Source organism: Nonomuraea sp. H19, assembly GCF_052068215.1.
In the GTDB taxonomy this organism is placed as follows: Bacteria; Actinomycetota; Actinomycetes; order Streptosporangiales; family Streptosporangiaceae; genus Nonomuraea.
Genome location: NZ_JBQHCV010000044.1, coordinates 1 through 52596 on the forward strand (window position 1 = coordinate 1; position 52596 = coordinate 52596).

Consider the following 52596-nt stretch of genomic DNA (forward strand, 5'->3'; position numbering starts at 1 on the left):
TCCGATCCTCCCAGTTCAAGGGCACTTTTCTTATGTGAACGATCAGGCTGGCTCAAATTCGCCGTGAAAGCCGCAGGTTAGATCTAGTGGGCGCTTGGCCTCGCGTTCGATGTGAGCGTCGGTCCGGCCCGCGCCCGCGCATTCAGGCACGTGCGGTACCGCCCTGAGGTCCGGCGACCTGAGCCACATGCCGCTTGGCCGGCGGGAGGTCCACATCGGCGCTTCTTCTTCTCGCTTGGGGCTCCGGGCGCCTTCGCGGTGCTGGGTGGCCAGAACATCGGGATGGGCGGCGTTGGCGTGCCAGTGCGTAGGGGATATGTATGGCCGCAGCCGCTCGCGCCCGGCCGCCATGTTCAGGGGGTGGCCGGCGAGCTTGCGGATGATCGAGCGGGTGAAGGGGATGGCCAGGCTTCTCTGGGCGTGTCGTGGCTGTCGTGGCGACGAGATCCTCATCGTCGGCGGTCATGCGGCGGGGACGGCCGCCCGCCCGTCGGGGGGTTGGCGCATCGTGTGGTCGCTTTCTTGGATTATGTTGAGCGCTCGCTACGTGCGGGTGCAGCAAAGTGCCTGTGTTCCGCGTCGGCTCATCGCTTCGGCGAAGCGGGTGATGCCTCTGCGGAACACAGGCAGTTTGCCGCGGTCCACGACGACCCCGATGAGGTCGCATGATGTCCACTTACCGATCAACGCGGTTCTGTGGAGCGCTTCATGGTAGTTAGCCGATCGTGGGTGGCACCGCGTAGCCAGTCGGCGGCGTGAACCTGAACTGGAACTGGTCCTGGTCCTGGTCCTGGTCCTGGCGCTCGGCCTGCTGCTGGCGCTGCTGGTTGTTGTTGTGGATCCAGACGCGGGTCTTCTGCTTGTTGCGGTGGCGGTTCTTGTGGCCGTTGCCCCAGCCCCAACCCCCGCCGTTTCCGGCGACGACGCTGTTGGGCGTGGCGTTGGCGGATGTGGAGGCGGTCAGTGCGACGACTGCGCCGGTCATGGCGGTGGTGGCTGCGAGAGCCGCGATGCCGGTCTTGAACTTGGGCATTGAATTTCCCCCCAAAGGTTCGGTTGCCCCTGTTCTCGACATTTTCCAGACTGGTCGGAAAATATCGCGGATGGTGGGCTAATGCGCCATCCATGCGTTTTTATTTCCGAGGCCGGTGTCGCGTAAACGAGCTTCGTTACGTTTTGCTCTGCTCTGACGCTCTCGTTGCTCTCATTAAGCTTCTAGCAAATGAAATGAAATGAGGTGATTTGTCCGTATTGTTCCAAGGTGTTGTGTAACGAACCGTTGTCGAGACGCGTAAGTGCGCACTCGGTGGGGGTGTACCGAGAGCGCGTAGCATGACTATTCAGGACATTTCACGAAAGCGTCGGCGGGCATCGGCGGGCAACTGCTCAGGCGCGTGCGGTAACCACCCGCTGAGGGCTGGCGAGCCTGAGCCGACGCGCTCCCCTCGGCGCCGGCTTCTTGCTTCTTCCCGCTGGAACGCCGCATCGCGGTCGGCCGGCTTACCCGAGTCCGGTGGCTCGGACTGGTTGGCTTGGCCGACGGGACGCCTCCCGCCGGCACTGCTTCTCGCTTCGAATGCAACTGCGTTGGCGGGGCCCGGGCCGCGGGGAACGGCCGTGTGCGGACGTTGGCAGTGCGCCAGAGGCGGAAGGCCTGGAGGCTGCAGCTCGCACGGTGCGGCGAGGGCTGGTCGGAGTCGGCTGTCAGGAGGGGTGTTGGCGGCCTGAACCGTGCTTTGCTCGTGCTGGCCTTGAGGCGCTGGTGAGGATTGCTGCTCCCGCAGGTGAGGGGGCGAAATCACGTTGAGCGCCTCGCTGCGTGCCAGTGAACAAGTGCCTGTGTTCCGTGTCGGTCATCGCCTCGCCGGAGCGGGCGATGCCTCTGCGGGACACAGGCACTCGGTCACGGTTCACGCCGATCCGGATCCGGTGGCATGATCCGCCTGTCGACCATCCAGCACGCTGCCGAGCGTTGCAGGATCAGGTCTTCTTATCCAAGACCCCCGAGGAAGCCGTTGAACGGCGAGTCGAACTGGTCCTGGTCTTGGTCCTGGTCCTGGCGCGCGGCCTGCTGCTGGTCCTGCTGGTTGTTGTTGTGGATCCAGACGCGGACCTTCTGCTTGTGGCGGTTGTGGTTGCGGCCGCCCCAGCCGCCGCCCCATCCGCAGCTCCAGCCACCGCAGCCTCCGGTGACATAGCTGCTGCTGGGCGTGGCGTTGGCGGTCGAGGCGGTGGTCATTGCGCCCATGCTGACGACAGCACCAGTCATGGCGGTGCTGGCGGCGAGGCCTGCGACGACACTCTTGAACTTGGGCATGGGAATCCCCCCAAAGGTTCGGTTGCCCTGTTCTTGTCATTTCTCGATTGACCGGAAAACGCAGTGGATGACTTGCTAATGCGTCATCCGTGTCGCATTAATACTGCCCGTGGCTAATGTCCCACAAACGGGCTTAGTGATCTTTTGCAATACACTAACGCACTCATTGCTCTCGTTAGTTATGGGATGAATTGAGGTGATTTGTTCCTATTAGGGCGGCGGAGGCTGCCGTCGGTTTCATGAAGCCCGAGAACACGTAAATGCGCCCTCGGCAGCGAATTGCCGAGGGCGCATTTCGGTGCAACCGGTATGGATCTCTCCCTTGAGCACTCGGTGAGCGTCCGATCGCTCAGAACCTTCCTGCCGGTCGCTCCATGGTCGCGACGTGGAACTGTCAGTCGTTGAGGAAGCTCCACGGGAACTGGTCCTGATCCTGGTCTTGGTCTTGACGTGCGGCCTGCTGCTGCGCCTGCTGGTTGTTGTTGTGGATCCAGATGCGGATCTTCTGCTTATGGCGGCTGTGGCCACGCCATCCGCAGTGCCGGCGTGCGCAGTGCGTGAAGTAGCCGGACGACATCGTGGTGGCGGAGGTGGCTGTCGCGCTGGCGGTCGAGGTGGTTGTCGCTGCGCCCAGGCTGATGACTCCACCGGTCATTGCCGTGCCGATCGCCAGCCCTGCGACCATGCTCTTGAACGTGGGCATTGCGCTCCCCCCAAAGGTTCGATTGCCCTGTGTTCATGACATTTCTAGATGATCAGAAAATGTCGCGGATGCCGACTAAATACGTCATCCGACTTTTTGATTTCCGGCACGAAGGTGTCACAAACGGGCCTCGAAGTGTTTTGCTCTACGCCAACGCTCTCATTGCTCTTATTAAGCGTTTATGAAATGAACTGCGATGATTTGTCCGTATTGCTCCTGATATCGCGAAGACAAATTCGGGGCGTTTTGTGAGGGCGTTGGAGGCATTCAGGGTTGCCGAGCAAAGCGGCGCGAAAGCGTGGTACCACTCACTGCGGGGCGACGGCTTGGTCGGCTCATCCGAATTCGGTGGCTTGGAGAGGTTCCGCGGTCGTCAGTTCTGGTTGTTGCTGACTGTGCTTGGGGCCCGAACTGGCAGCCGGCGGCAGTGCGTGGCGGTTGCACTTCGGTGTGCCGCGCAGGCGGCTCCGCCTTTGCGATCTCTGGCGGGGTGGCCGTGAACGTTCGCGGGTTGGGTGATCACGCCGCTTGGTCGGCGGGACGTTCCCATCGGCGCTGCTCTGGCTGCGGGCCGAGGGCGTTTGCGGTGTCGGGCGGCCAGGACGTCGGGGTTGACTGTGCGCCAGTGTAGGCAGGACTGGCGTTTACGGGTTGGGGACTGGTCGGGGTTGCTTGTCATGAGGGTGCGCGGCGCGCCTCGATCGGATTGGCCCTTGAGGCGCTGATGGGGGTGAATGCTCCAGCAGGGAGGGGTGGGATCACGTCGAGCGTCCGCTGCGTGCCAGTGAAAGAGAGAGTGCCTGTGTTCCGTGTCGGCTTATCGCCTCGCCGGAGCGGGCGATGCTTCTGCGGGACACAGGCACTCGGTCACGGTTCACGCCGATCCGGATCCGGTGGCATGACCCGCCTTACGACCATCCAGCATGCTGCTGTCGAGCGTCGCAGGATCAGTCGAAGAAGGAGTCGAACTTGAACTGGTCCTGATCCTGGTCCTGGTCTTGGCGGTTGGCCTGCTGCTGGCTCTGCTGGTTGTTGTTGTGGATGTGGATGCGGACCTTCTGCCTGCCGTGGTTGCGGCCCCAGCCGCCGCCGTTGCCCCAGCCCCAGCCGCCGCCGTGTCCGGCGGTAAAGCTGCTGCCGGACACGGCATTGGCGGTCGAGGTGGTGGTCAGTGCACCCAGGCTGACGACCGCGCCGGTCACGGCGGTGCTGAGAGCGAGGCCTGAGACGACACTCTTGAACTTGGGCATGGGAATCCCCCCAAAGGTTCGGTTGCCCTGTTCTTGTCATTTCTCGATTGACCGGAAAACGCAGTGGATGATTGCTAATGCGTCGTCCGTGTCACATTATTGCTTCCCGGGGCGTATGTTCCACAAACGAGCTTCGCAGTGTTTTGCTCTACACTAGCCCGCTCTTGCCCTCTATTAAGCGTTAATGAAATGACTTAGGGTGATTTGTTCTTTTGGTAGCTACTGGTCGCCGACTCCATGGAGCCTGAGAACGCGTAAAAGCGCCCTCGGCGGTGAATTGCCGAGGGCGCATATCGGTGCAGCCCGGTGGAGGTCTACCTAGAGCGCTCGGTGCGCATCCGATCGCTCAGAACCTTCCTGCCGGTCGCTCCATGGTCACGACCTGGAGCTGTCAGTCCTCTTCGTCGTTGAGGAAGTTCCACGGGAACTGGTCTTGATCCTGGTCCTGGTCTTGACGCGCGGCCTGCTGCTGGGACTGCTGGTTGTTGTTGCGGATGTGGATGTGGATCTTCTGCTTGAAGCGGCCGCGGTGACCCCACCCGCCCCCTCCGCAGTGCCGGCGCCCGCAGTGGGCGAAGAAGCCGGACGATATCGTGGTGGCGGAGGCGGCTGTTGCGCTGGCTGTCGAGGTGGTGGTCATGGCGCCCAGGCCGATGGCTCCACCGGTCGCTGCCGTGCTGATTGCCAGCCCTGCGATCATAGTTTTGAACGTGGGCATTGGGCTCCCCCCAAAGGTTCGATTGCCCTGTGTTCATGACATTTTCTAGATGATCGGAAAATGTCACGGATGCCGACTAAATGCGTCATCCGCCTTTTTGATTTCCGGCACGAAGGTGGCGCAAACGGGCATCGAAGTGTTTTGCTATACACTAACGCTCTCATTGCTCTTATTAAGTGTTTATGAAATGAATTGAGATGATTTGTCCGTTTTTGTCGTGACGTCAGGTGGGCCCGCGAGCCGCCATGCGGCCGCTGCCCCGCGGGGTGTTGTGAAGCGAAATGCACTTAATGTCATAATTAGTGGCGATAAGTCGTGAATGCCCGATATGGTGCTATATGGTGGTGCAGCATGGTTATCGTGGGAGTGAGCGACTAGGAGGAGGCATGGCAGTAGAGCCAATCCCGAACTGGCCAGGACGCATGGTGGGCGCGGTGCACGTCAGGTCCACTCCAGAGGGACCCGCCGAGCAGGCGGTGTTCGTGCACGGATTGGCCGGCTCGGCCACGAACTGGACCGACCTCATGGACGAGCTCAAGGACACGGTCACGGGCCACGCCATCGACCTGCCGGGAGCCGGGTTCTCGCCCGTGCCCGCCGACGGCGACTACACCGTCGCCGGCCACGCCAGAGCGGTGATCGGACTGCTCGAGCGCACCGGGCCGGCCCACCTGTTCGGCAACTCGCTGGGTGGCGCGGTCTCCGTCAGGGTCGCCGCGACCCGCCCTGACCTGGTCCGTTCGCTCATGCTCGTCTCGCCCGCCCTGCCCGACCTGCTTCCCAGGTACGGTCCCGTCCGGGTGGCCGCCGCCGCGGTGCCCATGCTGGGCGAGTGGGTGGCGGGCAAGATGCAACTGCTGCCCGCCGAACAGCGCATCAACGCCTCCGTGTCCATGGTCTGGGCCGATGTGAACGCCCTCCACCCGGTACGCCTCCGCGACGCCGTCGAGGAACTCCGCAGGAGAGACGACCTCCCTTACGCGGGCGAGGCCATGATCCGCTCGGCCCGCGGCATCGTCGCCGAATACTTCCGCCGCGGCGAGGACAACCTCTGGCGCCAGGCGGCCAAGATCCAGGCGCCGACCCTGATCGTGCACGGCCGGCGCGACCGTCTCGTCCGTCCCGCCATGGCCGCCAAGGCGTTGCGGACGTTCCGGCAGGTCAGACTCGTGCTGCTGCCGACGGCGGGGCACGTGGCGATGATGGAGATGCCGAAGGTCGTGGCGTTCGAGGCACGCCGTCTGATCGGTGAGACTCGATTGGGGAATGCCCCACTGCCCAGCTAGGTTTCACAGTGAGATAAGACCCCCTGAAACGGGAGCGTAAAAGTGTCGTTGCCACCGCTGGTCGAGCCGGCCGCAGAGCTGACCGTCGACGAAGTGCGCCGCTACTCGCGCCACCTGATCATTCCCGATGTGGGCATGGCGGGGCAGAAGCGGCTGAAGAACGCCAAGGTGCTGTGTGTGGGCGCCGGGGGCCTGGGCTCGCCCGCGCTGATGTACCTCGCGGCGGCGGGCGTCGGCACCCTCGGCATCATCGACTTCGACGTGGTCGATGAGTCCAACCTGCAGCGCCAGATCATCCACGGCCAGTCGGACGTGGGCAGGCTCAAGGCCGAGAGCGCCGCGGCGTCGGTCCGCGAGATCAACCCGCTGGTCGACGTCGTGATCCACAACACGGCCCTGACCACTGAGAACGTCATGGAGATCTTCTCCGGCTACGACCTCATCGTCGACGGCACCGACAACTTCGCCACGCGCTACATGGTGAACGACGCCGCGGTGCTGCTCGGCAAGCCGTATGTCTGGGGCTCGATCTACCGTTTCGACGGCCAGGCGAGCGTGTTCTGGGCCGAGCACGGCCCCTGCTACCGCTGCCTCTACCCGGAGCCCCCGCCTCCCGGCATGGTGCCGTCGTGCGCCGAGGGCGGTGTGCTCGGCGTGCTGTGCGCGTCGATCGGCTCCATCCAGGTCAACGAGGCCATCAAGCTGCTGACCGGCATCGGCGACCCGCTGGTCGGGCGCCTGATGATCTATGACGCCCTGGAGATGAAGTACCGCGACGTCAAGGTCCGCAAAGACCCCGAGTGCGTGCTGTGCGGCAAGAACCCGACGGTCACCCAGCTGCTGGACGACTACGAGGCGTTCTGCGGCGCGATCTCCGACGAGGCCGCCGAGGCCGCCAGCGGCTCCACGATCACCGCGGGGGAGCTCAAGGCCATGCAGGACAACGGCGAGAACATCTTCCTCGTCGACGTCCGCGAGCCGAACGAGTACGAGATCGTCTCCATCCCCGGAGCCACGCTGATCCCCAAGGGCGAGTTCCTCAACGGCTCGGCCCTGGAGAAGCTGCCGCAGGACAAGCGCATCGTGCTCCACTGCAAGTCGGGCGCGCGCTCGGCAGAGGCGCTGGCGATCGTCAAGAACGCCGGCTTCTCCGACGCCGTCCACGTCGGCGGCGGCGTGCTGAGCTGGGTCAAGACCGTCGACCCGAGCTTGCCCAGCTACTGACGGTTTCCGGGGGCATCTCCCGGAATGTCCGACTCCTAATGGGAAATCTCCTATATGGACTGCCGTTACTGTGTTGTCCGAGTACGACAGCAGGGCGGCAGTTTTGTGAGCAGGTTTCCTATTAGGAGGTCCATGCTGTGAGCCCTGCCCGCCCTTGGCCGATCCTGGTCGTGGCCTCCGCGCTGACGCTGGTCTGCGCGGTGGCCGCCGGAGTGGCCGGCAGTGCGGCGGGCACCGAGCTCACCCGCGGTCCGAGCGCCGCCGAGCTGCACGCCGCGGCCAAGCGCGAGGTCGCCGAGCGCTGGCGCACGTGGCCCGCGGGACGCATCTTCCCCGCCACGTTGCCGTACTCCGCCGAGCAGGGCGGGCAGGAACGTGCCAGCCGGATCGGCATCTCGCCGCACACCGCCTGCGACTCCGTGGACGCCGAGGCGGTGCGGGCGCTGCGCGCGGCCGGCTGCCGGGGCTTGCTGCGCGCCACCTACATCGACGCCCTGCGCGGCGTGCTCGTCACCGTCGGCGTGGTGGTCCTGCCCGGCGAACCGGACGCCGTGCGCGCCAAGTCCGCCTTCCCCCGCGCCGGCGAGCCCGAGCCCGGGCTGCGACCGCTCGCCTTCCGCGGCACGGTCGCCAGCCGTTTCACCCCTGACGTGCGCCAGGCCGGATCGGTACGGCAGGCGGGGCCGTACCTGGTGCTGACCACGGCCGGGCAGGTGGACGGCAGGCCCGCGGCCGCGGCCGGCGAGCAGCGCCCGGCCATCTTCGCCTTCGCCACCGAGATCTCCGAGCACGTCCTGACCGGCCTGAGCAAGCCAAGAATGCCGGATTGTTCGGTCAAGGAATGGCAATGCTGATGTGGGGCACTCGAACCGGTGTGTGGAGACGCGTGATGGCGCTCGTGGCGACGGGGGCGGTGCTGTTCACCGCGGCACCGGCCGCGGCCGACGACGTGCGCGGCGGGCAGCAGCCGGTGATCAGGACGCTGGAGCTGCCCCAGGCATGGCGGACCAGCAAGGGCGCCGGGGTCACCGTCGCGGTGCTCGACTCCGGGGTCGATCCGCGCCATCGCGACCTGGTCGGCTCGGTCCGGGTGGGCAAGGATTTCACCGCGGGCGCGAACCCGCCGGGCGTGGCTCCGCGCAGGTTGCACGGCACGTACATGGCATCGCTGATCGCCGGGCACGGGCACGGCCGCCAGGGAAAGCGGGGGATCATCGGCGTCGCGCCCGAAGCGGACGTACTGTCAGTAAGGGTCATCCTCGAGGACGAGGAGCCGGGTTTCCGGGAGTTCAACTCGGCCGAGCGCTTCGAGAACGTGGTGGCCCGAGGCATCAGGTACGCAGTGGACGAGGGTGCGGATGTGATCAACATGTCGATCTCCAAGGAGCTGGCGACCAGGGAGGAGCGGGCGGCCATCCGCTACGCGATCTCCAAGGGCGTCGTGCTCGTGGCCGCCGCGGGCAACGACGGCGACCGGAAGATCGACGGCGAATTCGCGCCCTACTCCTACCCGGCCGCCTTCCCCGGCGTCGTCTCGGTGGGGGCGACGGACCGGTGGCTGCGCCGGGCCACGTTCTCCAACTGGAACTCCTCGGTGCTGCTGGCCGCGCCCGGCGTCGACATCATGGGAGCGGGCCCCGGCGACGAATACTGGGTCGGCAGGGGGACGTCGCAGGCGACCGCGCTGGTGTCGGGCGTTGCCGCCCTCGTTAAGGCGAAATATCCGGATATGTCCCCTCCACTCATCGCGCAGGCCCTCTCCGCCAGCGCCACGGACCGCCCGCCGGGCGGCTATGACACCTCCACCGGTTTCGGCGTCGTGAACGCCGCGAGAGCCCTGGCCGAGGCGGGCCGCCTGGCCCGGCACACCGAGACCGCCACCGGTGCCGAGGTCCAGGACCCCGCCAAGCCGCTGGCCGGCGGGCCGGCGGGTGCGATCAAGGTCATCGCCAGGGACGAGGGGCGCATCAGGGTCTACGCGGCGATCGCCGCCGCCGCGGCCGCCGGCGCGCTCGCGTCCCTGGTCGTCATATTCATCCTGGTCAGGCGCGTGCGCCGGGCGCATAGCTGGCAAGACGCATGATCTGCCTACTTAGGGGGACGAAAATAGACACGGAGCGAACCCGGGAACGAGGCGGTGGTGAAGGCACGTAGGTCAACCGCAGGGCTGCCGCGCGCCGGAGGAGAAGCCACGCCCAGGCGGAACCCGCTGGGCGCCGCCACCGGCCGCCGCTCACGCGTGCGAGCCTGGCCGGCGGCGAACTCCCGCAGGCGCACAGCCGCCAAGGAACGTGCCGAGCTGGCCGCCCTTCAGCAGGGCATCCGCTACCGGCGCATCTTCGTGACGCTGGTCGGCATCATGGTGGTCGTGTCGGCCGCCATCGTGCTGCTCGGCACGATCGGGCTGCTCAGCGAGACCCGATCGCGCCCGCTGACCCAGGCCGAGCAGAACCAGTACAAACAGGAGGAGATCGCCAGGCGCTGGCAGGCGTGGCCGAAGACGGGCGTCTTCCCGGAAGAGGTGAAGTATCTGGGGCTCGACCGCGCCCAGCAGTACGCCACGCGCGTCGGCATCGCCCCCGAGACCGAATGCGGCAAGGGCGTGGACGCCTCCATCGCGGGCGTGCTGGACGGCCACGGCTGCGTCACCATGCTGCGGGCCACCTACATCGACCAGACGTCCTCGTTCGTCTTCACGGTGGGTGTCGCCGTGCTCAAGGACGAGGAGTCCAGGGTCTCGGCGACCGAGGAGCTCACCCAGGACGACCGCGTCGGGGTGCTGCCCGTGGCCTTCCCCGGCACGGTGACCGAGCGGTTCGGGCCGGACCAGCGGCAACGTACCAGCTGGGTGGGCGCGGGGCCGTACATCGTGTTCTCGACGGCGGGCTACGCCGACGGGCGGACCAGGGCCGCGATCCCGCCCGAGGAGATCCTGCACCCCGAGCTGTGGCCGGCGGCCAAGTCGATCGGCAACCAGATCGCCTACTTCCTGGCGGATCCCCCCAAGGTGCCGCCCTGCACTCAGGGGAACGTGTGCTGAGCGCCATCCGCACGCTCGCGGCCGCGATGCTCGTCTTCGCCGGGCCCACCGCCGCACCGGTCAGGGACCAGCAGCAGTGGGTGCTCGACGCGCTCAACGTCGAGCAGGCCTGGACCGTCACCAAGGGCGCGGGCGTCACCGTCGCCGTGGTGGACAGCGCCGTGGACGGCCAGGTCAAGGAGCTGCGCGGGCGCGTCACCGCGGGCCCGGACATGACCTCGGGCACGGTGACCCGCGACGTGCCGCCCGGCCGGCACGGCACTGCCATGGCGGGCCTGATAGCCGGCTCCGGTGAGGACAAAGGGCTGATCGGCATCGCGCCGCAGGCCCGCATCCTGTCGCTGCCCATGGTCACCGACGACGAGCCCGGTTTCGCCGTCCCGCCGCTGGACGAGGAGCAGTCCGCCGACAGCCCTCTCGCCCGCGCCCTGCGGTACGCGGCCAACCACGGCGCGCAGGTCGTCAGCATGTCGATCGGCTCCTACGGCCCGGCCAGGTCGGAGCGGGAGGCGGTCTCGTACGCGCTCGGCAAGGGCGTCGTGCTGGTCGCCGCCGTGGGCAACGACGGCCAGAGCGCCTACACCAAGGACAACGGCACCTCCTACTGGAGCTTCCCCGCCGGCTACCCGGGCGTCATCGGCGTGGCGGCCACCGACAAGCAGGGCAAGCCGGCCGCGTTCAGCAGCGACAACCTGTCGGTGCTGGTGGGCGCGCCGGGTGTGGACGTGCCCGTGGTCAAGCGCAAGAGCGGCTACGAGCTGTCGGAGGGCACCAGCTCGGCCGCCGCCCTCGTGGCCGGCGTGGCCGCGCTGATCAAGTCGCGTCACCCGAGCCTGCGGCCGGAGCAGGTCGCCCAGGCGCTGGCCATGAGCGCCAGGGGCCGGCCCGCCGCCGGGTACGACGACCGGACCGGATTCGGCGTGGTGGACGCGGCCGCCGCGCTCAACGCGGCCGAGCGGCTGACCGGCATGCAGCGCAGCGTGTCCGTACCCGGGAAGGACCACTTCGGCCAGGGCCAGGACTCTCCCGTGCCGTCGCGCCCCGGAGCGGATCCGTGGCGGCTGTGGCTGTATGGAGGCGGGGTGCTGGTGGCGCTGATCACATTCTGTGGCGCGATCGTCGTACTCAACCAGCGGAAGGAGCAATGAGAAATCTGCCGCCGCTACGGCCTTGACCAGGCACGACAGTGCGGTGGCAGGCTATGGGGGTTCGTCGTCGGAAAAGATCCGCTATGGTCGCGCGTCATGGGATACGAGCTGCGAGTGGTGCGAGACTCGCCACTCGCCTTCGCGGAGCTCGCGAAGGCCATCGCGCCGGCCGGTTTCGAGCTGCGCGGAGCTGAGGAGATCACGGCCGCCCACGGGGGCGGCAGGCACCCGGTGGCACGCTGGGCGGGCAGGCTCGTCGGCGAGCCGGGCTCCGACTGGCAGGTGGCGCAGCTCCTGCGGCTGTCCGCCGCGCTCGGCGCCCGCCTGGTGGGCGAGGACGGCGAGATGTACACGTTGCGCGACGGCGTCATCGAGGTCGAGACGGGTGGCAGCGTGGTCGAGATCGGCAAGTTCGACGAGATCATCGACGCGGGTCCGGCCGCATGGAGCCCCTGAACCCCTTCGCCGAGCGGGTCCTCGACCTCGTCGAGCGCATCCCGCCCGGCAAGGTCATGGCGTACGGGGACGTCGCCGAATTTCTGGGCGAGGGCGGCCCTCGGCAGGTCGGCAAGGTGATGTCCACGTGGGGCGGCGGCGTGCCCTGGTGGCGCGTCGTGCACGCCGACGGCACGGGTGCCGCCCCTGACCACCTGCAACGCTGCCTGGCGCACTGGCGAGAGGAGGGCACTCCGCTGCGCGGCGAGCGCGTCGACATGCGCCTGGCCCGCTGGGACGGCCGCCCGGCCGAACATGAGCGATCTTCAGCGGATTTTCAGTAAGGCCCCTGACCTGCGCTTTCGCTGAACGGGCGATTCTGTGACATGTGACTCCCATTACCATGGGCAGAACACTAATGGCGGCCCGAAAGGCGGTGCCTCCCTATGGCCACCGGCGTCACAGCCCGAAGCCAGGGCGGCGACACCCTCGCCGACCGCCTGAAGGCTGTCCAGGATCTCTGTGATCGCGGCGAGCCTCTCGAAGCGGTCATGCGAGCGGTCGGCCCAGGCGGACGCGACGCGACGTTCGACACCGAGGTTCTCAGCGGTCCCCTCGGGAGCCGCGTCGACCTCGCGGTCAAACGCGGCCCCGCGCGGCGGCGCGAGATGCTCGCGCTCGTCCGCCCCTACCTCGCCGGCGTGGACGCGGGTGTCAAACGCGACCTGCCGGTGGCCCGGCGCGTCATCTGCCACCTGATCGAGCACCGCTCGGACGAGGAGCTCGTCGAGGGCGAGACGCTGGTCAAGGTCGTGACCGCGGCGGCCGAGCCGTCCAAGCGCATCCGCAAGGGCCTGCGCTGGTACGCCGACCTGCCCTTCCGCGACGAGTTGCCGGCCGACCTCTACCGCCTGCGACGGGCCGACCTGGTGCCGGTCACCCACATCGACGACATCGCCTGGGTGGACGGCAAGCTGCGGGTCACCGGCTTCGCCTACCTGGCCGGGCTGTCGGTCCGCAGCCGCAGGTTCAACTGGGCGACCGTGGTGCTGCGCGGGCCGCGCTGGCTGCCGCCCATCCGCATGCGCACCCGCCGCGTGCTGGAGCCCGAGGCCACGCACGGCGCGCGTGAGCCCGGGTGCAACTACGACTGGTCCGGCTTCACCGCGGAGCTGAGCCCATGGCCGCTGCGCTGGCGCGGCGCCGTACGCCAGGCGGTCTCCGCCGTGCGCCGGCGCATGCGGCATCGGCCGTCGGTGCCCGACACCACGACGTGGCGGGCGGAGATCGTGTTCTGGAGCCGTGGCGCCCGGGCCACGGGCCTGCTGCGCGGCTCCTCACTCGGCCGTCCCGAGCGCCCCGCCGGGCTCAAGCTGAAGCCCGGCTGGTGGGTCCGGCCGGTCTGGACGTCCGACCGCGCGCTGCAGGTCGTGCTCCAGCCCAACAGGGCCGAGCTGACGGGCGTCTCCCTCGACGGCGAGCACCTCGAGCTCAAGATCTTCCTGCCCGGCCGCACCGTGACCAAGGGCCACGCCAGGCTGGGCGGCCACCGCATCGCCGCCGACTTCACGCCTTCGGGCGACGGCACGCAGGTCGTGATCGGCCTCGCCGTGCCCACGCTGCTGCACGAGAAGGACGGACGGCGGCTCTGGGTCGAGCCCAAGGGCGACCCGGCGGCCTCCGTCATGCTGGCCGACCTGGTGGAGACCCGCACGGTGGTGGGCGACCGCGAGATCACCGTGCTCGGCGACCGCCGCGACCGCGTCGTGGTCTCCGCCCACCGGGTCCGCCCCGTGATCACTTCGGCGGTCTGGGAGGGCTCCTCGCTGCTCCTGCGCGGCAACTACCCCGACGCCCCGGGCCCCCGCATGCTCACGCTGCGGCACCGTTCCGGGCTGTCCTACCTGCTGCCGATGGAGCGCTCCGGGGAGGACTTCTCCGTACGCGTCGAGCCCGCCTCCATGGACCGCTTCGGCGAGCCGGTGCCGCTGGCGTCGGGCACCTGGAACATGTCGCTCCGCCACCCGTCCGGCGAGATCGTCCCGCTGCGCATGGACCACGCCGCCCTGCCGGGGCTCGACGAGGATCCGCGCACGCTCGACGGCCGGACGTACCGGATGCTCTCCACGCGCTTCGACGTGCCGGTCGTCACGGTCGAGGAGGCCCGTCCGGCGGACGAGCGGGGCGTCGCGGGCACCCACGTGCTGCGCCGCGTCTTCTACCCGGCCCAGCGTACGGAGCCGCTGACGGACGCCACCGTCTACGTCGTCAACGACGGCCGTCTCTACGCCGACAGCGTCCGCGCCATCTACGAGGAGCGGCTGCGGCGAGGCGACGACCGCGAGCACATCTGGATCGTCAAGGACGGCGCGTTCGTGCCGCCCGGCCCCGCGACCGTGGTGCGGGCCGGCAGCCGTGAGCACCACGCCGCCCTGGCCAGGTCCCGGCACATCATCACCAACTCGTTCCTGCCCGTCTGGTTCCGCGCCCGCGAGGACCAGGTGGTGGTGCAGACCTGGCACGGCACCCCGGCCAAGCGCATCGGCAACGACCAGCCCCACATGAACCGCGACCCCAGGCCGCCGATCTGGCACCGCCAGGCGGCCGAGGTGCGCGGCTGGGACCTGCTGCTGTCGCAGTCGCCGTGGGCGACGCCGGTGCTGCGCAAGGCGTTCGGCTACAAGGGCGAGATCCTGGAGAGCGGCCTGCCCCGCAACGACGTGCTCAACTCGCCGGACCGCGACGCGCTGGCGGCTTCCGTGCGGGAGCGGCTGGGGCTGGTGGAGGGCAAGCGGGTGGTCCTGTACGCGCCTACGTGGCGGGACTACGACCGCAAGAACGCCATGGTCAAGCTGGACCTGGCCAAGGCCCGGGAGGCGCTGGGCGCCGACCACGAGATCCTGGTACGCGCCCACCCCATGCAGGCCATCCCGGCCGTTCCCGACATCGCCCACGACGTCACCACATATCCCGACATCGCCGACCTGTTGCTGATCACCGACGTGCTGGTCACGGACTACTCATCGGTCATGTTCGACTTCGCCAGCACCGGCCGGCCGATCGTGATCTATGGCTACGACCGGGCGAAGTACTCGTCGAAGCGGGGGCTCTATGTCGACCTGCTCGAGCAGGCGCCCGGCCCCGTGCTGCCGACGTCGGCCGAGGTGATCGACGCGCTCCGATCCATCGACTCCGTGGCCGCGGAGCACGCCGACCGCTACGACGCCTTCCGCGCGACGTTCGCCCCCCGCGACGACGGCAAGGCCACGGCGCGAGTGGTTGATCACCTGTTCTGATTCCACGGTCGCCCCGCACCCGGCACACCTGACCCCGGAGCCGGTCAAGAAGGCGCTTCGTCACGGCGAGCAACCCGTGAGCCTTCACTACCGGCCATGACAGACGGCGACTGGGTGCGGCGCGTGCGGTGATGTTGGGCGACCGTAAAGGATGGACAAGAAGCAGTTGGGTACGGCGCGTGCGGTGACGTTGGGCGACCGTAAAGGATGGACAGGGATCAGACGTCGAGGCCCGGATAGTCGCGCAGGAGAAATGGGCGGTCCGGGTCGAAGGCGCTGCGGTAGGCCGCCGCGTTGCCTCTGACCAGGCCCCCGCTCGGCAGGCCTTCGACCATCACATACAGCAGCGCCGACATGCTCGTCCCGCACCCGATCTCACCGTTGTCGACCAGCTTGCGGATCCCGGAGACGGGCACCCACTCGGCCCGCCCCCAGCGATCCGCCGGTGGCCCGGCATGCGTGGCCGACTCGCCCCGGTAAATGTGATGCAGGCTGTCGGATATGCCGTTGGACGGCTGGACGGCGAGCAGGGGACGCAGGGGGCCGGGACGCCAGCCGGTTTGCTCCTCGACCGTCCGCGCCGCGCCCGCCTTGGGCATCTCGCCCTCGTGGATCTGGCCGAGCGGGATCTCCCAGCCCCAGCTGTCGGTGATGAAGCGGTGCCGCCAGATCAGCAGCACCTGGCCCTGGTCGTCGGTGACGACGGCGCCCGCCGCGGGCGGGGTGCGGATGAGCCGATGATCGAGATGGCGTCCATCGGGGAGTTCGACGTCGGCCACGCGGACGTCCAGCCACGGGTCGGTGTACAGCGTCTTCTCGGAATGGACCTGCCAGCGCACCACCCCAAGTTACCGAATAACGCACCTCATTTCCGCAGGTCCACGTCCAGGGCCAGGGGCGATGCCTTGATGTCGTGGGCGCGGAAGCCGGTCTGCGCGATGAACGCCTCGAACTCGGGCTGCGTGTAGGCCCGCCGCGGCAGGAAGGTCCAGAGTGCGTACCTGGTGAACATCCTGGAGAGCCAGCTGAGCCCCATCCGTGCCACGTCCGCGTCCACCGCCTCCTTGGACACGTCTCGCCGCAGGTCGATGATGAGGGCGCCGCCGCCGGGCCGCAGGACCCGGTGCATCTCCTTGAGCGCCCCGACAGGGTCGGCGAAGTTCTTGAAGGCGGCGCAGCAGACGATGAAGTCGAAGCTCTCGTCCTCGAACGGCATCGACGAGGCGTTCCCGAGCCGGAAGTCGATCTGGACCCCGGCCTCGGCGGCCTTGGCGCGGGCCATCCGCACGAAGGTCTCGCTGACGTCGAGCCCCGTGACCGTGTAGTCGCCGGTCCTGGCCAGGGCGATCGCCAGATAGCCGGGCCCGGGGGCCACTTCCAGGACCTGGGTGCCTTTCGCGGCGCGTTCTCTCACCGCCGCGACCTGCGCGTCGAACCGCTCGGAAGACTTGCCGGTGCTGGCGGCGTACCAACGTGCGATCGGGCCCTCCATGCCGATGCCTCTGTATCCCTTTCCGGTCTTCGTCATGGCGCATCTCCTCTCCCGAAACACGATATGTCGCGTGAGTGTCAAGTCAAGATATATCGTGCGATGTCGGGCGGCGTCAGAGCGGCGTGTCGTCGAAAAAGCCGGTATTTGCCCCGGTACGGTAGGCGGATCGCGTGGGGAGACCGGGCAAGTCGGCACGATCTACCTCTGTGGTCTGGTGGAATCTAGTGCTGTGAGTGGTCAGACCTGGCGGTTGGTACGGCGTGGCAACAGCGGCCCTGTTGCGCCCCCTGTGCTGGACGAGCACCAGCGTGCCGTGGTCGAACACCAGAGCGGGCCCCTCCTCGTCCTCGCAGGTCCGGGCACCGGTAAGACCACCACGATCGTGGAGAGCGTGGTCGACCGGATCGAGCGGCGCGGCCTGGATCCCGAGCGGGTGCTCATCCTCACCTTCAGCCGCAAGGCCGCCGAGGAGCTGCGCCAGCGCGTCACCGGACGCCTGCGCCGCACCACCCGCACCCCGCTGGCCCTGACCTTCCACTCCTACGCGTACGCCCTCCTGCGCCGCGAGTCGATCCTGGCGGGCAAGGCCCCGCCCAGGCTGCTCACGGGCCCGGAGCAGTTGCTGGAGATCCGCCGGCTGCTGCACGGCGAGCTGGAGAACGGCGCACTCGACTGGCCGGTGTCGCTGCGCGAGCCGCTCAAGACCCGCGGGTTCGCCGAGGAGCTACGCGACTTCCTGTCGAGGGCCAACGAGCGCGGGCTCGACGGTGAGCGGCTGGTCGCGCTCGGCAGGCTGCACGGCAGGAGCGACTGGGTGGCGGCGGGCCGGTTCGCCGAGCGCTACCAGGACAGGTTCGACCTCGACCCGGAGGAGACCTACGACTACGCCGAGCTGATCGGCGCCGCCTCCGCGCTGCTCGCCGACCCCGACGTGCGCGAGCGCGAGCGGGCCGCGCACGACGTCGTCTTCGTGGACGAATACCAGGACACCGACCCGGCGCAGGAGGCCCTGCTCACCCACCTCGCCGGCGACGGGCGCGACCTGATCGCGGTGGGCGACCCGGACCAGTCGATCTACGGGTTCAGGGGTGCCGACGTGCACGGCATCATGCGCTTCCCCGAGCGGTTCAGGACCCGCGCCGGCCGGGACGCGCCGGTGCTGGCGCTGCGCGTGTGCCGCAGGAGCGGAGCCGCCCTGCTGGAGGCCTCCCGCCGGGTCGCCGCCCGCCTTCCGGCCGCCCCCATGCCGCAGAACGCGCACGGCCACCGCGACCTGGTCCCGCTGCCGGACACCCCGGATGGCGACGTACGCGTGCTGCTGGCCGACAGCACCAGCCAGGAGGCCGCGATCGTGGCCGACACGCTGCGGCGGGCCCACCTGATCGAGGGGGTGCCGTGGCACCGGATGGCGGTGCTGGTGCGCTCGGCCAGGCGGCAGGTGCCGTTGCTGCGCCGGGCGCTGACCAACGCCGGGGTGCCGACGATGATCGCGGGCGATGAGGTCCCGATCGCCCAGGAGCCGGGCGTGCGACCGCTGCTCACCATGCTCAAGGTGGCGCTCGACCCCGCCCACCTCGACGAGGGGGTGGCCGAGGAGCTGCTGACCGGCCCGCTCGGCGGCACCGACATGATCGGGGTACGCCGCCTCCGCCGCGCCCTCAAGATCGCCGAGAACGAGGCCTCCGACGGCGACGCGCGTTCGTCCGGAGAGCTGCTGGTCGCCGCCGTACGGGACGTGCGCGAGCTCACCCGCGTCGAGCCCCACGTCGCCCTGCCCGCCGAACGCGTCGCCAAGCTGCTCGCGGTCGCCAAGGAGTCCGTACGCGAGCAGGGCACCGCCGAGGACCTCCTGTGGGCCGTGTGGCACGCCAGCGGCCTGGCCGAGCGCTGGACCGAGCTGAGCCTGTCGGGCGGCCCCAGGGGCGCGCAGGCCGACCGCGACCTGGACGCGGCAGTGGCCCTGTTCGATCAGGCCGCCAAGTTCGTGGACCGCATGCCGAAGGCGGGTCCCGAGGTGTTCCTCGACGATCTGGCGGCCCAGGAGATCCCCGGCGACACGCTGGCCGACCGCGCGCCCGACGGCGACGCCGTACGCGTGCTGACCGCCCACCGCTCCAAGGGCCTCGAATGGGACGTCGTGGTCGTCGCCGGCGTACAGGAAGGAGTCTGGCCGGACCTGCGGCTGCGCGGGTCGATGCTGGGCGTGGAGGACCTCGTCGAGGTGGTCGAGGGCAGCCGGCCGAACGCCGCCTCGCTGGCCTCCAAGCTGCTGGCCGAGGAACGCAGGCTGTTCTACGTGGCCGCCACCAGGGCCAGGCGCAGGCTCGTGGTGACCGCGGTGGGCGGCGAGGACACCGACGAGCGCCCGTCCAGGTTCCTGTCGGAGCTGATGCCGGGCGCCGTGGAGCCGGCCACGATGGACGACCGGGCCCGCTGGCTGAACATGTCCGCCCTGGTCGCTGACCTCCGCAGCGCGGTGACCGATCCCACCAGAACCCCGAAAGTCCGGCAGAAGGCCGCGCAGCAGCTCGCCCGCCTCGCCGCCGCCGGCGTCCAGGGCGCCCACCCCAACGACTGGTACGCCCTCACGCCCATCTCCGACGACCGCCCACTGAGCTGGCCCGACGGCATCGTCAGCATCTCCCCGTCGGCGGTCGAGAGCTTCACCAAATGCGGCCTGCGCTGGCTCCTGGAGACGGCGGTCGGCGCCGCGGGCACCAGCACCGCGCAGGGCCTGGGCAACGTCATCCACGCCCTGGCCGTGCTGGCGGCCACCGACCTGCCCAGCGAGGACCTGCTGGGCGAGCGGCTCGACCAGATCTGGCACGAGCTCGACTTCGGCGGCGCCTGGTACAACCGCAAGCAGCGCCAGGTCGCCGAGCAGATGATCGGCAAGTTCCTGCGCTGGCACGAGGAGAATCCGCGCGAGCTGGTCGCCCTGGAGGAGTCGTTCACCGCGACGGTCTCGGAGGGCGTGCAGATCAAGGGCCGGGTGGACCGCGTGGAGCGCGACGCCGACGGCCGGGCCGTGATCATCGACCTCAAGACCGGCGGCTCCAAGCCGAAGGCCGGCGAGCTCGACCGTCACCCGCAGCTCGGCGTCTACCAGCTCGCCGCGCTGCTGGGCGCCTTCGCCCGGCACGGCATGACCGAGCCAGGCGGGGCCGCGCTGGTCCAGCTCGGCAAGGCCGGCGGCAAGAACGCCGCGCTGGAGCAGCAGCAGGGCGCGCTGGCGGAGGACAAGAACCCGGGCTGGGCCGGGGACCTGGTCGACACCGTGGCGACCGGCATGTCGGGGCCGTTCTTCCAGGCCAAGGTCAACGACGGCTGCCGCACCTGCGCGGCGCGGGCGAGCTGCCCGGTCAACGACAACGGGGGCCAGGTGTGCTGACCCCCGCCGAACTCGCCGGCAAGCTCGGCATCCTGCCACCCACCAACGAACAGGCCACGGTCATCGAGTCGGCGCTGGAGCCGATGGTCGTCATGGCCGGCGCGGGCTCCGGCAAGAGCGAGACCATGGCCGGGCGGGTGGTCTGGCTGGTCGCCAACGGCCTCGTCAAACCGGAGAACGTCCTGGGCCTGACCTTCACCCGCAAGGCCGCGGCCGAGCTGGCCACCAGGGTCAGGGAGCGGCTCAACGGGCTGGCCGAGGCGGGCCTGGTCGAGCCGGGCGCGCTCGACAACGAGCCGGCCGTCTCCACCTATCACGCCTACGCCTCCCGCCTGGTCACCGACCACGCGCTGCGCGAAGGGCTGGAGCCCACGATGCGCCTGGTCACCCCGGCCGTGTCGTGGCAGCTCGCCTCGCGGGTGGTGGCGATGTACGACGGGCCGATGGACAAGATCGAGCTGGGCCCGCCGTCGGTCACGGCCGCCGTGCTGGAGCTCGCCGGAGAGCTGTCGGAGCACCTGCGCACCGCCGCCGACGTGCGGCGGGTGGGGGAGTGGCTGCGGGATCGGCACGCCCTGCTCGCCGGTCGCACGACGCTCGCGCAAAGACGGCCGCTCAGCGTCCACGCGGCGCGGGAGCAGCTGCTGCCGCTGGTGGAGGCGTACGAGCGGCTCAAGCGCAGTCGCGAGGTCATCGACTACGGCGACCAGATGTCGCTGGCCGCCAGGATCGCCGCCAACCACAAGGAAGTGGGCGAGATCGAGCGTTCCCGCTTCGCGGTGGTGCTGCTCGACGAATACCAGGACACCAGCCACGCCCAGCTCGTCCTGCTCCGCTCCCTGTACGGCGGCGGCCACCCGGTCACCGCCGTCGGCGACCCCTGCCAGTCGATCTACGGCTGGCGCGGCGCCTCCGCAGGCAACCTTCGCCGTTTTTCCCGAGATTTCCGGACCAGTGCGGGTGACCCGGCCCCCGTCCGCCAGCTCAGCGTCAGCTTCCGCAACGCCGACCGCGTCCTCGACGTCGCCGCCCGCGTCCAGCTCCCGCTCCGCATGGAAGCCCGCGAGGTCCCCGTCCTCGTCCCCGGCCAGAACCGCGTCGACCGGGGTCGCGTGACCTGCGCCTTCCACGAGACCGCCGAGGACGAGGCGAAATGGATCGCCGACGGCATCGCCAAGATCCTCGGCCAGGAGGTCGCCCCCGACGGCCTGCCCTGGGGCGAGAAGGAACGCAAGAAGACCCTCGCCATCCAGCCCCAGGACGTCGCCATCCTGGCCCGCAAGCGGTCGCAGTTCCCGGCCCTGCGCAGGGCGCTCGAAGACCGCGACATCCCGGTCGAGGTCGTCGGGCTCGGCGGCCTGCTGACCGTGCCGGAGGTGAACGACATCGTCGCCACCCTCCGCGTCCTCTACGACGCGACCGCCGGCGACGCGCTGGCCAGGCTGCTGGCCGGGCCGCGCTGGCGGATCGGCCCCGCCGACCTGCGGGTGCTGGGCGAGCACGCCAGGGAGCTGGCCCGCGAGCTGAGCGAGAGCGGCCGCGTCGAGGACCCGCTCGACCAGGTGGTGGCCGACCTGGCCGAGGAGCGCGGCAGCCTGGTGGACGCGCTGGACGAGCTGCCCGACAGGCAGGAGTGGCTGGAGTCGTTCTCGCCGCTGGCCCGCACCAGGCTCGTCGCGCTCGCCCACGAGCTGCGCCAGCTCAGGGCGCACACCGCGCAGCCGCTGCCCGACCTGATCACCGAAGTGGAGCGCCGGCTGGGCCTGGACATCGAGGTGGCCGCGCGCAGCGGTACGGCGAGCGCGTTCGCGGCCCGGGCCGACCTCGACGCGTTCCTCGACGCGGCCGCCAGGTTCGCGGGCGACGCCGAGGATCCGACGCTGGGGGCGTTCCTGGCCTACCTGCAGGCGGCGGAGAGCGAGGAGTTCGGTCTCGAGGCCGGCCGGGTCGGCGAGAGCAACAGCGTCAAGCTGATGACCGTGCACGCCTCGAAGGGCCTGGAGTGGCCGATCGTGGTCGTGCCCGGGTTGTCGCAGCTGGTCAGCTCGAAGGGGACGATCGCGACCGGCAGCATGTTCCCCGCCACGCCGGTGATGAACGGCCGGTGGACGGAGAACCCGCGCAAGCTGCCCTACCCGCTGCGCGGCGACGCCGCCGACCTGCCCAGGCTGGGCGGGCTGAGCAAGGAGGAGCTGGCCGTCTTCGACGAGCAGTGCCGCGAGCGCGACCTGATGGAGGAGCGCCGCCTGGCGTACGTGGCCGTGACCCGCGCCCACTACCACCTGATCGCCTCCGGCTACCGCTGGGGCACCGCCACCAAGCCTTTGGAGCCGTCGGAATTCCTGCTGGAGATCCGCGACACCGCCGACCGCGTCGCGTTCTGGGCCGGCGACCTGGCGGAAGGCGCCACGAACCCGCTGCTCGCCGAGCCCGCCGAGGCCCCCTGGCCGGTCACGCCCGAGGGCCTGCGTTACGAGTCCGTGCTCGACGGTGCCCGGCTGGTCGAGGACGCGCTGGCGGGGACGCTGATCCCGGCCGAGGAGGACGAGCCGCTGCGGGCGTACGAGGAGGAGCGGCTCCGGGCCTGGGAACGCGACACGGACCTGCTGCTGCGCGAGCGCGAGCTGCATCGCCGCAGGCCCGCCACGATCGTCGAGCTGCCCGCCAAGCTGACCGTGTCGTCGCTGGTCACGCTCGCCGCCGACCCCCGCGAGCTGGCCCGCAGGATCCGCCGCCCGGTCCCGGTCAAGCCCGCGCCGCTGGCCCGCCGCGGCACCTCCTTCCACAAGTGGCTGGAGACGCGGTGGGACCAGCAGCGGCTGATCGACGACTTCGAGCTGTACGACGAGCTCGAAGAGGCCGACGTGCGCCTGGCGGAGCTGCAGGAGCGGTTCGAGGAGAGCGAGTGGGCCGATCGGCGGCCGCTCGACCTGGAGGTGCCGTTCGAGACCATGATCGGCGACCGGCTGGTGCGCGGGCGGATGGACGCCGTGTTCGAGCTGCCCGACGGCGGCTACGAGGTCGTCGACTGGAAGACCGGGCAGCCGCCGAAGGGCAAGGCGGCCAAGGCGGCGACCGTGCAGCTGGCGGCGTACCGGCTGGCCTGGGCGCACCTGGCCGGCGTGCCGCTGGAGAAGGTGCGGGCGGCCTTCCACTACGTGCGGGCGAACCGCACCGTCCGCCCGGTGAACCTGCTCGACGCCGACGGCCTGGTCGCGCTCATCGAGAGCGTCAAGCTCGCAGATAGTGGAAGGCCGGCTTCGAATGCATGAGGAAGTCGTGATGCGAGATGTTCCAGGCATAGGCCCCGGCCATCTCGAAGACGACGGTGTCCCCCACGCGTGCCGAGGTCACGACTTTTCGGGCGAAAACGTCTTTTGGCGTGCATAGCTGGCCGACGAACGTGATCGGTTCGTCGGCCACACCCGGGCCGGACCCCGTGGGGAGGATCGTGAAGGGCTGGTCGTGGCCCTTGGTCACCGGAGTACGCAGGTGGTGGGTGCCGCCCAGCACGATCGCGTACGCCTCGCCGCGCACCCGCTTCACGTCCACGACCCTGGTCACGTAATAGCCGCAGTACGCCGTCAGCGCCCGCCCCGGCTCGATCCGCAGCCGCCGGCCGCGTCGCAGCCTCGCCAGCCCGGCGCCGTACGCGGCCCAGTCGAACCTGGACTCCGGCGAGCCGTACGACACCGCCATGCCCCCGCCCAGGTTGACCTCGTCGTACTCGTTGTCCAGCAGCGTCCCGGCCAGCTTCAGCAACTGGTCGGCGGCCAGGCCGCTGGCCAGGTGGGTGTGCAGGCCGCGCAGCCGTACCCGGCGGCCGAACAGCGGCAGGCACTCCGCCACGCCCGCTTCGTCCATGCCGAACGGGCCGCTCATCGTCAGCGCCGCGCCCTCGACCGGCAGATCGGGGTTGAGCCGGAGCAGCACGTCGGCCTCCAGCCCGGTGGCGAGGAGGCGGCGCAGCTCGTACGGGGACTCGACGTGGATGCGGTGGTGCGGCAGGCGCAGCTCCGCGTCGGTCTTGCCGGGACCGCCCAGCGCCACCGGCATGCCCGGGAACAGGCCGGTCACGTGCGCGTGCTCGCCCCCCGACGACACCTCGAACCCGTCCACGTGCCCGGCCAGCACGCGCAGCAGCTCGGCGTCCGGATTGGCCTTGACCGCGTAGTAGAGCTCGACGCCCTCCAGCGCCCGCCGTACGGCCGCGACATGCGTCTCCAAGGCCGGGAGATCGTAGAGATAGGCGGGGGCCTCGGACAGGCTCTGTGCGGCGTCCAGAACGCGTGGGGACATCATGCGAGCGGGTTCGCGATCGGGACGTATCCGGCCGCGCGATCGGCCGCCCTGGCCCAGCGCACCCCCAGGTTCGCCTTGGCCGGCAGCGGGGCGCCGGCCAGCAGGTCCGACAGGGGCAGCGGCCAGCCGAGCTCGGCGGCTTCCTTGGCGAGCAGGTCGCGGGCGATCCGCCACAGCTCGCGCAGCAGCTCGTCGTCCGGCCCGGCCACCGCGGCGGCGATCTCGGTGAGATGGTTGACGAGCAGGCAGTAGACGACCCTGGCCCAGCCCCGCTCGGCGTCGTACGTGAGCGCCCTGGCGACCTCGGGGTGGAGACCGTCGAGATCATGCCGCCCGGCGACCAGCTTGGTGCCCTCCAGGTCCCGGAAGACGGCCTCCGCGGGCATCCCGGACGCGTCCAGGCCGACCAGGACGTTCTGCAGATGGGGCTCCAGTACGACGCCGTGCGTGAAATACAGCTCCAGCACCGGCAGCGCCACCGCCGACACGTACGCCGACCACCACGCCAGCGGCTCCGCGGCCGGGGCGTCCAGGGCCAGGGCGGCGGCCAGCATCGGGGTCACGCCGGGGGAGCAGGCGGCCCACGGGCTCTGCCGGACGATCACGCCCAGGCCCTCGTGGAGCCGGGTGCCGAGAGCGGCGGAGCGATGGCCGGGCTCGGGGAGCCAGCGGGTGGCCGGATGCCTGACCGCCGTTTCGGCGAACATGGGCGTGAGGCGTGAGGTGAGCTCGACGGCTCCGGCGAGCTCGTACCACGCGTTCTTGCGCACGCAGTTCGTGATCCGTATGTCCAGGGAGAACTTCAGGCAGACCTCCGCATCGGGGACGTACACCGTCCGCACCGACGAGGTGGGCATCGCGACCGGCCCGGGCCCGAGGTCGATCAGCTCGCCCCCGAACGCGGGCCGCAGGAGCTCGAGCTGCCACGGATGCGCCGGCAGCAGCCGATACCCCTCGGGCGCCCGTCCCAGGCCGTCCAGCGCCGCCACGTCGCCGTCCTCGGCCAGCACGTCCTCGCGCACGCCGAGCAGCCTGACGGGGAAGTCGGCGTGCGCCTCCGGCGCGTACCGCAGCCAGCCGTCACCGCCGCGCGCCTTCGGGCTCGGGTGGAACGGGTGCCCGTACACCAGCGCCTGCTCCGAGGCCAGCCACGGATCGGCGGGAGGCTCGGCCTCGGCCCTGGCCCGCAGGATCGCGGCCATGGCCGCCCTGCTCGCCGCCACCTGCCCGGCGAACTCGCCGTTGTGCCCCTGCAGGTCGGTCTCGATCAGCAGGATCAGCTCATCCGTCGTCAGCGGCTGCCAGGCGCCGCCTTTCAGACGCTCGGGAGGGCCGTCGAAGCGCAGTGCCGCGCCGCCGTACGTGCGGGCCCGCAGCAGCGTGCCCGCCACCCGCAGCAGCAGGTACGGCGGCGCCGGCCACACCAGGCCGCGCGGTCCGGCCACCTCCCGCACGCAGCAGCGCAGCAGGGCCGCCAGCGTCGCCTCCTCGGCCAGGGCGGAGGGCGCGTCGATGGCCAGTCCAGGCATTCAAGCTCTCCTCAGATAGTTGGGCCCGCTGGTGCCGTAGTACTTGTTGATGTCGCGCGCGCCGGAGCGTTCCTTGGCGACGAGCGTCCCGGCCGTGACCATGGACTTGCCGGTCAGCCTGGCCGCGTCCAGGGTCCTGGCGCGCAGGAGCCTGGCCATGGGGTCGTCGCCGTACTCGTCGAGGGCCTCGGCCAGCGTGTCGCGCAGCAGCGCGGCGGCCGTCGCGGGCGGCAGCGCCCCGAACGCCACGGCCGCGGCGGCCAGGTGCAGCGTGATGGTCACGAACACGTCGGCCAGCGCGTGCGGATCGTCGCTCAGCATCCGCCCGTCCGAGAACTCGGGTACGTCGATCCCGGCCGCACGCAACCTCGCCGGCGACGCCAGCAGCCCGTCGTTGTCCTTGACCAGCAGCTTCATGCCATCGTCCTGGAAGACCAGGGCGAGATTCTGCTGGTGCGCCTCCAGGGCGACGCCGTAGCGCACGAACAGCCGCACGTTCCACCGCAGCAGCAGCCGCAGATAACCGGGAACGACGTCACCAAGCTCCGCGAGCACGCCGGGCGCGTTGAGGGCGGCGACCGGCACGATCTTGCCTTCGGGCAGCCGCCTGACCATCCACGCGAGATACTCGTGCCCGGCCTGCGCATAGGTCTGCTCGTCGGCCAGCAGCACGCCGGGATCGACCAGTTCGCGCAACAGCAGCTCGGCCCTGGCGCCGTCGGCCAGCGTGCCCGGCTTGATCGAGCGCCGGTTCCGCACGCCGAGGGTGCTGATCGGGAGCGGCAGCTTCAGATGGGTACGGGCGTCGATCTCAACGGTCCGCATCGAGAGCGTGGGCCGCACGGTCATCCGGGCCTCGTCCAGCACTCGAACCCCGTCGACCTTCCGCACCTCGTCAACGGCGAGCGGATGCACCGGGAACAGCGCCTCGCCCGGCCCGACCTGCCATGAGGGCGCCACGTCGGCCGGGAGCTGTACGGCGGAGCCCGGCGCGAGCGCTCGGCGCGGCACCACCGCCCACCGCAACTCGAAAGAGGGCGCGAACTCCGGCGCATAGGCCGCCAACTCACCCTCCGCCAACCCCAACCGCGCCCGAGAAGTCGGATAAACCGGATGATCCACGAACGCGGCCAACGTCTCGTAAGAGGGCCGCCGCCGAAGCACCTCGCCCGCATGCGCGTCATGCAGCTCCAACGCGGACAACGTGGCGAGACACTCTTCGAAGAACGCCGCCACCCCTTCCGCGTCCGCCGGGTCCGCCACCTCGACCAGGGTCTCCAGCACCTGCTCCAACCCCAATCGCTCGTCCTCCGCGACCACGAAGTCCTGGAACAGCAGGCCGGGCGCCAGCCGCACCCACCGCCCGTCCGCGAGCAGCATCCCCACGCCGTCCTTGGTCCTGGTGACGCGCGCGGACAGGCCACCGTAATCCTCGCGCAGCAGAGCGTCCAGCACCCGGGCGGCGAGATAAGCCTCCCGATCGCTCATTCGATCACCCACGGCCGCGAGGCCCGGTAGTCCTCGACGGCCGCGTCCACGCGCCGCCGATCAGGCCCGGCAGCCCGGATGACGCCCAGATAGTCCCGGTTCGTATGGGTGAGCGACACCACATCGCCCACGGCCCGGAGCGGCCGATGCCACAACCGCACGTCGCCGCGAATCACGAACTCGCTCTCGGGCGCGACCTTGACCGTCCCCGCCCGGTCGGCGACCACGCTTACCGCGGTGCCGTACCCCGAAAGGGCGGGCGTCGGCGGCAGGCGCTCGCCGAGATGCACCCGCAGGATCCACTCGAACAACGGCACCCCGAGCACGTCCCCCAGCAGGAAATCGCAGTGGTCCCCGATCACCCGGTAGTTCACCTCGACGATCCGCGGCCCGCCGGCGGTCAGGACGTATTCGGTGTGACAGGCCCCGAACCCGGCCCCGAGCGCCCGCAGCGCCCCCAGCACGTGCTCCCGCGCCCCATCCGATGGCGGTGCCCAGTCCAGCCGCTCCTCGACGAAGTACGGCAACGGCCCCAAAGTCGTCTCGAACCCGCCCAGTACCCGCGTCTCGCTCCCGTCCCCCAGGGTTTCCAGCGTCCGCAGCGGCCCTTCGAGGTATTCCTCCACGACCACCGCCTCGCCAGGCCGCCGCTTCCTGACCGCGGCCACGGCCCCGGCGAGGTCGCGCTCGACGAGGATGACGTCCTCGCTGGCCACGCCCTCCCGAGGTTTCACCACGACCGGATGGGGCAGGCCCTCCGGCACCGGGTCGCCGGGCGCGAGCCGTACCGACCTGACCTGCTCGATCCCGGCCTCGAGGAGCTTGCGACGCATCAGGAACTTGTTCTTGGCGGCCACGCACGCCCGCCAGTCCTTGCCCGGCAGTCCGAAATACGACGCGGCCAGCGCGGTCTCCGCCTGCAAGTGGTCAGAGTTGGAGAAGATGGCGTCCGGCCTGCCGAGATGCTCGATGGTGTCGATCAGCGCACGCGGGTCACGCACGTCGCAGGCCACCGCGCGCGGATGCCGCTCCGGCCGGTCCGTCAGGATCGTCACCTCACAGCCCAGCGCGTGAGCCGCGGGCAGGAAGCCGTCCGTCACGGAATCGGTCGGCTTCAGCGCGGTCAAGTAGAGCCGCAACGCGAACGCACCCCCGGGGAATCAGGTAAGGCTTACCTAACTCGCCGATCTTACCGCTCGGGAGATCACCCCGTGGCCTGGATGCCTTAATCGGCGGCTAACTGCGAGGTCATAGGATGACATGGGATTTGGGAAGGGTGGGCCCGTGGAAGTGAGCGCGGAAGAACAACTGATCGGACCGCTGCTCCTCGCACGGGGCACCATCGACAGGTCGTCGGCACTGCGAGGCAACGGCCAGTGGCTCGAACGGGCGTGGCAGGACCCGACGAGCCGGGTCCTCGTGATCGACAACGGTCACACGCTGGTGCGGCGGGTCGGCGACGAGGTCAGGGCGGAGCTCTACACTCCGGCGCAGTCGCCGCCGGGCGAGCGCTACCTGCTGGGCGTCGAGAACGGCGTCGCCTACTTCGCGGTGGCCGCGCCGCTGCCGGGGATGCCGAAGGGCGACGTCAACGGCCGGGTGACCATGCCGATGAGCCTGCGCGACACCCCGGACGGCCAGGTGGTGCCGGCGGGGCTGCGCCAGGTGGGCGGCCTGCTGGGCGACCGCGACGCGGGCCTGCTGGTCTACGCGGTGGCGCTCGAGGCCTGGCACACGACCCACGAATACTGCCCGCGCTGCGGGAGCCGCACCAAGGTGGAGGCCGGCGGCCACATCCGCGTCTGCCCGCAGGACTCCAGCCAGCACTTCCCCCGCGTCGACCCCGCGGTGATCATGCTGGTGCGCGATGACGCCGACCGCTGCCTCCTCGCCCGCGGCCCGCAGTGGCCAGAGGGCCGGCTGTCGATCCTGGCGGGATTCGTCGAGCCGGGGGAGTCGCTGGAGCACGCCGTCGTCCGCGAGGTGGCCGAGGAGGTCGGCATCACCGTCGCCAACCCCCGCTACCTCGGCAGCCAGCCGTGGCCCTTCCCCCGCAGCCTCATGCTCGGCTTCTTCACCGACGCGGTCACCACGACGCTCCGCCCCGACGCCGAGGAGATCGCCGAGGCCCGCTGGTTCTCCCGTGAGGAGTTGACGGCGGCACTGGAGTCAGGAGAGGTACGCCTGCCGCCACCGGTCTCGATCGCCCGCCGCCTCATCGAGACGTGGTACGGCGGTCAACTGTCGGGAGACTGGTAGATCGGCGGCGATCTCGCGCCACGCGCAGGCGATGATGAAGCACACGCAGGAGATGAAGACGAACGTCATCGACGCCCACGCCCACTGATCGACGACCTGGGTGACCTTAGCACCCAGGTCGTCGCGGCCATGCAAACCCCACGAGCCCCCGGCTTCCCGCCAGGGGCTCGTGTCGTACTCAAGAAATCAGGCAGCGCTCTCCAGCAGGACCTTGACCTCCATCACGGAGGGGTTCGTCCGCACCACGCGACCGTTCGGAGTGTCGATCACCACGGTGGGCACGGTCTGGTTGCCGTTGTTGACGCTCATCACGAACTCGGCCGCGGACGGGTCGCGTTCGATGTCGACCTCGTCGAAGCGGATGCCTTCGCGGGCCAGCTGGGCCTTGAGCCGCTTACATGGACCGCACCAGGTGGTGCTGTAGACGGTGAGCGCCATGTCGGGGGATCCCTCCAAGGTCAAGGAAAATGAGGCGCTTGGTGCAACAACGCGGAATGTCCGGTTAATCCCTACCCGATGCGCTCGGCGATCCAGGCCTGCACGCGCTCGGCCACGCCCGGCTCCCGGTAGAGGGGCGCACTGTGGTTGACACCCGGCTGGGTGACGACCGTCACGGGCACGCCCACTTGGCCGAGCATCTGCTTGAGCAGCTGGCTCTGCGCCGGCGGCACGAACTCGTCCTGCGAGTGGATGGTCAGCATCGGCGCGTCGTGGCTGCTGGCGTGCCAGGCCACCTCCATGCTGGCCCAGACCCGCGAGCACTTGCCCTTGGGCGCGCAGCCGCCGGCCAGGCGGATAGCGGCCGTGCGGAGCTTGCGCTTGTTGGGGTCGGTGGTGTTCTCGCCGTCGGAGTAGGCCCGCAGCGGTGAGATGATCGGCGACAGGCCGACCACGCCCTTGAGACCGGCGATGCCGTCGCCGTAGGTGCCCACGGCCGCCGCGATGTGGCCGCCCGCGGAGAAGCCGACCACCACGTAGTTGTTGGGGTCGAACGCCCACCTGTCGGCGTGCTTGCGAGCCATCGCGACCGCGGTCAGGGCGTCGGTGCGCTGCGCGGGCCAGGCCGCGTCGCCGGACAGGCGATAGTTGAGGTTGAAGACCGTGTAGCCGAGCTCGGCGTAGCTGCGGGTGATCTCCCTCATGTACTTCTTGTCGCCGCTCGACCACCAGCCGCCGTGGATGAGGAAGACGCCCGGCCGCTGCATGCCGTCGCCAGTCCACACGATGTCCATCTGCTGGCGCTTGTGTGAGCCGTAAGCGATGGTCTCCGTGCTCAAGCCGCCGATTCCGTCGGGGCCCACCGGGTTGCTCACCGTCGGGGCGGGTGTCGGCTCCTTCGTCGTCGCGGTCGCGGCGACGGGGGTGAGCACAACGGCTGCGAGCGCGAGAGCGCCCACGTAAACCGCACTTCGCACGGCCTTCCTTTCCCCCATGCAGATGGTCGGCCCCATTGTGGGGGAAGAGACCAGTTCTTTGCATCTCCGAGCCGACAAGAACATACGACGGCCCGCATGTTGCCAGAATAAAGTGCTTGGGCGCCAGTACTGGGATGATGAACGGGTGAACAACGTGGACGACGTCCTGGCCGGGCTCGACCCTGAGCAGCGCGAGGTGGCCGAGGCCGTGCGCGGTCCCGTGTGCGTGCTGGCCGGCGCCGGCACGGGCAAGACGAGGGCGATCACCCACCGCATCGCGCATGCGGTGCGCAGCGGGGTGGTCGACGCGCAGAGCGTGCTCGCTGTGACGTTCACCACCCGCGCGGCCGGGGAGCTGCGGCAGCGGCTGCGCGCGCTCGGGGCGCCCGGCGTGCAGGCCCGCACCTTCCACGCCGCCGCGCTGCGCCAGCTCACCTACTTCTGGCCGCGGGTGATCGGCGGCGAGGCGCCGTCGGTCATCGAGTCGAAGCTGCCGGTGCTCGGGGAGGCCTGCCGCCGGCTCCGCAAGAGCCCGGACCGGTCGGAGCTGCGCGACATCGCCTCCGAGATCGAGTGGGCCAAGGTCAGCCAGGTCGCCCCGGAGGACTACGTGGCCGCCGCGGCCAAGCACCACCGCACGCCGCCCACCCCCGCCGAGGAAGTGGCCCGGCTCTACGACGGCTACGAGCAGCTCAGGCGCGAACGCCACCTGGTCGACTTCGAGACCATCCTGGAGCTGACCGCGGCCGTGATGACCGAGCACAAGGAGGTCGCGGCGCAGATCCGCCAGCAATACCGCTATTTCGTGGTCGACGAATACCAGGACGTCAACCCGCTGCAGAAGCTGCTGCTCGACACCTGGCTCGGCGGCCGCGACGACATCTGCGTGGTCGGCGACCCCAACCAGACGATCTACTCCTTCACCGGCGCGAGCCCGCGCTACCTGACCGGGTTCGCGGTGGAGCACCCGCAGGCCGCCGTCATCAAGCTGGTGCGCGACTACCGCTCCACCCCGCAGGTGGTCGACCTGGCCAACCTGGTGATCGCCAAAAGCCGGTCGCCGCACCGCATGGCGCTGGTCGCCCAGCGCCCGGACGGCCCCAAGCCGGTGTTCACCGACTACGACGACGAGCCCGCCGAGGCCGCCGGGGTCGCCCGCGCGATCAGGAAGCTGCTCGACAAGGGCGTGCCCGCGCGCGAGATCGCGGTCTTGTTCCGGGTCAACTCCCAGTCGGCGTCCTACGAGGAAGCCCTGTCCAAAGCCGAGATCTCCTACGTGCTGCGCGGGGCGGAGCGCTTCTTCGAACGCCCCGAAGTGCGCCAGGCGGTCGTCCTGCTGCGCGGCGCCGCCCGTTCGGCCACCGGCGAGCCGCTGGCTTCGGAGGTGCACCACATCCTCACCGGCATCGGCCTGACCCCGTCTCCGCCCGGTGGCGGCAAGGCCAGGGAGAAGTGGGAGTCGCTCAAGGCCCTGGCCGATCTGGCCGAGGACATGGCGGCAGAAGGGGCCGACCTGCCCGCGCTCGTGGCCGAGCTGGAGCGCCGGGCCTCCGAGCAGCACGCCCCGCCGGTGGAGGGCGTCACCCTCGCCTCTCTGCACGCCGCGAAGGGCCTGGAGTGGGATGCGGTGTTCCTCGTCGGCCTCACCGACGGCATGCTCCCGATCATCTACGCCGAGACCCCCGAGCAGATCGAGGAGGAGCGCCGCCTCCTCTACGTGGGCGTCACTCGGGCCCGCGAGCACCTCTCGCTCTCCTGGGCGCTCGCCCGCGCCCCGGGCGGCCGCAAGAGCCGCCGACCGTCCCGCTTCCTCGACGGTCTCACCGGCCGCGTCTCCGCCCCGCCCCGCATGACGCCGTCGACTCGCGAGCGCCGTGCCGTCGCCACGCCCGTGAGCTGCCGGGTCTGCGAGAAGACGCTGTCGGCGGCCGCCGAGCAGAAGCTGGGCCGCTGCGCCACCTGCCCGGCGGACTACGACGAGGCGCTGCTGGAGCGGCTGAAGGCCTGGCGCACGGCGACGGCCAAGGAGGCCAAGATTCCGCCGTACGTCGTCTTCACGGACGTGACGCTGCAGGCGATCGCCGAACGGGCGCCCACGACCGAGCAGGAGCTGCTGTCGATCGCGGGGATCGGCCGGGTGAAGATCGACCGGTACGGCGAAGCCGTCCTCTCCCTCTGTCGCACCTCTTAATGGCTTGTGCGCTCGTTACAGACCCGAAACTGCGACAAGGAATTATCGGACAGAGCTGGGCCGCCTTTGGTAGGAAATGGGCGGCACGTCACACTTGTCCAAGGACCGGCTGAGCACAAGGGGGACGGACCCGTGAACGAGGCGCTGAAGGAGCTGCTCGACCTGCTCGACCTGGAGCAGATCGAGCTGGACATCTTCCGGGGAAGGAGCCCGGAGGAGCGCATCCAGCGGGTCTTCGGCGGTCAGGTGGCGGCCCAGGCCCTGGTCGCGGCCGGCCGTACGGTGCCCAAGGACCGCAACGTGCACTCCCTCCACGCCTACTTCATCCGCCCAGGCGACCCTTCGATCCCGATCGTCTACAACGTGGAGCGGGTGCGCGACGGACGTTCGTTCACCACCCGCAGGGTCGTCGCGGTCCAGCACGGCAAGGCGATCTTCACGATGTCGGCGTCGTTCCACATCGTCGAAGAGGGCGTGGCGCACCAGGCGTCCGTGATGCCCTCCGTGCCGGATCCCGGGACGCTGCCCACGTTCCAGGGCAAGATGTACGAGCTGGTCGGCGACAACCCGGACTTCCGCGACTGGCTGTCGCGCCCGCGTCCGGTCGACGCGCGATACGCCTCGCCGCTGACCTGGGAGGCGCACCAGAATCCCGAGCTGCGCAGCGCCCAGACCAACGTGTGGTTCCGCTACGACGCCGAGCTGCCCGACGACCCGCTCCTGCACGTGGTGCTCGCCGCGTACGCCTCCGACTTCACGCTGGTCGACACGATACTGCTGGCGCACGGCATGGCCTGGGGCGCCTCCAACATCATGGGCGCCTCGCTGGATCACGCCATGTGGTTCCACGGGCCCTTCAGGGCCGACGACTGGCTGCTCTATGCTCAGCAGTCCCCATGGTCGGCGGGGGCTCGCGGACTGGCGCGCGGTGAGATGTTCACCACCTCGGGCGATCTCGTGGTCTCGGTCGTCCAGGAGGCCATGATCCGCCCGACCAAGTAAGACCGGACTACGCGGCAGGCCGCTGGACGCGGCGGACTGCCGGAGAAGACTCCGTAGCCTGCGGTAGCCCACTGGACGGGGCCCAGTAGGGGCGGACTCCGCAACCTGCGACAGGCCGCCGGACACGAATTCCGCAGGCGCGAAGCCGCTACCTGCGGCGGTTTATTGTCACGAAATCGCAGGTAGAAAATATGTTGCCCGGCCCCGGCTTTCCGGTTTAGGGTCATGGTCAAGCGAGTCGGACACTCCTGTTCCGACGATCCGAAGAGTGGAGGTGAGCCCCGTGATCAGCATCGAGATGTCGGCCACGAAGTGGCTCGCTTCCGCATGCCGTGACGTGGTGAGGCTCGTCGATGGGCCGGCCAGACTGCGGCAGGAGAAGTCTGCCCGTAGCCAGGCCGCCGCCGCTTACTACGCGCGCAACCACTTCGGCGCCGTTGCGCAAGGGGCTCCTGTCTACCACGCGCGTATCGAACTGCCGGCCAACCAGCTCACCAAGGGTGGACTGTGCGGTCCGCAACCCTGGAGGGATGTACCGGTCATAACCTGACCGGCACACAACAGCCTCCAGGCCGCGGATCCGCACACAGGATCCGCGGCCTTATTTATTTGCCCGTGATTCCGACCACCCACGAGGTGCCCGACCAAGATCAAAAAGATCGATCAAAAGGAGAAGCAGATGGGGGCCAAGACGATCATGGACCTGATCGACGAAGCCAAGATCCCCTGTCGTACCGACCCTGACCTGTGGTTCGCCGAGTCGCCGGAGGACGTGGAGTTCGCTAAGGCGCTCTGCGGCGGCTGCCCGATCCAGAAGGCCTGCCTGGACCGCGCGCTCGAGCGCGAGGAGCCGTGGGGCGTCTGGGGCGGCGAACTGATCCTCCGGGGAACCGTCGTTCCCCGCAAGCGTCCGCGCGGGCGTCCCCGCAAGCACCCGGTCGCTGCCTGAAACACCAGATCTCTAGCAAGAAAGCGAAGGACCAATGAACGTTCATTCGACGAGGAGTCACGCCGTGCCGGATCTGTTTCATGAGCTGGTGAATGACCGAATACATACCCTCCACCGCGAGGCGGAGGAGCAACGCCTCGTGCTGCGCGTCAGTCGCGTGCAGCGGGCGCGGCGAGAGGTCAAGAGGGCGAACGACCGCCTTCGTGCCGCCTTGAGCCGGCAGTTCTGATGACGGAGATCCTGCCGCCGGCGCAGGATCTCCTATGAGAACCAGCAAGAGCCGGGCGCAACCCAGCGCCCGGCTCTTCCCTTTGCAAGACGGGGAACCGCTAGATGGCGGGCCTCCCTATCGGATGGGCGACGGCGATTTCCTCTTCGGCGGACCAGAGCCGCGCCGCCATCCAGGCGACCCCCACCCCGGCGACCACCAGCCCGAGCAGGTAGACCGGCAACGGCACCGCATTCCGCAGCGACCCGGGGAGCATCCCCGCCGCATACAGCGTCACGCCCAGAGCAGGCATCGCCCTGCTCCGGATCGCCGCCGCGCTGAACGCCAGCACCCCGATCACCAGGACGACCGACGTGACCAGGAACGCCCGCCCGGTGCCCCCGGTCAGCAACCCGCTCACCGTGCCGGCGTCGAGGTACGGAAAGACGAAGTGCAGGATGAACTCGATCGCGAACGCCCCGGCCAGCCCCGCCGAGTTGAGCACGTAGCCGACGAGTCCGAGGCTGCCTGCCGTGCCACGAATGAGCAGGTAGATCCCCGTGATCGCGAGTAAGCCCGTGAGGGCGCCGAACGGCGCGATGGCGTGTGTGAGAGCCGTCTCCGGCAGGAACCCCGCCCGTCTGGAGGAGTTGACCACAAGCAGCACGGCACAGATGAACCCCGCCGCCGCCGCTACCCGATAGATCCGCATCTTGGTACGTCCCTTCTCTGCGATAACACTCGTTATGATGCTTGTTATCGCCGGATATGGTGAGAGAGTGCCGAGAGACGTAAGCATCCCGAAAGAACTCGGCGCGGTGCGCCAGGACCTGCTCGATGCGGCCCTGCGCGTCCTGCGCGAGGACGGAGCGCTCCACCTGACCCTCCGTCGCGTGGCAGACGCCGCCGGAATCAGCACGATGGGCATCTACACCTGCTTCGGCGGCCGCGCCGGCCTCCTGGAAGCGATCTACCGGTACGGCTTCAGCCTCCTCCACGAGGCGATGACCACGTCAGTGAACGGCCACGGCGACCCGCTGGTTCGCATCATGGCGGTGGCGCACGGCTACCGGAAGTTCGCGCTGTCGGACCCCGCTCTCTACGCCCTGATGTTCGAGCGGCCGCTCCCCGACTTCGACCCGTCCCCCGAACAGCGCCACGACGCCCTCGCCCTGACGTTCACCCTGCTCACCTCGGCCACCTCGGTGGCGGCCGAAGCCGGCCTCATCCGATCGAGCGACCCCGTACGCGCGGCCTACCTGGTGTGGGCCACGATCCATGGCATCGTCAGCATTGAGCTCACCTGCTCACTCCGCAGCCCGCTTCCTGGCTGGTTCCTGAACTCGCGGGAGGAAGGCGAACGCGTACTCGCCGACGGCGTCAACGCCCTGCTGTCGGGGCTCGCCTAGCGCACGTCCCGCTGCCCGCCTGCGGCGTTGCCCGCCCAGCAGCCGAGCCATCGCCGGATTTCATCATCGGAGCGACGTCTTCGCAACGAAGTCGGGGCTAGCCGATGGCCAGGGGCTCGTCGTTGGGATCGTCGGCGAAACCGGGGACCCAGCGGAGCACTTCGTCGCGGAAGCGGGCCGTGGTTCCCAGTTGGCAGAGGACGCCGATGCCCGCCGCGTGGACCCGGTGGATGAGGACGTACGACGCCGGGAGGTTGAGTTGCCGCACCACGTTGTTGGAGCGGAGGTCCGCGACGCTGGCGGCCTGCGCCTGGAGCCACTCCCGGCTGAACGTGAACTCCTCCACCGCCGTCGGCTCCACGTACGGGGCGAGGAAGGCCCGCAGCGCATCGGGATCGATCTCGATGTCCGGGCGGATGAAGCCCTCCTGGCGCAGGCCCCCCACGACGGCTTCCATGTTGCCCTGGTTGAAGATGCGCATCAGCTGCCCGAACACCTTGGGATAACCGTCGGGCATGCGGTTGACCGCGCCGAAGTCCAGCACACCGAGCTTGCCGTTGGGCAGCATACGGAAGTTGCCCGGATGCGGGTCGGCGTGGAGCATCCCCACCCGCGCCGGCGAGCAGAAAAGGAAACGGACGAAGAGCAGGCCGGCTCGGTCGCGTTGCTCTTTGGCGCCCTCGGCGATGACGCGCGACAGCGGGGTGCCGTCCATCCACTCGGTGACCAGCACCATTTCGTTCGCCGCGACCACGTCGGGGACATGGAAGTCCGGATCGCCGTCGAACTGGAGGGCGAAAGCATGCTGCGCCTGAGCCTCGCGGAGGTAGTCGAGCTCCTCGGCGACCCGCTCGCGCAGCTCCGACAGCACGGCCTTCATGTCGAGGCCGGGCAGCAGCACGCCGAACACCTTGCCCAGGCGGGCCAGCTGGGCGAAGTCACCGAGCAGGGCCTTGCCAGCCCCCGGGTATTGGATCTTGACCGCCACCTCCCGGCCGTCGTGCCACACAGCCTTGTGGACCTGCCCGATCGAGGCGGCGGCGGTCGGCTGGTCGTCGAACGAGAGGAAATTCTCCCGCCAGTCGTCGCCCAATTGCTCGGTGAGCACCTTGTGGACGGTGGACACCGGGAGCGGGGGAGCGGCGTCCTGCAGCTTGGTCAGGGTTGCGCGGTAGGGGCCGACGATCTCCTGCGGAAGCGCCGCCTCGAAGATCGACAGCGCCTGCCCGACCTTCATCGCGCCGCCCTTGAGCTCGCCCAGCACCTTGAAGACCTGCTCGGCGGTACGCTGCTGAACCTCCTGCGCCACGATCTCGGCGGACTTGCCGCCAAGACGCTTGCCCAGTCCCCATGCGGCGCGACCGGCGAACCCGAGGGGAAGGGTGGCCAGCTTGGCGGAGCGCGTGACCGCCCGGCGCGGAAGATCGCTCACACTGATGCGCGGAACCTCGGTGGAGATGCCGCTTCCCCCCCTTCGTCGTCGTCCCTGGCACGTCAGTCGCGGTTGGGTGACATGACCATTCTTAGCGAATAAGGATTGTTTCGCATACAACGACATTGCGGGTGCATGCTCCACGACTGCCTATGCCACCGCCAATCAGGCGTAACGTCCATTGTGCCGTTGGTCACAGCCGACTCCCTGCCGTCCAGATGAGCAAGCGCATGACCCGTGGCTTCGGCGGCGACCAGGGTCGCGAGCGTCGTGTCGCAGGCGATCTCCCCCGGCGGATAGCCGCCCAGCCTCGCGGTGACGATCGGCCAGGCGGCGTCATAGTCGCGACGGGTCAGATCGAGGCAGTGCAGGCACGCCGTCTCGCCGGGCAGCACCAGCGGCCCGACCATCCCATGGCCTTCGAAGGCGGCCGCCAGCAGGTGGGGGATGCCCAGGGAGTTGAGCTCGTTGGCCAGCACCCCGTTCTGCGGGCCCACCGGCGCGATGATGACGAGATCGGGTCGCTCGGACTTGTCCCCGAGGTACGGCCCACCTGCCAACACCTCAGCCGACGGCCTGACCAACTCCTCCGCACCGGCACCGAACCCGTCTCCCCTTGCTGCTTGTCTCGGGGCCGGCTTCGCCGATGCCCCCGCCCCTTCGGGGCCTGTCCGCCCAGCAGCCGCCCGTCTATCCGCCTGCCGTCCTCCGTCGCCGGTCCGTCTGACGGTGGGCCGTTCTCCGGCGCCGGTCTGCCCCACGGTGGGGCGGCCTCTCGCGTCTGTCTGTCTGACGGCGGGTCGTCCTCCGGTGTCGGTCTGCCCGGTGGCGGGCCGCCCTCCGTCGCGGTTCCGTGCGGCGGCGGTCTCCTGTGCTCGCGTCTCGTTCCGTGCGGTCGTCTGCTGAGCTCCCTTTCCCTTGCGCATGGCCGTCGGCTGTGCCCCAGGGGCGCTTACCGCGGCGGCGTTCCCGGCGTTCGCAGGCGCACCGGGCGCGTGCCCGCCGGAGGTGATCCTCCTGGCCACCGCCACCGCGCCCGCCTCGCGCGTCAGCCCCACCTCCGACCACGTCAGCCCTCCAGGGGTGATGTCGCTCGGCCGGACGCGACCCGAGTCGATCACCCGGATGCGGCCCACCCCGCCGGCCGCCAGGAGCGCGACGATCTGCGCCCCCACCCGCCCCGCCCCATAGACCCGCACCCGGGCCTGCCGACGGCGGGCCAGCAGCCCGATGCCGCCCTCCGGAGTGGCCGAGGCGAGATCCAGGGCGTCGAGGTCCGGTCTCAGCCGGTCTCGCTCAGCCAGCGTGAGGTCGCGCAGTGGCGCCGGGCTGGTGGCGGCGTCGTGGAGGGCGCCTTGCGCGGCGAGCTGGTCGAGCAGGGACCGGGCGCGGAACTCGTCGAGACCCGCGGCGCGCGCCGCGTCCAGGACGTGGTCCAGGTCGCGGGTGCCGTCAAGGCCCTCGATCCACCGCCGGACGGATCGGGTCAGGCCGGTCAGCACGACGGCGCGGAGCGGATGCACGCCGTATTGCAGGGTCTGCTCGTCGCGCAGGATGCGCCGGAGGGCGGGCTTCACACGTGGCCTCATGGCGGGAGAGGTTGTCATGCCGGAGCAAGATCCCGAGGCGGTTCCGCGGGGGCTGTGGATAACTTCGACGGGCGGCAGTGGCTGTGGACGAAGCCCATGCGACCTCGTATACGTACCTCCTCCCCAGAAGGGCGGGACTGGCTGAGGCATGCTCCTGACAGGCCGCGCGCGGCCGGGCGCGAGGGTCGCGGATAAAGGTCGGGTAAATCAATCTTTCCCAAACAATGACCCGCTCCCAGAAGTGAAGTCGGTCGCCGGAAGATCGCCCAGAACGCCTCCATTGCCGCAAAGCTCACCAAACTAGCCCGGAACCAAGACCATCAAGACCTGGAAGCCGCGCTGAGGTGGGAATCCCCGGCACGCCTGGTGACCTTGGTGTCGTCCGGCCTGCTGGAGGGCCTGGCCGCGCATCGGGAAAGGCGTGTGCCCAAATTCACCGGCTCTTAATCATCTGACCAGCAGAAACAACGTCCACCCTCTGTGGAATTTCGTCAGTCTCGGCTACCGTGCATATGTGCCCCCCGAGACAGTCGAGGTTCGTCGCAGTTCTCGTCGCCGGCGTACGGTTTCCGCCTACCGCGACGGCGACAAGACCATCGTGCTCCTGCCCGCCTGGCTGAGCGGTGAAGACGCGGATGAATGGGTGAGCCGCATGCTGGATCGGCTGGCCGCCAAAGAGCGCCGGCGACGGCCGACCGACGAGGCCCTGCTGGAGCGGGCGAAGGAGCTGTCGGCGAGATACCTCGGCGGCAAGCCGGATCCCGTGAGCGTGCGATGGGTCGACAACCAGCAGCACCGCTGGGGCTCGTGCACCCCGGAGAACGGCACGATCAGGATTTCCACCCGGCTCAAAGGCCTGCCCGAGTGGGTCATCAACTACGTGATCATCCACGAGCTCGTGCACCTGCTCGTGCCCAGCCACGGCCCCCAGTTCTGGGCGCTGGTAGAACAGTATCCGAAGGCAGAGCGGGCCCGCGGGTTCCTGGAGGGATTCTCCGCCGCGGCCAACACGGCACCGGAGGAGTGTTGACGCGCATCGCCGCGGTTCTCGTACGTTCGCACATGGCACACGCGGCGCCGCCGGGCGTCGATCCGGAGGAGTTCCTCCTGGCGATCGCGGAGGACACGTACGAGATCGTCGCGGGGCTCGACCTGGTCACCCCGGTCCTGATCACCAGCGTGCCGGGCCTGGACGAGATCGTCTGGCCTGGCACCGAGGTCATCGCGATAGCCGACGACGAACCGCTTAAAGCCGTCCTCGGCCGTCTCAAGGCTGATCAGGCCGCCGTGATCAGCGGTGACGCGCCCGACCTGCCGCCCCTCCTGATCGGCAAGCTGTTCAGGGAGCTGGGCAGGGCCGAGATCACGATCTGCCCGGCGGAGAACGGCGGCGCCGTGGCGATGGCCTGTACGCTCCCCGCGCCGGGCTGGGCCGGCCCCGACCTGGACGACGCGGATGTGGTGGCCACGCTGCGCGCCCAGGCCCCAGGCCCGCGCCGAGTCGCCACCACCCCGGGCTGGCATCGCCTGCGCACGCCGGAGGACGTCGAACGCCTGGACCCCGGCCTGGAAGGCTGGGACAACACCAGAGCACTACTCAGGGCGCGGTGAACCCGCCGCATCAGAGCCCCCGCCGTATGTGAAGCTCAGGGCACGGTGAGTTCGGCCAGCACGGCGCGGTGGTCGGTCCCCGGCACGGTGTGCACGCTGACCTCACGCACCCCCACCCGCTGGTCCACCAGCACGTGGTCGATCGTGATGATCGGCGGCACCCGCTTGTTCGCCGGCCACGTCGGTATCAGCCCGGCCCCCACCTGGTCGGCCGCGTCCTTGTAGCCGCGGGCCAGCAGCCTCCGCATGGCGGCGTGGTCGAGGGAGGCGTTGAAGTCGCCCGCCAGGATCCGCACCCGATCATGGGAAGCGGAGGGCAGGGCCTCCAGTGCCGCGTTCCAATCGGCGACGTTCGGACCCAGCGGCGGATAGGGATGCACGTCGACGAACTCGATCGGCTTCCCGCCGGGCAGCGACACCACCGCGGCCGGCATCTTGTGCCCGACCGGCGGGGTCCGGTCCAACAGCGGCTCGACCTCGTACTTGGAGTAAAGCCCGCTCCCACCGGCGCTCCACTCGTCCTGCAGCATCCGGTGCGGCATCAGCTCCTTGAGCCCGGCCGCGTCCAGGTCGGACACCGCCCCCGGCGTCAGCTCCTGCGTGCTCAGCACGTCGGGGTCGAACTCGCGGACGAGCTTCATGATCGTCTCGATGTCGGCCCGGCCGAACAACATGTTGATCGTCATGACCTTGAACGGCCGGCCGGTCGTGGCCTCGCCCGTGCCCAGCGCCCGGGGCAGCACGCTGAAGCCGAGCGCGGTCGTGGTGAGCAGCGCGACGGCGGTCGCCGCGCGCTTGCGCCCGACCGCGGCGATCAGGAGGGGGACGAGCGAGCCCGCCGCGGCGTACGGGGTCGCGGTCATGAGCTGCGTGGGCAGCGACCCCCGCTCCAGCCCGGCGACCCTGGCGATCGCCCACGCCGCGAACGGCGTCACGGCCATCCAGGTCAATGCCGATCCGGCGCGCACCCGGCGGCCGCGAACAGGCGTCACGATCGTGCCGCCGACAGGCGACTCAGCCGGAGCATCCACGCATCCCCCTCTGTGGAACGACGCAAAGGACTCTAGCCAACGGCACGTGAGCCGGAGCTAAGGGCCGCCTGGCCACGTTTGGCCAATCGCCGCGTCGCGTCGTCCGACAGGTCGGGGATCTCGTCGACCGGGAACCAGCGCAGGTCCAGCGACTCCTCGCTGATCACCGCCTCGGCGCCGGGAGGGGCCACGGCCGCGTATTCGACGTCGAGATGCCAGCTCTGCGGCGGATGGCACCACACCGCGTGCTTGTCGACCGCCAGCGGCCCAGGCAGCAACTCGAGTCCTGAGATTCCCGACTCCTCCCAGGCCTCCCGCAGCGCCGCGTCCGCGAGCGAGGCGTCGGACACTTCGCAGTGCCCGCCCATCGGCAGCCACATTCCGGCCTTCGGATGCAGCGTCAGCAGCACCCGCGAGCCGTCGTGCGACAGCACCGCCGTCGTCGCCGTCAGATGCCCGGGAACGCACCCGCGCAGCATCGCGTCGTCGTGAGCCCGCAGGTGATCGAGGAACTCCGTGCGCAGCGCCTCTTCCTCAGGCGTGGGCGCCGTCCAGGCGGACAGCACCGCCACCGCGTCGCGGTGCAGGCTCAACTCTTGTCGCCCTCGTCGTCGTCCGGCTTGTCCTCCAGCTTGGAGATGTCCCAGGCCGCCTCGCCGCGTACGAACGCGTCGGGGTCGTCGAGGTCGTCGGCCGTCGGCATGAGGTCCGGGTGCCCCCACAGCGCGTCGCGCCCGTCGACCCCGCGCTCGCCCTCCAGGGCGCGCCACAGCGCCGCCGCCTCGCGCAGCCGCCTCGGCCGCAGCTCCAGCCCCACCAGCGTGCCGAACGTCAGCTCGGCAGGACCGCCCGTGGCCCGGCGCCGGCGTACGGTCTCCGACAGCGCGACGGTGGAGGGCAGCTTGCCCTCGGCGGTCCTGTCGACCACCGTGGCGACCCACCCCTCGACCAGGGCGAGCATCGTTTCCAGACGCGCCAGGGCGGCCTTTTGCCGCTCGGTCTCCTCGGGCTTGAGCAGGTTGCCGCCGCTGAGCGCCTCCTGGATCGCCTCGGGATTGTTGATGTCGAGCCCGCGGATCTGCTCTTCGAGCGCCGAGGTGTCGACCGTGATGCCCTTGGCGTATTCCTCGACCGCGCCCAGCAGATGCGAGCGCAGCCACGGGACATGCTGGAACAGCCGGTGGTGCGCGGCCTCACGCAGCGCCAGGTAGATCCTGATCTCCTCGGATGGCATCTCCAGGCCCTCGCTGAAGGAGGCGATGCCGCCGGGCAGCAGCGCGGCCCTGTCCGACAGCGGCAGGCCGATGTCGGTGGTGCCGACCACCTCGCGGGCCAGCGTGCCGATCGCCTGGCCGATCTGCTGGCCGACCATCATGCCGCCCATTTGCTTGAGCATGCCCATGAGCGGCCCGGCCATCTGTTGCGCCTCCGGCGGCAGGCCAGCGCCGCCCAGCGCGCCGCCCATGGTCTCGACCATGCGCGCGGCGATCGGCTCGCAGAGTTTGCGCCAGATCGGAACGGTGTTCTCGATCCACTCGGACCGGCTCCAGGCCTGCGGGTTCGACACGCCGCTCGGCAGCGTGGTCGCCTCGTTCAGCCACAGGTCGGCCAGGCTCAGCGCCTCCACGATCTGGCGGCGCTCGCCTTCCATGACGCTCGGATCGCCTTCGGCGACCACGGCGTGGCGGGCGATGTTCTTAGCCATGTCCCAGTTGACAGGGCCCGAACCCTGAGGTGCCGACAGCATGTCGGCGAACTGGCGCATCGCCTGAGCCATCTGCTCAGGGTTGCCGAACATGGCGAACGGGTTTTCGTTAGGGTCGTTTTCGCGACCTGGCAGGTCAGTCACCGCTCTACCTCGTGCAGGATGGAGGAGTCCACATCCGCCACGTTAGTCGTCCTACGGCGGATCAGTGCAAAGTGAGGACCTGGTGCCTACCTCGAAACGCCCGCGCCAACCCGTCGTCGCCGTCACCGGCGCGGCCTCCGGCATAGGCCGCGAGCTGCTCGCAAAGCTCGTATCCTCCGCGGATTTCCGCAGGGTGGTGGCCATTGACGAGCAGCGTGGCGACGTTCAGGAAGCCACGTGGAGAGTGATCGACGTACGAGATCCGCTCTTGGCGAACCGGATTTCCGACATCGACGTTCTGGTCCATCTGGCCGGAGACTACGCCGTCGACTCCGACCCGGGGGAGCGGCGGGCGTACAACCTGCGGGCCGCCCAGACCGTGCTCACGGCCTGCGCCGCGGCGCGGGTACGCCGGGTGGTGCTGGTCACGAGCGCGATGGTGTACGGCGCCGCGCCCGACAACGAGGTGCCCCTGCCCGAGGACGCCCCGGTGGCCGCCGAGCCCGACACCGGCGTCGTGGGCGACTACCTGGAGCTCGAGTCCCTCGTACGCCGCTCGCTCCGCAGCCACCCGGGACTCGAGCTGACCGTGCTGCGCCCGGCCGCGGTCGTCGGCCCGGGCATGGACACGGTGATCACCCGGCACTTCGAGTCCCCCAGGCTCCTCACGGTCAAGGGCTGCAGCCCGCGCTGGCAGTTCTGCCACGTCGACGACCTGGTCTCGGCACTGGAGCTGGCCGCCCGCGGCGTCATCACGGGCGTGGTGGCGGTCGGCTCCGACGGCTGGCTGGAGCAGGAGCAGGTCGAGGAGCTGTCGGGCCTTCGCAGGTTCGAGCTGCCGGCGGGGCTGACGTTCGGCACGGCGCAGCGGCTCCACAGGCTCGGCATCACCCCCGCGCCCGCGACCGACCTGCACTACGTCGTCTATCCGTGGGTCGTCGACTGCGCGGCGCTGCGCGAGGCGGGCTGGAAGCCCTCGTGGACCAACGCGGCCGCGTTCGAGCAGCTGCTGGAGCTGCGGGAGAGGAGGACGACCGTGGTCGGCAGGCGGCTGCCGGTCAAGGAGGCCACGCTCACCGCGGCCGGCGCCACCGTCGCCGTCATCGGCACCGCCGCGATCGTTCGCCAGGTGCGTAAGAAGCGGCGTCAGTAATGGCCCATGAGAAATCTGCTCGATGGACTGCCGCCGGGGCCTTGTAGGCTTTTTCCGTGGACGTCATCCGGTTGCTCGCTATTCGCGAAACTCCGCTCTCCGTGGACGAGGTGCTGACCGCCGTGGGCGACCACGCCGCCGGCGGCACCGCGATCTTCGTGGGCACCGTGCGCGAGCAGGATCACGGCAAGCCCGTGACCAGGCTCTCCTACTCCGCGCACCCCTCGGCGGAGGCCGAGCTGCGCCAGGTGGCCGAGAAGGTGGCGGCCGACTTCCCCGTGACGGCGATGGCCGCCGTGCACCGGGTCGGCGACCTCGACCTCGGGGACACGGCCGTCGTCGTCGCCGTGGCCGCGCCGCACAGGGACGAGGCGTTCAAAGCCGCACGCAGGCTGATCGACGACCTCAAGGCACAGGTCCCGATCTGGAAGCATCAGGTCTTCGCCGACGGAGCGACCGAGTGGGTCGGCGCCTGCGAATAAGCTCATCGACATGTCACGACGCGCCCTGACTCTGCTGCTCGCGGGATTCCTGGTGCTGGCGCTGGGCGTGGTGGGCGCGTTCCGGCCGGTCCCGTACGTTGTGCTGAGCCCCGGCCCGACGGAGAACACCATCGGCGAGGTCGGCAAGAAGCCGGTGATCTCCATCAAGGGGCGGCAGACCTATCCCACCAGCGGCGCGCTGAGCCTGGTGACGGTGGCCTACCAGGGCGGGCCGGCCGCGCAGATCGACCTGCTGACGGCGTTGCGCGGGTGGATCGACCCGACCGTCGCGGTGGTCCCGCAGGAGACCATCTTCGCTCCTGACCGCGACCCCAAGGAGGTCGAGCAGGAGAACACGGTGGAGATGACCAACTCCCAGGACTCCGCGACCGCCGCCGCGCTCAACGAGCTCAAGATCCCCTACAGCCTGGTCGTGACGGTCGTGTCCACGGAGAAGGGCAAGCCCGCCGACGGCAAGCTGCAGAAGGGCGACGAGATCAACTCCGTCGACGGCAAGCCGGCCAAGGACGTCGAGGCCGTGGCCAACGCCGTCAAGGCGCACAAGCCCGGCGAGAGCGTGGTCTTCAACATCACCAGGGGCAAGGACAAGCTCGACGTCACCCTGCAGACCGTGGCGGGCCCCGAGGGCCAGACCCTCGTGGGCGTGGTCATGCAGGCCAAATACAAATTCCCGTTCGATGTCGACATCAACGTGGGCGACGTCGGCGGGCCGAGCGCCGGGCTGATGTTCTCGCTCGGCATATTCGACAAGCTCACGCCGGGCGAGCTCACCGGCGGCAAGAAGATCGCCGGCACCGGCACGATTCAGCCGACGGGCGAGGTCGGCGCGATCGGCGGCATCCAGCAGAAGATGGTCGGCGCCAAGGACTCCGGCGCCAACGTCTTCCTGACCCCCGCAGACAACTGCGCCGAGGCCATGAAGGCGGTGCCCGACGGCCTCCGCCTGGTCAGGGCCGACACGCTGCACGACGCGGTGCTGGCGCTCGACGCGCTGCGCACGGGCAAGGGGAACGTGCCGGCGTGCCGCGGATGAGAACGCCGATGAAACTTTTGGCGATCGCCATGCGTTAGCCGTACGGCTGGCCTAGCGGTGTAGGTTGCCAGACACGGACCGTTTCTTCATTACGACGAGGGGTTGGCCTTGAGCTTCCGGACCCCAGGAGCCGGCAGGGCAATGCGCTTGCCCCGCCGACCGCGACTGCTTCTGCCTGTGGCGATCGCTCTGGTGGCGATCGTCGCGCTGTTTTTCCTTTTTTCCGGAATTTATACCGATTATTTGTGGTACGACGCGCTGGACTACACGTCGGTCTTCACCGGTGTGGTGCTGACCCAGATCGTGCTGTTCCTGGTCGGCGCGGTGCTGATGGTCGGCATCACCGGCGGCAACATGTTGCTCGCCTTCCGCATGCGGCCAATGTTCGGGCCCGCGATGTTCGGCGGGGGCAGCGGCGCCGACCGCTACCGCATGGCGCTCGACCCCCACCGCAAGCTGATCTTCATTGCCGGCATGGGCCTGCTCGCGCTCTTCTCCGGGTCCTCGTTCGCGGGGCAGTGGAAGACGTGGCTGCAGTTCATCAACGGCGCGACGTTCGGCAAGCAGGACGAGCTGTTCAAGATGGACATCTCGTTCTTCATGTTCGACTATCCGTTCATCCGGATGGTGCTCAATTTCCTGTTCACCGCCGTGATCATCTCGATCGTGCTGGCGGCGATCACGCACTATCTCTACGGCGGGTTCCGCCTGCAGTCGCCCGGGCTGCATGCCTCCAAGGCGGCGCGCGTGCACCTGTCGGCGCTGCTGGGCGTCTTCGTGCTGCTCAAGGCCGTGGCCTACTGGGTCGACCGCTTCGGCCTGGTCTTCTCCGACCGCGGCTTCGTGCACGGCGCCTCCTACACCGACGTCAACGCGGTCCTGCCGGCCAAGACCATCCTCGCGATCATCGCGTTGATCTGCGCCGCGCTGTTCTTCGCCGGCGTGGTGCGCCCCGGCGGGATGCTGCCCGGGGTCTCCTTCGGCCTGCTCGTGCTCTCGGCCATCCTGATCGGCGGCGTCTACCCGGCGCTGGTCGAGCAGTTCCAGGTCAAGCCCAACCAGCAGGCCAAGGAGGCCGCGTACATCAACCGCAACATCAAGGCGACGCGGGAGGCGTACAACGTCGACAAGACCGAGGTCGAAAACTACAACGCCCAGGCCGACCCGGCCAAGGTCCAGGCCAACGGCGACACCTCGGTCTCCGGCGTCCGCCTGCTCGACCCGGCGCTGGTGTCGACCACGTACGAGCAGACCCAGCGCATCCGCGGCTTCTACAACTTCGCCGAGCCGCTCGACGTCGACCGCTACCCTGACAGCACCGGCAAGCTCGTCGACCACATCATCGGCGTCCGCGAGCTGACCGGCCCGCCCCAGGAGCAGAACAACTGGATCAACCGGGCGCTGGTCTACACCCACGGCTACGGCTTCGTCGCCGCGCCGGGCAACAAGGTCGAATCCAACGGCCTGCCCGCCTATGACGCCAAGGACATGCCGGTCACCGGCCCGCTGGTCGACAGCACCAAGCTCAAGGAATCGCGGGTCTACTACGGCGAGGACCCGGCCTCCTCCGCTTACGTCATCGCGGGCGGCAACCCGAAGAACCCGCAGGAGCTCGACTACCCGCAGACGGGCGGCACCGGCCAGGCGAACACGACCTACACCGGCGGCGGCGTCCCTGTCGGGTCGTTCTTCAACAGGCTTCTCTATGCCGCCAAGTACAGCGAGGCGAACATCCTGCTGTCGGGCGACATCAACGACAACTCCAAGATCCTGTACGTGCGCAACCCGCGTGATCGGGTCGAGAAGGTCGCCCCGTTCCTCACGCTCGACGGCAACCCGTACCCGGCGATCGTGGACGGGCGCATCACCTGGATCATCGACGGCTACACGACGTCCAACGACTACCCGTACTCGCAGAGCGAGAGCCTCGACGACATGACGCGCGACACGTCGACCGACCGCCGCGTGATCGCCCAGCAGCCGAGCGACAAGGTCAACTACATCCGCAACTCGGTCAAGGCCACCGTCGACGCCTACGACGGCACGGTCAAGCTCTACGGCTGGGACACCAACGACCCGATGCTGAAGACCTGGAGCGCGGCCTTCCCCGGCATCATCCGGCCGGCCTCGGAGATGAGCGCCGAACTGCGCAGCCACGTGCGCTACCCGGAAGACCTGTTCAAGGTGCAGCGCTACACCCTGTCGCGCTACCACATCACCGACTCGTCCGCCTTCTACAGCGGCCAGGACTTCTGGAACGTCCCCAACGACCCGACCCAGGGCACGCAGAACATCAAGCAGCCGCCCTACTACCTGACCACCACGATGCCGGGCGGCACGCCGACGTTCTCGCTGACGACCACGTTCGTGCCGCGGCAGGGACCCAACCTGGCGGCGTTCATGGCGGTCGACTCCTCGGGTGGCTCCGGATACGGCCGGCTGCGGATCCTGCGCATGCCGTCCAGCACGCCCATCCCCGGACCGGGACAGGCGCAAAACTCCTTCCAGAGCCGCTTCGCGGGTGAGCTCAACCTGCTCGGCGTCGGCGCCTCGTCGGTCCGCTACGGCAACCTCCTGACGCTCCCCTACGCGGGCGGCCTGGTCTACATCGAACCGGTGTACATCCAGGTGACCGCGGGCGGCGGGCAGGAGCCGTACCCGATCCTGCAGCGGGTCCTGGTGTCGTTCGGCACCAAGATCGGTGTGGGACGCACGCTGGAGGAGGCCCTGCAGGAGGTCTTCGGCACCGATCAGCAACAGCAGACCCAGCCCAACGAAGAGCAGGCCACTCCCAACCAGACGAACACGGCGCTCAACACGGCGATCGCCAACGCCAAGAAGGCGTATGACGACGCGCAGAAGGCGCTGCAGGCCAGCCCGCCGAACTGGGACGCCTACGGCGAGGCGCAGAAGCGGCTGCAGGACGCGCTGAAGGCGCTTGAGAGCGCCAACGCACAGCAGCCAGCGCCCACGACGTCCCCGAGCCCGACGGCGTCGCCCACGGCTTCACCGCCTGCTTCGCCCGCCGCCTCGGCGCCCGCGTCACCAGCGCCGTCGCCCTCGGGAACACAAGCGGGAGGGACGTCTTAGCCATTCAATTTGCGCCCACCCCTCGTCGCCCACTAGTCTTAAGACACAACGCGACGCGGGGTGGAGCAGTTCGGTAGCTCGCTGGGCTCATAACCCAGAGGTCGCAGGTTCAAATCCTGCCCCCGCTACCAACCCAGAGGCCCGGAATCCGGAAACGGAAACCGGGTCTCCGGCTTTCTGGGGCGGGATGCGCGTTGACGGTCAAAGCACTCTCGTGAGGCTGTACAGTTATCAGTAACACACCGACGCGGGGTGGAGCAGTTCGGTAGCTCGCTGGGCTCATAACCCAGAGGTCGCAGGTTCAAATCCTGTCCCCGCTACCAAGTGAAAGTCCCTGGTCACCGGCTAGCCCGGCGGCCAGGGACTTTTCCGTTCCCGGAAACGTCCGTATTGCCCAGCGATCAAGCTGATGATTACATCATTACATGACCAATGAAGACGCGCCCACGCTGTACGAATGGGCGGGGGGCACCGAAGCGTTCCAGCGGCTGACCGAGGTGTTCTACCGCAGCGTCGTCAAGGACGACCTGATCGGGCCGTTGTTCGCCCACATGGATCCGGACCATCCCCGACACGTGGCGATGTGGCTCAGCGAGGTGTTCGGCGGCCCTGACCGATACACCAAGGAGCGCGGCGGCTATCCGAACATGCTCCGCCACCACCTCGGCAAGGCCATCACCGAGCCGCAGCGCCGCAGGTGGGTGAACCTGCTCATGGACGCAGCCGACGAGGTCGGGCTGCCCGACGACCCCGAGTTCAGGGCCGCGTTCGCCGGCTACATCGAGTGGGGCACCAGGTTGGCCAGGCACAACTCCCAGCCGGGGGCGACGCCTCCGCCTAAGGCGCCGGTGCCGCACTGGGGATGGGGGGTCGCGCCGCCGTACCAGCCGTAACCTGGCAGGCATTGTCCGGGGACGGCCGCGCATCTACTTGGGCGCGGCGCCCGGGCTGGGCAAGAGGTGCCGAGCGAGGCGCGCCGGGCTCGCGAACGCGGCAAGGACGTGGTCGTGGGCTTCGTCGAGACCGCCCCCCTCGCTCGCGCTGATCGCCGAGCTCACCCACACCGACGTCCCCGGCTCCCGCAACGCCAAGCGCTGGCAGGACGTCGACGAGCTGCTCGCGCGCATCCGCGCCGGCCAGCGGGGACGAGGAGCCCGCCTCGGTGCCGCTGACCGAGTCAGGCATGGGCTACCGCTTCGAGCCGTGGCCCTCGTTGATCATCCAGATCGCTTTCTGTACGGCCCAGCCGAACAGCAGGAAACCGAACACGACCTGCGCGATCCGCATCCAGAGCGCGGAGAAGTGGTCCGCATAGATCACGATGCCGACCCACATCAGGCCAAATATCCCGACCAGGGCGATTGCCGCCCAGTTCAGCCCCCGCTGCCACATATGCGAAGTCTGGCAGCCGGGTATCCAAGAGCGGGCATGTCTGGAGTTGTCCTCCGGTCACCGGGAAGCAACAAGGCCGCCGGTGCGTCGCATCTACCGGGGCAGGGTCCTGCGCCGGCCGACGCACCGGCGCAGCCGCATGCCGCGAGGCCGCTGCGGAACGTCGTTTTCGAGGCAGGCCATCAACGCGGCCGCCGTACGAGCGTCGGACAGGATCTGCTGCACCGCCGCGTCGTTCTCGGGAAGCTGGCCGCGCTCGGCCAGCTCGTGCTTGACGAAGGCCAAGGGGTCGGGCGCGCCCACGGTCTCGGCCGCCACGGTCGCCCGCGCCGCTGTGAGCAGCCGCAGATAGTGGGTACGCAGGACGGCCTCGCGCATGCGGGCATGCTCGAGGTCGTCGACCAGCGTCCTGGCGATTCTCAGCAGGTCTCCGGCGTGGGTCGCCTCGTCTGAGAGGAAGGCGCGGATGTCGTCGAACTCCGAGCGGGTCATAGGGGATACCTCCGAGAGAGCAGTCTGCTCGTGGAGTACTTCGTACCTGAGGGCGATTGCGGGCGACTTGCCGTCGGCTTGCGCCGGGGGTGTCCCCAGGGAGTTCGTGGAGGAGGTTTGAGGGTCAGGTGGTGAGGGAAGAACCATCTGATGACCTGAGTGGCATGAAGTGGGTGCCGCGGGCTGCTAGAGTTGCTTCACGCAGGGCGGCCAAGGGGTTCCTGGAACCACAGGGCCAGCCCGGCAAAATCCCACTTCCTGCTGGCTCCATCCGGATGGTTTCGCATCTTTCCGGATTGGCTGGTAAGTTAGAGGGGTTGTCCCGGAAACGGGGCGCGGATTAATTCCCACAGATCGAGCAAGTCCGGT

At 69.2% G+C, this 52596-nt stretch carries 46 protein-coding genes, 2 tRNA genes and 1 pseudogene; 28 read left to right on the forward strand and 21 right to left on the reverse strand.

Translation table 11 applies throughout. The features are described 5' to 3' along the window. Positions 1–715: 715 nt before the first annotated feature. The 5 genes from ACTMTI_RS51715 to ACTMTI_RS51735 form a co-directional block, all read right to left on the reverse strand. Entirely contained in the window at positions 716–1033 is a 318-nt protein-coding gene (locus tag ACTMTI_RS51715) for a hypothetical protein (protein WP_441128278.1), read from the reverse strand. A gap of 957 nt (positions 1034–1990) precedes the next feature. Continuing rightward, positions 1991–2239, reverse strand: a complete 249-nt coding sequence (locus ACTMTI_RS51720; protein WP_441128279.1) for a hypothetical protein — start codon at positions 2237–2239, stop codon at positions 1991–1993. Between the two features lie 472 nt (positions 2240–2711). Beyond that, on the reverse strand, positions 2712–3020 hold the full coding sequence (locus ACTMTI_RS51725; RefSeq protein WP_441128280.1) for a hypothetical protein: 309 nt from the start codon (positions 3018–3020) through the stop codon (positions 2712–2714). A gap of 947 nt (positions 3021–3967) precedes the next feature. Then, complete coding sequence (locus ACTMTI_RS51730) at positions 3968–4270, reverse strand: hypothetical protein (RefSeq protein WP_441128281.1); 303 nt, start codon at positions 4268–4270, stop codon at positions 3968–3970. Positions 4271–4661: 391 nt separating this feature from the next. After that, positions 4662–4970, reverse strand: coding sequence for a hypothetical protein (locus tag ACTMTI_RS51735; RefSeq protein ID WP_441128282.1), 309 nt, complete (start codon positions 4968–4970; stop codon positions 4662–4664). Between the two features lie 404 nt (positions 4971–5374). Here ACTMTI_RS51735 and ACTMTI_RS51740 point away from each other — a divergent pair, with 404 nt between their 5' ends. From ACTMTI_RS51740 to ACTMTI_RS51780, 9 genes are all read left to right on the forward strand, one after another. Continuing rightward, positions 5375–6274, forward strand: a complete 900-nt coding sequence (locus tag ACTMTI_RS51740; protein WP_441128283.1) for an alpha/beta hydrolase — start codon at positions 5375–5377, stop codon at positions 6272–6274. Positions 6275–6316: 42 nt separating this feature from the next. Beyond that, positions 6317–7498 (forward strand): adenylyltransferase/sulfurtransferase MoeZ, encoded by a 1182-nt coding sequence (gene moeZ, locus ACTMTI_RS51745; protein WP_441128284.1) that lies wholly within the window; start codon positions 6317–6319, stop codon positions 7496–7498. Between the two features lie 137 nt (positions 7499–7635). Then, the gene (locus ACTMTI_RS51750; protein ID WP_441128285.1) at positions 7636–8352 is read left to right on the forward strand and encodes a hypothetical protein; all 717 of its coding nucleotides are present in this window, start codon (positions 7636–7638) and stop codon (positions 8350–8352) included. 35 nt (positions 8353–8387) lie between these two features. Then, the gene (locus ACTMTI_RS51755) at positions 8388–9581 is read left to right on the forward strand and encodes a S8 family serine peptidase (RefSeq protein WP_441128286.1); all 1194 of its coding nucleotides are present in this window, start codon (positions 8388–8390) and stop codon (positions 9579–9581) included. A gap of 57 nt (positions 9582–9638) precedes the next feature. After that, positions 9639–10538 (forward strand): hypothetical protein, encoded by a 900-nt coding sequence (locus tag ACTMTI_RS51760; RefSeq protein ID WP_441128287.1) that lies wholly within the window; start codon positions 9639–9641, stop codon positions 10536–10538. Continuing rightward, positions 10532–11686: a S8 family serine peptidase gene (locus ACTMTI_RS51765; protein ID WP_441128288.1), complete on the forward strand. Its 1155-nt coding sequence runs from the start codon at positions 10532–10534 to the stop codon at positions 11684–11686. The genes ACTMTI_RS51760 and ACTMTI_RS51765 overlap by 7 nt, the downstream gene beginning before the upstream one ends. 96 nt (positions 11687–11782) lie before the next feature. Then, complete coding sequence (locus ACTMTI_RS51770; RefSeq protein WP_441128289.1) at positions 11783–12142, forward strand: hypothetical protein; 360 nt, start codon at positions 11783–11785, stop codon at positions 12140–12142. Continuing rightward, complete coding sequence (locus ACTMTI_RS51775) at positions 12130–12465, forward strand: MGMT family protein (protein ID WP_441128290.1); 336 nt, start codon at positions 12130–12132, stop codon at positions 12463–12465. The genes ACTMTI_RS51770 and ACTMTI_RS51775 overlap by 13 nt, the downstream gene beginning before the upstream one ends. 207 nt (positions 12466–12672) lie before the next feature. Further along, entirely contained in the window at positions 12673–15417 is a 2745-nt protein-coding gene (locus ACTMTI_RS51780) for a CDP-glycerol glycerophosphotransferase family protein (RefSeq protein ID WP_441128291.1), read from the forward strand. A 218-nt stretch (positions 15418–15635) separates the two neighbouring features. On the opposite strand, the gene ACTMTI_RS51785 is transcribed toward ACTMTI_RS51780, so the two are convergent. Beyond that, positions 15636–16256, reverse strand: a complete 621-nt coding sequence (locus ACTMTI_RS51785) for an NUDIX domain-containing protein (RefSeq protein WP_441128292.1) — start codon at positions 16254–16256, stop codon at positions 15636–15638. Between the two features lie 26 nt (positions 16257–16282). Continuing rightward, complete coding sequence (locus ACTMTI_RS51790; protein ID WP_441128293.1) at positions 16283–16945, reverse strand: class I SAM-dependent methyltransferase; 663 nt, start codon at positions 16943–16945, stop codon at positions 16283–16285. Positions 16946–17138: 193 nt separating this feature from the next. Between ACTMTI_RS51790 and ACTMTI_RS51795 the strand changes: the two genes are divergently transcribed. Further along, positions 17139–20300 (forward strand): ATP-dependent helicase, encoded by a 3162-nt coding sequence (locus tag ACTMTI_RS51795; RefSeq protein WP_441128294.1) that lies wholly within the window; start codon positions 17139–17141, stop codon positions 20298–20300. After that, positions 20294–23572 carry an ATP-dependent helicase gene (locus tag ACTMTI_RS51800; protein WP_441128295.1) on the forward strand — a complete coding sequence of 1093 codons (3279 nt, stop codon included), beginning with the start codon at positions 20294–20296 and terminating at the stop codon, positions 23570–23572. The genes ACTMTI_RS51795 and ACTMTI_RS51800 overlap by 7 nt, the downstream gene beginning before the upstream one ends. Here the strand turns inward: ACTMTI_RS51800 and ACTMTI_RS51805 are convergent. Genes ACTMTI_RS51805 through ACTMTI_RS51820 form a run of 4 tightly spaced genes read right to left on the reverse strand, consistent with a single transcriptional unit; the run spans position 23532 to position 28758 of the window. Then, the gene (locus ACTMTI_RS51805; RefSeq protein ID WP_441128296.1) at positions 23532–24602 is read right to left on the reverse strand and encodes a type III PLP-dependent enzyme; all 1071 of its coding nucleotides are present in this window, start codon (positions 24600–24602) and stop codon (positions 23532–23534) included. The genes ACTMTI_RS51800 and ACTMTI_RS51805 overlap by 41 nt on opposite strands. Further along, positions 24599–26131 carry an IucA/IucC family protein gene (locus ACTMTI_RS51810; protein ID WP_441128297.1) on the reverse strand — a complete coding sequence of 511 codons (1533 nt, stop codon included), beginning with the start codon at positions 26129–26131 and terminating at the stop codon, positions 24599–24601. Before ACTMTI_RS51810 ends, ACTMTI_RS51805 begins: the two co-directional genes overlap by 4 nt. After that, entirely contained in the window at positions 26132–27619 is a 1488-nt protein-coding gene (locus ACTMTI_RS51815) for an IucA/IucC family protein (RefSeq protein WP_441128298.1), read from the reverse strand. After that, on the reverse strand, positions 27616–28758 hold the full coding sequence (locus tag ACTMTI_RS51820; RefSeq protein ID WP_441128299.1) for an ATP-grasp domain-containing protein: 1143 nt from the start codon (positions 28756–28758) through the stop codon (positions 27616–27618). The genes ACTMTI_RS51815 and ACTMTI_RS51820 overlap by 4 nt, the downstream gene beginning before the upstream one ends. A gap of 145 nt (positions 28759–28903) precedes the next feature. On the opposite strand from ACTMTI_RS51820, the gene nudC reads away from it, so the two are divergent. Then, complete coding sequence (gene nudC / locus ACTMTI_RS51825; RefSeq protein WP_441128300.1) at positions 28904–29878, forward strand: NAD(+) diphosphatase; 975 nt, start codon at positions 28904–28906, stop codon at positions 29876–29878. Between the two features lie 186 nt (positions 29879–30064). Here nudC and ACTMTI_RS51830 read toward each other — a convergent pair whose 3' ends face one another. Beyond that, positions 30065–30316 carry a glutaredoxin family protein gene (locus tag ACTMTI_RS51830; protein WP_441128301.1) on the reverse strand — a complete coding sequence of 84 codons (252 nt, stop codon included), beginning with the start codon at positions 30314–30316 and terminating at the stop codon, positions 30065–30067. Positions 30317–30387: 71 nt separating this feature from the next. Further along, positions 30388–31293: an alpha/beta hydrolase gene (locus ACTMTI_RS51835; protein WP_441128302.1), complete on the reverse strand. Its 906-nt coding sequence runs from the start codon at positions 31291–31293 to the stop codon at positions 30388–30390. Between the two features lie 154 nt (positions 31294–31447). Between ACTMTI_RS51835 and ACTMTI_RS51840 the strand changes: the two genes are divergently transcribed. From ACTMTI_RS51840 to ACTMTI_RS51860, 5 genes are all read left to right on the forward strand, one after another. Beyond that, positions 31448–33484 carry an ATP-dependent DNA helicase UvrD2 gene (locus tag ACTMTI_RS51840; protein ID WP_441128321.1) on the forward strand — a complete coding sequence of 679 codons (2037 nt, stop codon included), beginning with the start codon at positions 31448–31450 and terminating at the stop codon, positions 33482–33484. A gap of 132 nt (positions 33485–33616) precedes the next feature. Further along, positions 33617–34486, forward strand: coding sequence for an acyl-CoA thioesterase (locus tag ACTMTI_RS51845; RefSeq protein ID WP_441128303.1), 870 nt, complete (start codon positions 33617–33619; stop codon positions 34484–34486). A 283-nt stretch (positions 34487–34769) separates the two neighbouring features. Continuing rightward, the gene (locus ACTMTI_RS51850; protein ID WP_441128304.1) at positions 34770–35036 is read left to right on the forward strand and encodes a hypothetical protein; all 267 of its coding nucleotides are present in this window, start codon (positions 34770–34772) and stop codon (positions 35034–35036) included. 129 nt (positions 35037–35165) lie between these two features. Continuing rightward, entirely contained in the window at positions 35166–35435 is a 270-nt protein-coding gene (locus ACTMTI_RS51855) for a WhiB family transcriptional regulator (protein WP_043630546.1), read from the forward strand. Positions 35436–35499: 64 nt separating this feature from the next. Next, entirely contained in the window at positions 35500–35664 is a 165-nt protein-coding gene (locus ACTMTI_RS51860) for a hypothetical protein (protein ID WP_441128305.1), read from the forward strand. A 100-nt stretch (positions 35665–35764) separates the two neighbouring features. Here ACTMTI_RS51860 and ACTMTI_RS51865 read toward each other — a convergent pair whose 3' ends face one another. Beyond that, the gene (locus ACTMTI_RS51865; RefSeq protein ID WP_441128306.1) at positions 35765–36355 is read right to left on the reverse strand and encodes a hypothetical protein; all 591 of its coding nucleotides are present in this window, start codon (positions 36353–36355) and stop codon (positions 35765–35767) included. A 67-nt stretch (positions 36356–36422) separates the two neighbouring features. On the opposite strand from ACTMTI_RS51865, the gene ACTMTI_RS51870 reads away from it, so the two are divergent. Then, positions 36423–37052, forward strand: coding sequence for a TetR/AcrR family transcriptional regulator (locus tag ACTMTI_RS51870; protein WP_441128307.1), 630 nt, complete (start codon positions 36423–36425; stop codon positions 37050–37052). A gap of 97 nt (positions 37053–37149) precedes the next feature. Here ACTMTI_RS51870 and ACTMTI_RS51875 read toward each other — a convergent pair whose 3' ends face one another. Beyond that, the gene (locus tag ACTMTI_RS51875) at positions 37150–38484 is read right to left on the reverse strand and encodes an ABC1 kinase family protein (protein ID WP_441128308.1); all 1335 of its coding nucleotides are present in this window, start codon (positions 38482–38484) and stop codon (positions 37150–37152) included. A gap of 62 nt (positions 38485–38546) precedes the next feature. Continuing rightward, a complete protein-coding gene (locus tag ACTMTI_RS51880; RefSeq protein WP_441128309.1) occupies positions 38547–40073 on the reverse strand; it encodes a ThiF family adenylyltransferase in 1527 nt (508 codons plus the stop codon). Positions 40074–40587: 514 nt separating this feature from the next. Between ACTMTI_RS51880 and ACTMTI_RS51885 the strand changes: the two genes are divergently transcribed. Together ACTMTI_RS51885 and ACTMTI_RS51890 are read left to right on the forward strand one after the other, a co-directional pair. Beyond that, the gene (locus ACTMTI_RS51885) at positions 40588–41103 is read left to right on the forward strand and encodes a M48 metallopeptidase family protein (protein WP_441128310.1); all 516 of its coding nucleotides are present in this window, start codon (positions 40588–40590) and stop codon (positions 41101–41103) included. After that, complete coding sequence (locus tag ACTMTI_RS51890; protein ID WP_441128311.1) at positions 41100–41684, forward strand: DUF2064 domain-containing protein; 585 nt, start codon at positions 41100–41102, stop codon at positions 41682–41684. The genes ACTMTI_RS51885 and ACTMTI_RS51890 overlap by 4 nt, the downstream gene beginning before the upstream one ends. 35 nt (positions 41685–41719) lie before the next feature. Here the strand turns inward: ACTMTI_RS51890 and ACTMTI_RS51895 are convergent, their stop codons facing one another. Genes ACTMTI_RS51895 through ACTMTI_RS51905 form a run of 3 tightly spaced genes read right to left on the reverse strand, consistent with a single transcriptional unit; the run spans position 41720 to position 44564 of the window. Beyond that, positions 41720–42715 carry an endonuclease/exonuclease/phosphatase family protein gene (locus tag ACTMTI_RS51895; protein ID WP_441128312.1) on the reverse strand — a complete coding sequence of 332 codons (996 nt, stop codon included), beginning with the start codon at positions 42713–42715 and terminating at the stop codon, positions 41720–41722. Positions 42716–42747: 32 nt separating this feature from the next. Then, entirely contained in the window at positions 42748–43308 is a 561-nt protein-coding gene (locus ACTMTI_RS51900; protein WP_441128313.1) for an NUDIX hydrolase, read from the reverse strand. Continuing rightward, positions 43305–44564 (reverse strand): zinc-dependent metalloprotease, encoded by a 1260-nt coding sequence (locus tag ACTMTI_RS51905; protein ID WP_441128314.1) that lies wholly within the window; start codon positions 44562–44564, stop codon positions 43305–43307. Before ACTMTI_RS51905 ends, ACTMTI_RS51900 begins: the two co-directional genes overlap by 4 nt. 79 nt (positions 44565–44643) lie before the next feature. Between ACTMTI_RS51905 and ACTMTI_RS51910 the strand changes: the two genes are divergently transcribed. The 8 genes and pseudogenes from ACTMTI_RS51910 to ACTMTI_RS51945 all read left to right on the forward strand — a co-directional run. Beyond that, positions 44644–45717 (forward strand): NAD-dependent epimerase/dehydratase family protein, encoded by a 1074-nt coding sequence (locus tag ACTMTI_RS51910; RefSeq protein ID WP_441128322.1) that lies wholly within the window; start codon positions 44644–44646, stop codon positions 45715–45717. Positions 45718–45773: 56 nt separating this feature from the next. Continuing rightward, a complete protein-coding gene (locus tag ACTMTI_RS51915) occupies positions 45774–46199 on the forward strand; it encodes a molybdenum cofactor biosynthesis protein MoaE (protein WP_441128315.1) in 426 nt (141 codons plus the stop codon). Between the two features lie 10 nt (positions 46200–46209). Continuing rightward, on the forward strand, positions 46210–47253 hold the full coding sequence (locus tag ACTMTI_RS51920) for a YlbL family protein (RefSeq protein WP_441128316.1): 1044 nt from the start codon (positions 46210–46212) through the stop codon (positions 47251–47253). 141 nt (positions 47254–47394) lie between these two features. Continuing rightward, complete coding sequence (locus ACTMTI_RS51925) at positions 47395–50343, forward strand: UPF0182 family membrane protein (protein ID WP_441128317.1); 2949 nt, start codon at positions 47395–47397, stop codon at positions 50341–50343. A gap of 54 nt (positions 50344–50397) precedes the next feature. Continuing rightward, a tRNA-Met gene (locus tag ACTMTI_RS51930) sits at positions 50398–50474 on the forward strand. A 115-nt stretch (positions 50475–50589) separates the two neighbouring features. Then, a tRNA-Met gene (locus ACTMTI_RS51935) sits at positions 50590–50666 on the forward strand. Between the two features lie 102 nt (positions 50667–50768). Then, positions 50769–51236: a group II truncated hemoglobin gene (locus ACTMTI_RS51940; RefSeq protein WP_441128318.1), complete on the forward strand. Its 468-nt coding sequence runs from the start codon at positions 50769–50771 to the stop codon at positions 51234–51236. Between the two features lie 37 nt (positions 51237–51273). Then, positions 51274–51453 (forward strand): annotated as a pseudogene (locus ACTMTI_RS51945) (hypothetical protein); the annotation flags it as partial. Between the two features lie 78 nt (positions 51454–51531). On the opposite strand, the gene ACTMTI_RS51950 reads toward ACTMTI_RS51945, so the two are convergent. Next, the gene (locus ACTMTI_RS51950; protein WP_441128319.1) at positions 51532–51735 is read right to left on the reverse strand and encodes a hypothetical protein; all 204 of its coding nucleotides are present in this window, start codon (positions 51733–51735) and stop codon (positions 51532–51534) included. Positions 51736–51828: 93 nt separating this feature from the next. Further along, positions 51829–52227: a hypothetical protein gene (locus tag ACTMTI_RS51955; protein WP_441128320.1), complete on the reverse strand. Its 399-nt coding sequence runs from the start codon at positions 52225–52227 to the stop codon at positions 51829–51831. Between the last annotated feature and the right edge of the window lie 369 nt (positions 52228–52596).

What these genes read in the sequence shown, in the direction of transcription:
- ACTMTI_RS51715 (WP_441128278.1), bottom strand. Translation starts at nt 1,033, where the DNA reads ATGCCCAAGTTCAAGACCGGCATCGCGGCTCTCGCAGCCACCACCGCC.
- ACTMTI_RS51720 (WP_441128279.1), bottom strand. Translation starts at nt 2,239, where the DNA reads ATGACCACCGCCTCGACCGCCAACGCCACGCCCAGCAGCAGCTATGTC.
- ACTMTI_RS51725 (WP_441128280.1), bottom strand. Translation starts at nt 3,020, where the DNA reads ATGCCCACGTTCAAGAGCATGGTCGCAGGGCTGGCGATCGGCACGGCA.
- ACTMTI_RS51730 (WP_441128281.1), bottom strand. Translation starts at nt 4,270, where the DNA reads ATGCCCAAGTTCAAGAGTGTCGTCTCAGGCCTCGCTCTCAGCACCGCC.
- ACTMTI_RS51735 (WP_441128282.1), bottom strand. Translation starts at nt 4,970, where the DNA reads ATGATCGCAGGGCTGGCAATCAGCACGGCAGCGACCGGTGGAGCCATC.
- ACTMTI_RS51740 (WP_441128283.1), top strand. Translation starts at nt 5,375, where the DNA reads ATGGCAGTAGAGCCAATCCCGAACTGGCCAGGACGCATGGTGGGCGCG.
- ACTMTI_RS51755 (WP_441128286.1), top strand. Translation starts at nt 8,388, where the DNA reads ATGGCGCTCGTGGCGACGGGGGCGGTGCTGTTCACCGCGGCACCGGCC.
- ACTMTI_RS51770 (WP_441128289.1), top strand. Translation starts at nt 11,783, where the DNA reads ATGGGATACGAGCTGCGAGTGGTGCGAGACTCGCCACTCGCCTTCGCG.
- ACTMTI_RS51775 (WP_441128290.1), top strand. Translation starts at nt 12,130, where the DNA reads ATGGAGCCCCTGAACCCCTTCGCCGAGCGGGTCCTCGACCTCGTCGAG.
- ACTMTI_RS51780 (WP_441128291.1), top strand. Translation starts at nt 12,673, where the DNA reads ATGCGAGCGGTCGGCCCAGGCGGACGCGACGCGACGTTCGACACCGAG.
- ACTMTI_RS51790 (WP_441128293.1), bottom strand. Translation starts at nt 16,945, where the DNA reads ATGACGAAGACCGGAAAGGGATACAGAGGCATCGGCATGGAGGGCCCG.
- ACTMTI_RS51805 (WP_441128296.1), bottom strand. Translation starts at nt 24,602, where the DNA reads ATGATGTCCCCACGCGTTCTGGACGCCGCACAGAGCCTGTCCGAGGCC.
- ACTMTI_RS51810 (WP_441128297.1), bottom strand. Translation starts at nt 26,131, where the DNA reads ATGCCTGGACTGGCCATCGACGCGCCCTCCGCCCTGGCCGAGGAGGCG.
- ACTMTI_RS51815 (WP_441128298.1), bottom strand. Translation starts at nt 27,619, where the DNA reads ATGAGCGATCGGGAGGCTTATCTCGCCGCCCGGGTGCTGGACGCTCTG.
- ACTMTI_RS51830 (WP_441128301.1), bottom strand. Translation starts at nt 30,316, where the DNA reads ATGGCGCTCACCGTCTACAGCACCACCTGGTGCGGTCCATGTAAGCGG.
- ACTMTI_RS51855 (WP_043630546.1), top strand. Translation starts at nt 35,166, where the DNA reads ATGGGGGCCAAGACGATCATGGACCTGATCGACGAAGCCAAGATCCCC.
- ACTMTI_RS51865 (WP_441128306.1), bottom strand. Translation starts at nt 36,355, where the DNA reads ATGCGGATCTATCGGGTAGCGGCGGCGGCGGGGTTCATCTGTGCCGTG.
- ACTMTI_RS51880 (WP_441128309.1), bottom strand. Translation starts at nt 40,073, where the DNA reads ATGAGGCCACGTGTGAAGCCCGCCCTCCGGCGCATCCTGCGCGACGAG.
- ACTMTI_RS51920 (WP_441128316.1), top strand. Translation starts at nt 46,210, where the DNA reads ATGTCACGACGCGCCCTGACTCTGCTGCTCGCGGGATTCCTGGTGCTG.
- ACTMTI_RS51925 (WP_441128317.1), top strand. Translation starts at nt 47,395, where the DNA reads ATGCGCTTGCCCCGCCGACCGCGACTGCTTCTGCCTGTGGCGATCGCT.
- ACTMTI_RS51940 (WP_441128318.1), top strand. Translation starts at nt 50,769, where the DNA reads ATGACCAATGAAGACGCGCCCACGCTGTACGAATGGGCGGGGGGCACC.
- ACTMTI_RS51950 (WP_441128319.1), bottom strand. Translation starts at nt 51,735, where the DNA reads ATGTGGCAGCGGGGGCTGAACTGGGCGGCAATCGCCCTGGTCGGGATA.
- ACTMTI_RS51955 (WP_441128320.1), bottom strand. Translation starts at nt 52,227, where the DNA reads ATGACCCGCTCGGAGTTCGACGACATCCGCGCCTTCCTCTCAGACGAG.